The organism is Pseudomonas sp. G2-4, assembly GCF_030064125.1.
Taxonomy (GTDB): Bacteria; Pseudomonadota; Gammaproteobacteria; order Pseudomonadales; family Pseudomonadaceae; genus Aquipseudomonas.
Genome location: NZ_CP125957.1, coordinates 172129 through 228760 on the forward strand (window position 1 = coordinate 172129; position 56632 = coordinate 228760).

At 61.2% G+C, this 56632-nt stretch carries 50 protein-coding genes (1 of these 50 cut by a window edge); 16 read left to right on the plus strand and 34 right to left on the minus strand.

From position 1 onward, the window contains the following. Positions 1-39: 39 nt before the first annotated feature. Entirely contained in the window at positions 40-1200 is a 1161-nt protein-coding gene (locus QNH97_RS00765; RefSeq protein ID WP_283555159.1) for an AAA family ATPase, read from the minus strand. A 145-nt stretch (positions 1201-1345) separates the two neighbouring features. Between QNH97_RS00765 and QNH97_RS00770 the strand changes: the two genes are divergently transcribed. The 3 genes from QNH97_RS00770 to QNH97_RS00780 are packed head-to-tail and all read left to right on the plus strand — an operon-like array spanning position 1346 to position 6554. Then, entirely contained in the window at positions 1346-2449 is a 1104-nt protein-coding gene (locus QNH97_RS00770) for an efflux RND transporter periplasmic adaptor subunit (protein ID WP_283555160.1), read from the plus strand. Further along, positions 2446-3510: an efflux RND transporter periplasmic adaptor subunit gene (locus QNH97_RS00775; RefSeq protein ID WP_283555161.1), complete on the plus strand. Its 1065-nt coding sequence runs from the start codon at positions 2446-2448 to the stop codon at positions 3508-3510. The genes QNH97_RS00770 and QNH97_RS00775 overlap by 4 nt, the downstream gene beginning before the upstream one ends. Beyond that, positions 3507-6554: an efflux RND transporter permease subunit gene (locus QNH97_RS00780; RefSeq protein ID WP_283555162.1), complete on the plus strand. Its 3048-nt coding sequence runs from the start codon at positions 3507-3509 to the stop codon at positions 6552-6554. Before QNH97_RS00775 ends, QNH97_RS00780 begins: the two co-directional genes overlap by 4 nt. Positions 6555-6758: 204 nt before the next feature. On the opposite strand, the gene QNH97_RS00785 is transcribed toward QNH97_RS00780, so the two are convergent. Continuing rightward, positions 6759-8978 carry a heavy metal translocating P-type ATPase gene (locus tag QNH97_RS00785; protein ID WP_283555163.1) on the minus strand — a complete coding sequence of 740 codons (2220 nt, stop codon included), beginning with the start codon at positions 8976-8978 and terminating at the stop codon, positions 6759-6761. 86 nt (positions 8979-9064) lie between these two features. Between QNH97_RS00785 and cadR the strand changes: the two genes are divergently transcribed. Continuing rightward, a complete protein-coding gene (cadR, locus tag QNH97_RS00790) occupies positions 9065-9511 on the plus strand; it encodes a Cd(II)/Pb(II)-responsive transcriptional regulator (RefSeq protein WP_283555164.1) in 447 nt (148 codons plus the stop codon). Positions 9512-9658: 147 nt separating this feature from the next. Here cadR and QNH97_RS00795 read toward each other — a convergent pair whose 3' ends face one another. The 3 genes from QNH97_RS00795 to QNH97_RS00805 form a co-directional block, all read right to left on the minus strand. After that, the gene (locus tag QNH97_RS00795; protein ID WP_283555165.1) at positions 9659-10630 is read right to left on the minus strand and encodes a thymidylate synthase; all 972 of its coding nucleotides are present in this window, start codon (positions 10628-10630) and stop codon (positions 9659-9661) included. Positions 10631-10680: 50 nt separating this feature from the next. Further along, positions 10681-11490, minus strand: coding sequence for a prolipoprotein diacylglyceryl transferase (gene lgt / locus QNH97_RS00800; protein WP_283555166.1), 810 nt, complete (start codon positions 11488-11490; stop codon positions 10681-10683). Between the two features lie 68 nt (positions 11491-11558). Then, entirely contained in the window at positions 11559-12341 is a 783-nt protein-coding gene (locus QNH97_RS00805; protein ID WP_283555167.1) for a sulfite exporter TauE/SafE family protein, read from the minus strand. Between the two features lie 333 nt (positions 12342-12674). Between QNH97_RS00805 and QNH97_RS00810 the strand changes: the two genes are divergently transcribed. Further along, on the plus strand, positions 12675-13421 hold the full coding sequence (locus QNH97_RS00810; protein WP_283555168.1) for an NRDE family protein: 747 nt from the start codon (positions 12675-12677) through the stop codon (positions 13419-13421). Between the two features lie 152 nt (positions 13422-13573). Here the strand turns inward: QNH97_RS00810 and ptsP are convergent, their stop codons facing one another. Next, entirely contained in the window at positions 13574-15853 is a 2280-nt protein-coding gene (gene ptsP, locus QNH97_RS00815) for a phosphoenolpyruvate--protein phosphotransferase (RefSeq protein ID WP_283555169.1), read from the minus strand. Between the two features lie 22 nt (positions 15854-15875). Then, positions 15876-16355, minus strand: coding sequence for an RNA pyrophosphohydrolase (locus QNH97_RS00820; RefSeq protein ID WP_003186867.1), 480 nt, complete (start codon positions 16353-16355; stop codon positions 15876-15878). Positions 16356-16498: 143 nt separating this feature from the next. On the opposite strand from QNH97_RS00820, the gene QNH97_RS00825 reads away from it, so the two are divergent. Further along, the gene (locus tag QNH97_RS00825) at positions 16499-17155 is read left to right on the plus strand and encodes a histidinol-phosphatase (RefSeq protein WP_283555170.1); all 657 of its coding nucleotides are present in this window, start codon (positions 16499-16501) and stop codon (positions 17153-17155) included. 104 nt (positions 17156-17259) lie between these two features. On the opposite strand, the gene QNH97_RS00830 is transcribed toward QNH97_RS00825, so the two are convergent. Continuing rightward, positions 17260-17688, minus strand: coding sequence for a DUF2269 family protein (locus QNH97_RS00830; protein ID WP_283555171.1), 429 nt, complete (start codon positions 17686-17688; stop codon positions 17260-17262). A gap of 46 nt (positions 17689-17734) precedes the next feature. Further along, the gene (gene ilvA, locus QNH97_RS00835; protein ID WP_283555172.1) at positions 17735-19249 is read right to left on the minus strand and encodes a threonine ammonia-lyase, biosynthetic; all 1515 of its coding nucleotides are present in this window, start codon (positions 19247-19249) and stop codon (positions 17735-17737) included. 137 nt (positions 19250-19386) lie between these two features. On the opposite strand from ilvA, the gene rpiA reads away from it, so the two are divergent. Then, the gene (gene rpiA / locus QNH97_RS00840; RefSeq protein ID WP_283555173.1) at positions 19387-20061 is read left to right on the plus strand and encodes a ribose-5-phosphate isomerase RpiA; all 675 of its coding nucleotides are present in this window, start codon (positions 19387-19389) and stop codon (positions 20059-20061) included. Between the two features lie 140 nt (positions 20062-20201). Here rpiA and QNH97_RS00845 read toward each other — a convergent pair whose 3' ends face one another. From QNH97_RS00845 to QNH97_RS00860, 4 genes are all read right to left on the minus strand, one after another. Next, entirely contained in the window at positions 20202-21116 is a 915-nt protein-coding gene (locus QNH97_RS00845) for an SdiA-regulated domain-containing protein (RefSeq protein ID WP_283555174.1), read from the minus strand. Positions 21117-21234: 118 nt separating this feature from the next. Continuing rightward, a complete protein-coding gene (locus QNH97_RS00850) occupies positions 21235-22167 on the minus strand; it encodes an SdiA-regulated domain-containing protein (RefSeq protein WP_283555175.1) in 933 nt (310 codons plus the stop codon). Positions 22168-22407: 240 nt separating this feature from the next. After that, positions 22408-23073 carry a fumarylacetoacetate hydrolase family protein gene (locus tag QNH97_RS00855; protein WP_283555176.1) on the minus strand — a complete coding sequence of 222 codons (666 nt, stop codon included), beginning with the start codon at positions 23071-23073 and terminating at the stop codon, positions 22408-22410. 36 nt (positions 23074-23109) lie between these two features. Further along, complete coding sequence (locus QNH97_RS00860; protein ID WP_283555177.1) at positions 23110-24504, minus strand: D-2-hydroxyglutarate dehydrogenase; 1395 nt, start codon at positions 24502-24504, stop codon at positions 23110-23112. Positions 24505-24708: 204 nt separating this feature from the next. Here QNH97_RS00860 and serA point away from each other — a divergent pair, with 204 nt between their 5' ends. Continuing rightward, positions 24709-25938, plus strand: coding sequence for a phosphoglycerate dehydrogenase (serA, locus tag QNH97_RS00865; protein ID WP_283555178.1), 1230 nt, complete (start codon positions 24709-24711; stop codon positions 25936-25938). A 208-nt stretch (positions 25939-26146) separates the two neighbouring features. Here serA and QNH97_RS00870 read toward each other — a convergent pair whose 3' ends face one another. Beyond that, positions 26147-26572 carry a DUF4399 domain-containing protein gene (locus tag QNH97_RS00870; RefSeq protein WP_283557578.1) on the minus strand — a complete coding sequence of 142 codons (426 nt, stop codon included), beginning with the start codon at positions 26570-26572 and terminating at the stop codon, positions 26147-26149. A gap of 133 nt (positions 26573-26705) precedes the next feature. Here QNH97_RS00870 and QNH97_RS00875 point away from each other — a divergent pair, with 133 nt between their 5' ends. Then, the gene (locus QNH97_RS00875) at positions 26706-27284 is read left to right on the plus strand and encodes a transporter substrate-binding domain-containing protein (RefSeq protein ID WP_283555179.1); all 579 of its coding nucleotides are present in this window, start codon (positions 26706-26708) and stop codon (positions 27282-27284) included. Between the two features lie 218 nt (positions 27285-27502). On the opposite strand, the gene QNH97_RS00880 is transcribed toward QNH97_RS00875, so the two are convergent. From QNH97_RS00880 to QNH97_RS00935, 12 genes are all read right to left on the minus strand, one after another. Then, positions 27503-28129: a class I SAM-dependent methyltransferase gene (locus tag QNH97_RS00880; protein ID WP_283555180.1), complete on the minus strand. Its 627-nt coding sequence runs from the start codon at positions 28127-28129 to the stop codon at positions 27503-27505. 62 nt (positions 28130-28191) lie between these two features. Next, a complete protein-coding gene (locus QNH97_RS00885) occupies positions 28192-28836 on the minus strand; it encodes a methionine ABC transporter permease (RefSeq protein ID WP_283555181.1) in 645 nt (214 codons plus the stop codon). Continuing rightward, a complete protein-coding gene (locus tag QNH97_RS00890) occupies positions 28826-29950 on the minus strand; it encodes a methionine ABC transporter ATP-binding protein (protein ID WP_283555182.1) in 1125 nt (374 codons plus the stop codon). Before QNH97_RS00890 ends, QNH97_RS00885 begins: the two co-directional genes overlap by 11 nt. A gap of 2 nt (positions 29951-29952) precedes the next feature. Next, on the minus strand, positions 29953-30762 hold the full coding sequence (locus tag QNH97_RS00895; RefSeq protein WP_283555183.1) for a MetQ/NlpA family ABC transporter substrate-binding protein: 810 nt from the start codon (positions 30760-30762) through the stop codon (positions 29953-29955). A 173-nt stretch (positions 30763-30935) separates the two neighbouring features. Beyond that, the gene (locus tag QNH97_RS00900) at positions 30936-32294 is read right to left on the minus strand and encodes an LLM class flavin-dependent oxidoreductase (protein WP_283555184.1); all 1359 of its coding nucleotides are present in this window, start codon (positions 32292-32294) and stop codon (positions 30936-30938) included. Next, positions 32294-33487: an SfnB family sulfur acquisition oxidoreductase gene (locus QNH97_RS00905; RefSeq protein WP_283555185.1), complete on the minus strand. Its 1194-nt coding sequence runs from the start codon at positions 33485-33487 to the stop codon at positions 32294-32296. The genes QNH97_RS00900 and QNH97_RS00905 overlap by 1 nt, the downstream gene beginning before the upstream one ends. Before the next feature lie 23 nt (positions 33488-33510). Continuing rightward, on the minus strand, positions 33511-34752 hold the full coding sequence (locus tag QNH97_RS00910; protein WP_283555186.1) for an SfnB family sulfur acquisition oxidoreductase: 1242 nt from the start codon (positions 34750-34752) through the stop codon (positions 33511-33513). 333 nt (positions 34753-35085) lie between these two features. Further along, the gene (locus QNH97_RS00915) at positions 35086-35853 is read right to left on the minus strand and encodes a hypothetical protein (protein ID WP_283555187.1); all 768 of its coding nucleotides are present in this window, start codon (positions 35851-35853) and stop codon (positions 35086-35088) included. Between the two features lie 512 nt (positions 35854-36365). Continuing rightward, entirely contained in the window at positions 36366-37127 is a 762-nt protein-coding gene (gene tcyN, locus QNH97_RS00920; protein WP_283555188.1) for an L-cystine ABC transporter ATP-binding protein TcyN, read from the minus strand. Positions 37128-37130: 3 nt separating this feature from the next. Next, complete coding sequence (gene tcyL / locus QNH97_RS00925) at positions 37131-37796, minus strand: cystine ABC transporter permease (protein ID WP_283555189.1); 666 nt, start codon at positions 37794-37796, stop codon at positions 37131-37133. Further along, complete coding sequence (gene tcyJ / locus QNH97_RS00930) at positions 37796-38596, minus strand: cystine ABC transporter substrate-binding protein (protein ID WP_283555190.1); 801 nt, start codon at positions 38594-38596, stop codon at positions 37796-37798. Before tcyJ ends, tcyL begins: the two co-directional genes overlap by 1 nt. A 308-nt stretch (positions 38597-38904) precedes the next feature. Further along, positions 38905-39897, minus strand: a complete 993-nt coding sequence (locus tag QNH97_RS00935; protein ID WP_283555191.1) for a D-cysteine desulfhydrase — start codon at positions 39895-39897, stop codon at positions 38905-38907. Positions 39898-40346: 449 nt separating this feature from the next. On the opposite strand from QNH97_RS00935, the gene betT reads away from it, so the two are divergent. After that, positions 40347-42308 (plus strand): choline transporter BetT, encoded by a 1962-nt coding sequence (gene betT / locus QNH97_RS00940; protein ID WP_283557579.1) that lies wholly within the window; start codon positions 40347-40349, stop codon positions 42306-42308. A gap of 165 nt (positions 42309-42473) precedes the next feature. Here betT and QNH97_RS00945 read toward each other — a convergent pair whose 3' ends face one another. Further along, on the minus strand, positions 42474-43214 hold the full coding sequence (locus QNH97_RS00945; RefSeq protein WP_283555192.1) for an SDR family oxidoreductase: 741 nt from the start codon (positions 43212-43214) through the stop codon (positions 42474-42476). 117 nt (positions 43215-43331) lie between these two features. On the opposite strand from QNH97_RS00945, the gene QNH97_RS00950 reads away from it, so the two are divergent. The 4 genes from QNH97_RS00950 (at position 43332) to mgrA (ending at position 46122) form a co-directional block, all read left to right on the plus strand. Next, positions 43332-44222, plus strand: a complete 891-nt coding sequence (locus QNH97_RS00950) for a LysR family transcriptional regulator (RefSeq protein WP_283555193.1) — start codon at positions 43332-43334, stop codon at positions 44220-44222. Positions 44223-44348: 126 nt separating this feature from the next. Beyond that, complete coding sequence (locus QNH97_RS00955) at positions 44349-44531, plus strand: type II toxin-antitoxin system HicA family toxin (RefSeq protein WP_283555194.1); 183 nt, start codon at positions 44349-44351, stop codon at positions 44529-44531. Between the two features lie 92 nt (positions 44532-44623). Next, the gene (locus tag QNH97_RS00960; protein WP_283557580.1) at positions 44624-45025 is read left to right on the plus strand and encodes a type II toxin-antitoxin system HicB family antitoxin; all 402 of its coding nucleotides are present in this window, start codon (positions 44624-44626) and stop codon (positions 45023-45025) included. Positions 45026-45084: 59 nt separating this feature from the next. Then, a complete protein-coding gene (gene mgrA / locus QNH97_RS00965; RefSeq protein WP_283555195.1) occupies positions 45085-46122 on the plus strand; it encodes an L-glyceraldehyde 3-phosphate reductase in 1038 nt (345 codons plus the stop codon). 157 nt (positions 46123-46279) lie between these two features. Here mgrA and tauD read toward each other — a convergent pair whose 3' ends face one another. From tauD to QNH97_RS01000, 7 genes are all read right to left on the minus strand, one after another. Further along, positions 46280-47122, minus strand: coding sequence for a taurine dioxygenase (gene tauD, locus QNH97_RS00970; protein WP_283555196.1), 843 nt, complete (start codon positions 47120-47122; stop codon positions 46280-46282). Between the two features lie 50 nt (positions 47123-47172). Then, on the minus strand, positions 47173-48012 hold the full coding sequence (gene tauC, locus QNH97_RS00975) for a taurine ABC transporter permease TauC (protein ID WP_283555197.1): 840 nt from the start codon (positions 48010-48012) through the stop codon (positions 47173-47175). Further along, positions 48009-48803, minus strand: coding sequence for a taurine ABC transporter ATP-binding subunit (gene tauB, locus QNH97_RS00980; RefSeq protein ID WP_283555198.1), 795 nt, complete (start codon positions 48801-48803; stop codon positions 48009-48011). The genes tauC and tauB overlap by 4 nt, the downstream gene beginning before the upstream one ends. 25 nt (positions 48804-48828) lie before the next feature. Continuing rightward, entirely contained in the window at positions 48829-49806 is a 978-nt protein-coding gene (tauA, locus tag QNH97_RS00985) for a taurine ABC transporter substrate-binding protein (RefSeq protein WP_283555199.1), read from the minus strand. A gap of 248 nt (positions 49807-50054) precedes the next feature. Further along, positions 50055-51638, minus strand: coding sequence for a glutamate--cysteine ligase (gene gshA / locus QNH97_RS00990; protein WP_283555200.1), 1584 nt, complete (start codon positions 51636-51638; stop codon positions 50055-50057). Between the two features lie 271 nt (positions 51639-51909). Then, a complete protein-coding gene (locus QNH97_RS00995; protein ID WP_192262043.1) occupies positions 51910-52293 on the minus strand; it encodes a PaaI family thioesterase in 384 nt (127 codons plus the stop codon). Next, on the minus strand, positions 52293-54617 hold the full coding sequence (locus QNH97_RS01000; RefSeq protein WP_283555201.1) for a Tex family protein: 2325 nt from the start codon (positions 54615-54617) through the stop codon (positions 52293-52295). Before QNH97_RS01000 ends, QNH97_RS00995 begins: the two co-directional genes overlap by 1 nt. 358 nt (positions 54618-54975) lie before the next feature. On the opposite strand from QNH97_RS01000, the gene ompR reads away from it, so the two are divergent. Further along, positions 54976-55716, plus strand: a complete 741-nt coding sequence (gene ompR, locus QNH97_RS01005; protein ID WP_025211284.1) for an osmolarity response regulator transcription factor OmpR — start codon at positions 54976-54978, stop codon at positions 55714-55716. 113 nt (positions 55717-55829) lie between these two features. Continuing rightward, on the plus strand, positions 55830-56632 hold the 5' portion of the coding sequence (locus QNH97_RS01010; RefSeq protein WP_283555202.1) for an ATP-binding protein. 511 nt of this gene lie beyond the right edge of the window; 803 of the gene's 1314 nt are visible here — the first part of the coding sequence; the start codon lies at positions 55830-55832; its stop codon lies off the right edge, out of view.

Genomic DNA, 56632 nt, shown 5'->3' on the forward strand with positions numbered 1-56632 from the left:
AAAATAGCCTTCTTACAAAGCCTCTGCAAATACCGTCGATCAATCCGGCCAGTTCCAGGCCGGCGTATCCAGCATTCCCTGGCCCACGATCCCGGTCTGGCCCAGATCTTTTTCCAGGACGATGCAATTGCAGTCGTCGTCCTGTTGCAAGGCGGCGATCAGCCGCGAGGCATGGGACACCACCCAGACCTGGCAATTGACCGACGCCCGGATGATCAACCGCGCCAAGGCCGGCAACAGATCCGGGTGCAGGCTGGTTTCCGGTTCGTTGAGCACCATCAACGAAGGGGGACGAGGGGTGAGCAGGGCCGCCACCAGCAACAGATAGCGCAGGGTTCCGTCCGACAGTTCGGCGGCGGACAGTGGGCGCAGCAAGCCTTGCTGATAAAACTCGATGGCGAAGCGTCCGCCTTGCAGTGCCTCGATGCGCAACCGAGCGCCGGGAAAGGCGTCGCCAATGGCCGCGTGCAAGGCTTCAGCGTCGCCGATTTCAAGGATGGTTTGCAGGGCGGCGGCCAGGTCGCGCCCGTCGTGGTGCAGCACTGGCGTGCGAGTGCCCAGTTGCGGTTGGCGCACTGGGGCGTCGGCGTCGCTGCGAAAATGGTCGTAGAAGCGCCAGCGGCGAATGAACTCGCGCATTTGCAGCACCTCTGGCGAAGTGCGCAGGCTGCCGACCTGGTCGAACAGGCTGTCGAAGCTGGGCGTGTGCTGGGCCAATACATCCCATGAACGACCTTCACGGGCCCGGATCATCGGCCCATTGCGGTCCACCAGCAGGCTGGCAGGACGAAAGACCGGACCGGCCCAGATGCATTCGCGCTTGATTTCCGGGTCCAGTGAAAACGCTGAAAGACTGGGTTCTGGTAGGCCCAAGGCAATCGAATAGCTGAAATCTTCCCCGGCGAACCCCAGGCGCAAGCGTTTGCTGCCCTGGCGCACGATACCCTGGACAGGCACCTCGCCGTTGCGCATACGCCGGCTGATTTCTTCCGGCCCGGCCCAGAAGGTCGAGTCCAGTCCGCCTTCACGGGCCAGGGCGTTGACCACCCCGCCCTGTGCCGTCTCCGCCAACAATCGCAGGGCACGGTACAGATTGGACTTGCCGCTGCCATTGGGGCCGGTGATCAGGTTCAGCCGACCCAGGGGAATCACCAGTTTGTTGATGGAGCGGTAATTGGCTACCGCGAGGGTCTTGAGCATGTGCGATTTCCTGCTGCCTGGGCCGGTAGTTTGCCTGATTCGCCGGCACACGTGATTCTTGGCGATCCTATGCTTGGCGTTGAACCCTGTTCTAAGCTCACAGTCGTATCGTCACTGGCACGTCCGTACAACACAAGGAGTCTGCATGGCGGGTCCCCGAATCAAACTGGTCGTTGGCCTGAGCACGGTGCTGTTGCTGGCGGGATGCGGTGATAAAAAACCCGAGGAAAAAGCCTTTCCGCGAGTGTTCGTGCAGCAAGCCATGCCTTCCGAATACGCGGCTTCGGTGACCCTGACCGGCGATGTCCAGGCTCGAGTGCAGAGCGATCTGTCGTTTCGCGTGGCTGGCAAGATCATCGAGCGTAAGGTGGATGTCGGTGACCGGGTTTCGGCCAGGCAAGTGCTGGCCCGGCTCGACCCTCGAGACTTGCAGACCAACGTCGACTCCGCCGAAGCCCAGGTGGCCGCCGAACAGGCGCGGGTCAAGCAAAGTGCGGCGGCCTTCGTGCGCCAGCAAAAACTCTTGCCCAAGGGCTACACCAGCCAAAGCGAATACGATGCGGCCCAGGCGCAACTGCGCAGCAGTCAGAGCGCACTGACCGCTGCCCAGGCCCAGTTGGCCAACGCCCGCGAACAACTGAGCTACACCGCACTGATCGCCGAGGCGCCGGGCATTGTCACCGCGCGCCAGGCCGAGGTTGGCCAGGTGGTGCAGGCCACGGAGCCGATCTTCAGCCTGGCCCGCGATGGCGAGCGCGACGCGGTGTTCAACATCTACGAATCCTTGTTGCAAGAACCGCCATCGGACCCCTCCATCATCATCAGCTTGCTGGACAACCCTGCCATCAAGACCACCGGTACGGTCCGTGAGATCACCCCGGCGGTGTCCGCCGAAACGGGCACCGTGCAAGTCAAGGTCACCCTCAACGATTTGCCCGAAGGGATGCGCCTGGGCTCGGTGGTCAGTGCCACGGCCAAGTCCGCAGGCAAGACGGCTGTGGAGCTGCCCTGGTCGGCGCTGACGAAAAACCTCAGCGACCCGGCCGTGTGGCTGGTGGACGGAGAGGGCAAGGCGCAGTTGCATAACGTGACCGTTGGCCGATACCTGACGGGCAAGGTCATCATCAGCGACGGGCTCAAGGGTGGCGAGAAAGTCGTCACTGCTGGTGGGCAATTGCTTCATCCTGGCGTGCGCGTCGAGATCGCCGAAAACACCTCGACGAACCCTCCTGCGGGAGCTCAGCCATGAAGCGTCTGTGGATGGTTTTGGCCGGCCTGCTGCTGGCGGCTTGCTCGAAGGAAGAGGCGCCACCTGAGCCGGTGCGTCCAGTGCTGTCGATCGAGGTCCGGGCGCTCGACCAACAGGCCCTCGGGCGGTTCGCCGGGAGCATCCAGGCGCGTTACGAAAGTAACGTGGGTTTCCGCGTGCCAGGGCGGATCGCCCGTCGCAACGTCGATGTCGGTGCCGAAGTGAAAAAGGGCGACTTGCTCGCCACCCTCGACCCTACCGATCAACAGAACCAGTTGCGGGCTGCCCAGGGCGATCTGGCGCGGATCGAGGCGCAGTACATCAACGCCCAGGCCAATGCTCGTCGTCAGCAGCAATTGTTTGACCGTGGTGTCGGCGCCCAGGCCCAACTGGACATTGCCCAGACCGACCTGAAAACCACCGGTGCGTCCCTCGAACAGGCCCAGGCCTCGGTGCAACAGGCGCGCGACCAGCTCAACTACAGCGAACTGCGCACGGACCATGATGCCGTCGTCACGGCCTGGAATGCTGAAGCCGGGCAGGTGGTCACTGCGGGCCAGCAAGTGGTGACCCTGGCCCGTCCCGACATCAAGGAAGCGGTGATCGACCTGCCGGCCGGCTTGGCCGAGCGTCTGCCCGAGGACGTGGTGTTCGAGGTCGCCGCGCAATTGGACCCAACCCTGCGCACCACCGTCACCGTGCGCGAGATCGAACCCCAGGCACAGAGCGCTACCCGTACGCGTCGGGCGCGTTTGACGCTGGCCGATACTCCGCCAGGTTTTCGCCTGGGCACGGCGATCAGCGTGACCCTGAGTTCGACCATCGAGCCACGCATTGAACTGCCCCTCAGTGCGCTGCAAGAGATCGATGGCAAGGCGCGGATCTGGCTCATCGACCCGCAAACCCAGACCGTCTCCCCCCGTGAGGTGCGGATTCTCGAACGTTCGGCTGACTCGGTGCTGGTGGCCAACGGCATCAAGGCTGGCGACCGTGTGGTCACGGCCGGCGTGAACAGCCTCAAGCCGGGGCAGAAAGTGAAACTCGACGAGGACGTACGATGAAAGGGCCTTTCAACTTATCCGAATGGGCCCTGCGGCATCAGTCGTTCGTGTGGTACCTGATGTTTGTCGCCCTGTTGATGGGCGTGTTTTCGTACATGAACCTGGGCCGGGAAGAAGACCCTTCGTTCACCATCAAGACCATGATCATCCAGACCCGCTGGCCGGGCGCGACCCAGGAAGAAACCCTCAAGCAGGTGACCGATCGCATCGAGAAAAAACTCGAAGAGCTCGACTCCCTCGACTACGTCAAAAGCTACACCCGACCGGGGGAATCGACGGTGTTCGTGTACCTGCGCGATACCACTGGGGCCGAGGAAATCCCCGAGATCTGGTACCAGGTACGCAAGAAGATCGATGACATTCGCGGCGACTTCCCCCAAGGCCTGCAAGGGCCGGGGTTCAACGATGAGTTCGGCGATGTGTACGGTTCGGTGTATGCCTTCACGGGTGACGGCCTGTCGATGCGGCAATTGCGCGACTATGTCGAGCAGGTGCGCGCCGAAATCCGTGAGGTGCCGGGCCTGGGCAAGGTCGAGATGCTGGGCGAGCAGGATGAAGTGCTGTACCTGAACTTCTCCACCCGCAAGCTCGCCGCATTGGGCATCGACCAGCGCCAGGTGGTGCAGAGCCTGCAATCGCAGAATGCCGTGACCCCTGCGGGGGTTATCGACGCCGGGCCCGAGCGGATTTCCGTACGCACGTCGGGGCAATTCCAATCGGAAAAGGACCTGGCCAACGTCAATCTTCGACTCAACGATCGGTTCTACCGACTGGCCGACATCGCGGATATCCGCCGCGGTTACGTCGACCCCGCCACACCAATGTTTCGTTTTAACGGTACGCCTGCCATTGGCCTGGCCATCGCAATGAAGAAGGGTGGCAACATCCAGGAATTCGGCAAGGCCCTGCATGCGCGTATGAACGAGCTGACCGCCGACCTGCCGATGGGTGTTGATGTGCACACCGTGTCGGACCAGGCTGAGGTGGTGGAGGAGGCGGTCGGCGGCTTCACCAGCGCCTTGTTCGAGGCGGTGATCATCGTGCTGGTCGTCAGCTTCATCAGCCTTGGCGTACGGGCTGGGTTGGTGGTGGCCTGCTCGATTCCGCTGGTGCTGGCGATGGTCTTTGTGTTCATGGAGTACAGCGGCATCACCATGCAGCGGATCTCCCTCGGCGCGCTGATCATCGCCCTCGGCCTGCTGGTGGACGACGCGATGATCACCGTGGAGATGATGGTCACGCGCCTGGAAAAAGGCGAAACCAAGGAGCAGGCCGCGACCTTCGCCTACACCTCGACGGCGTTCCCGATGCTCACCGGGACTCTGGTGACCGTGGCTGGTTTTGTGCCGATCGGCCTGAACGCCAGCTCTGCCGGCGAGTACACCTTTACCCTGTTTGCAGTGATCGCGGTGGCGATGTTGGTGTCGTGGATCGTCGCGGTGCTGTTCGCCCCGGTGATTGGCGTGCACATCCTCAGTACCAACGTGAAGCCTCACAGCGCCGAACCGGGGCGTGTCGGGCGAGTCTTCAACGGTGGCCTGTTGTGGGCGATGCGCAATCGTTGGTGGGCCATCGGCATTACGATAGTGCTGTTTGTGCTGGCGGTGTTTTGCATGCGCTTTGTGCAGAACCAGTTTTTTCCATCTTCGGACCGGCCGGAAATCCTGGTGGACCTCAACCTGCCGCAAAACGCCTCGATGGATGAGACGCGCAAGGCTGTCGACCGCCTGGAGGCAACCCTCAAGGGCGATCCGGACATCGCGCGCTGGAGCACCTACATCGGCGAAGGTGCGATTCGGTTTTATCTGCCCTTGGACCAGCAACTGCAGAACCCGTATTACGCGCAACTGGTGATCGTCAGCAAGGGCCTGGAGTCGCGCACGGCCCTCACGGAGCGCCTGCAAAAGCGTCTGCGCGAGGACTTCGTCGGCATTGGCAGCTACGTGCAGGCCCTGGAAATGGGACCACCAGTGGGACGGCCGATCCAGTACCGCGTCAGCGGCAAGGACATCGACCTGGTGCGCAAGCACGCCATCGAGCTGGCCACGGAGCTGGACAAGAACTCGCACATCGGCGAAATCATTTACGACTGGAATGAGCCGGGCAAGGTCCTGCGCATCGACATCGCCCAGGACAAAGCGCGGCAATTGGGGTTGTCTTCGGATGACGTGGCCAAGCTGATGAACAGCATCGTCAGCGGCTCGCCAGTGACCCAGGTCAACGACGATATTTACCTGATCGACGTGGTCGGCCGTGCTGAAGACGCCGAGCGCGGTTCGCCGGAAACCCTGCAGAACCTGCAGATCGTCACGCCGAGCGGTACCTCGATTCCGCTGCTGGCGTTCGCCACGGTGCGCTACGAATTGGAACAGCCGCTGGTATGGCGTCGCGACCGCAAGCCGACCATCACCATCAAGGCCGCCGTGCGCGATGAAATCCAACCCACGGACCTGGTGAAGCAACTGCAGCCGGAGATCGACAGGTTCGCCGCCGGCCTGCCGGTGGGCTACAAGGTCGCTACCGGCGGTACGGTGGAGGAGAGCAGCAAGGCCCAGGGACCTATCGCCAGTGTGGTGCCGCTGATGCTGTTCCTGATGGCGACGTTCCTGATGATCCAGCTGCACAGCGTGCAGAAACTGTTCCTGGTGGCCAGCGTCGCGCCCCTCGGGCTCATTGGGGTGGTACTGGCGCTGGTGCCGACGGGAACGCCCATGGGCTTCGTGGCGATCCTTGGGATTCTCGCGTTGATCGGCATCATTATCCGCAACTCGGTGATCCTGGTGACCCAGATCGATGAATATGAACGTGACGGCTACGAGCCTTGGGATGCCGTGGTGGAAGCCACTCAGCACCGGCGCCGCCCGATCCTGCTCACCGCCGCTGCGGCGAGCCTGGGGATGATCCCGATTGCGCGGGAAGTGTTCTGGGGGCCGATGGCCTACGCGATGATTGGCGGGATCATCATCGCCACGCTGCTGACGCTGCTGTTCCTGCCGGCGTTGTATGTGGCCTGGTACAAGATTCGTGAGCCCAAGCGCGATTGAGACATGGGAGCTTGCCATGCACTGCTTCTGTGGCGAGGGAGCTTGCTCCCGCTGGGCTGCGAAGCAGCCCAATAAGCGATGAGCGCTTCGCACTCAAGCGGGAGCAAGCTCCCTCGCCACGGGTTTCTGCGGAGCTTGATCTTCGGTGAAATCCTGTGGGAGCGAGCTTGCTCGCGATGAGGCCAGCCCAGTCAGCCTGGCCTTTTACTTGCGCAACAACCGCAACCCATTGAACACCACCAGCAAACTCACCCCCATATCGGCAAACACCGCCATCCACATGGTCGCGAACCCGGCAAAGGTCACCCCAAGGAAGATCACCTTGATCACCAGCGCCAAGGCGATGTTCTGCTTGAGGATGCTTGAGGTCTGCCGCGACAGGCGGATAAATGCCGGAATCTTGCGCAGATCATCGTCCATCAAGGCGACATCGGCCGTCTCGATGGCTGTATCGGTCCCGGCCGCCGCCATGGCGAAGCCGATTTCCGAGCGAGCCAAGGCTGGGGCGTCGTTGATGCCGTCGCCCACCATGCCGACACGGTGCCCCTGGGCGTACAGCGCCTCGATGGCTTGCAGCTTGTCTTCCGGCAGCAGGTCGCCCCGGGCCTGATCGATGCCCACTTGCGCGGCAATCGCTTCAGCGGTGTGGGCATTGTCGCCGGTCAGCATCAGGGTCTTGATCCCCAGGTCATGCAGTTGCCGGATGGCTTCGCGGCTGGAGTCCTTCACGGTGTCGGCCACGGCAAATAGCGCCAAGGGGCCGCTGCCGTCGAGCAGCAACACCACGGACTTGCCCTGTTTTTCCAGGGCGAAGAGTTTTTCTTCCAGCTCGGGGGAGCACAGGCCCAGGTCCTCCACCAGGCGATGATTGCCCAGGTGATAGGTCTGGCCGTTGATGTCTCCGCGCACCCCGCGTCCCGGGAGCGCTGCAAAGTTATCCACAACCTGTGCCGCCCGTTGCTTATCCACAGCGGCATTGGCGATCGCGCGGGAGACCGGGTGATCAGAACGGGCGGCGAGGGCGGCGGCCAGGTCCGGAGCGGTCGATTCTACGGTCGGATCCAGCACCAGATAGTCGGTTTGCACAGGCTTGCCGTGGGTGATCGTGCCGGTCTTGTCCAGGGCCAGGTAGTCGAGCTTGTAGCCGCCCTCCAGGTAGACACCGCCCTTCACCAGGATGCCTTTGCGAGCCGCTGCGGCGAGGCCGCTGACGATGGTCACCGGGGTGGAAATCACCAGTGCGCAGGGGCAGGCCACCACCAGCAGCACCAGCGCCCGGTAGATCCAGTCGAACCACGCCGCGCCCATGAACAGCGGCGGGAGGACAGCCACGGCCAGGGCCAGGACGAACACCGCCGGGGTGTAGATTTTCGAGAACTGATCGACGAAGCGCTGGGTCGGCGCACGGGCGCCCTGGGCTTGCTCCACGGCGTGGATGATCCGCGCCAGGGTGGAATGGTCGGCGGCTGCGGTCACGGTGTACTCCAATTCGCCGGCCTGGTTGATGGTGCCGGCAAACACCTTGTCGCCCACGGTTTTTTCCACCGGCAGGCTCTCGCCGGTGATGGGGGCTTGGTCGATGGTCGAACGGCCGGCGACCACGTCACCGTCCAGGCCAACGCGCTCACCAGGACGCACCCGCACCCGCGCACCGAGGACAATGGCCTTGACCTCCTGTTCCAGCCAGGTGCCATCGGCCTGTTGTACGGTGGCTCGTTCCGGGGCCATTTGCATTAAGCCGCTGATAGCGTTACGCGCCCGGTCCAGGGATTTGGCTTCGATCAACTCGGCCACGGTGAACAGGAACATCACCATTGCCGCTTCCGGCCATTGCCCGATCAGCACGGCGCCGGTCACGGCGATGCTCATCAGCGCGTTGATGTTCAGGTTGCGGTTTTTCAGGGCGATCCAGCCCTTCTTGTACGTAGCGAGGCCGCCGCTGAGGATCGACACCAGCGCCACCAAGGCGACCACCCAGTCTGGCGCGGCGTTGGTGAAGTGGATCACTTCGGCGCCCAGGGCGGTGACGCCGGACAGCGCCAACGGCCACCAGGGCTTGGCCGCGGCCGGCGCGGTGTGGGTGGTTTTGTCCTGGCCCGGCGTCAACGGCTCGGCCTGCATGCCCAGGGATTGAATGGCGTCGATGATCGGCGCATCGCTGGGCAGCTCATGGGTCACGCCCAGCACGCGGTTGATCAGGTTGAACTCCAGCTGCTGCACGCCCTTGAGCTTGCCAAGTTTGTTCTGGATCAGCGTCTGCTCGGTGGGGCAGTCCATGGCCTCGATGCGAAAACTGCTCAGCCGCCCGCCGTCCGTCGGGGCTTTGCCGAGGTTGACCACCGTCGGTGCGGCTTTCGAGGCGCAGCAGGAATGGCCGTGGTCATGGCCATGGTCGGGTTTGTGGGTGTGAATGGAATCGCTCATCGGGTGACGTCCGTGAAAAGTGCCTGTTGCACAGTAAAGACCCTGTAGCCACTATAGGGTCAAGCACCTATTTGGGAGGCAACGCGATGAAGATCGGAGAACTGGCAAAGATCACCGACTGCCAGGTCGAAACCATCCGCTATTACGAGCGTGAAGGCCTGCTGCCGGAACCGGCCCGCAGCGATGGCAATTACCGCGTCTACACCCAGGCCCATGCCGAACGGCTGACGTTTATCCGCAACTGTCGCACCCTGGACATGACCCTGGAGGAAATCCGCAGCCTCCTGGTCCTGCGCGATAGCCCCCAGGACCAATGTGAAAACGTCAACGCGCTGATCGACGAACACATCCACCACGTCAGGGCTCGCATCGACGGCCTGTTGGCCTTGCAGACACAACTGATCGACCTGCGCCATCGCTGCAGCGAAGGGCCGGACCTGGATCAATGCGGGATCTTGCAGCGCCTGGAGGTGAGCGGGGCGGTGGCGCCGGAGGTGGAGCATTCACATGTGGGGAGGAGTCATGGGCATTGAGTGCCCCAAGCCACCGATCTTGACCCCATGGAGATCCAATGTGGGAGCGAGCTTGCTCGCGATAGCGGCTTAGCAGTCAACATCTATGTTGAATGTAATGGCCTGATCGCGAGCAAGCTCGCTCCCACAGGGGGATGGCGGTGTTGGTTAGACCGCCATCGGCGCGGTCATCGGCGCGTGGTGTTGGTAGCCTTCGAGGGAGAAGTCGCTCGGTTCGACCAACTCCAGCCACTCTGGCTGGTACACGCCGGTCTTGGCAAACTCCGGCACACGTTCGGAAATTACCAGTTTCGGCATCGGGAACGGCTCGCGCGTGAGCTGTTCGTTGAGCATGTCCAGGTGATTTTCGTAAACGTGGGCATCACCGATGAAATAGGTGAACCAGCGCGGCGTGTAGCCGGTCAGGCGGCCGATCAGGCTCAGCAGCGCGGCACCTTCGGTGAGGTTGAACGGCGTGCCCAGGCCCAGGTCGTTGGAGCGGATGTAGAGGGTCAGGGAAATTTCCCTGGTCTCGACATTCGGGTGGAACTGATAGAGCAAATGGCACGGTGGCAGGGCCATTTCATCGAGCTGGGCGCAGTTCCAGCCGTGGAACAGGATACGGCGGCTGCCCGGGTCCTTGATGATGGTGTCGACGCACTGGCGCACCTGGTCGATGGCCTTGTACAGCACCACGTAGGTCTGGCCGTTTTCCTCGCCTTCGGCGATTTGCCGGTAACCCTGGGCCAGCGTCTGCTCGATAGCCGCGGGGTTGCTCAGGGGAATCTGTTTGTAGGCCGGCCACTTGCGCCATTGCACGCCGTAGATCTCGCCCAGGTCGTCCTCGCCCTGGCGGAACGGGTTGGCCAGCCATTGGGCATTTTCGTTGGCGTTCTGGTCCCAGACCTTACAACCCAGGGCGCGGAATTCGGCAGCGTTGTTGACCCCACGCAGAAATCCGCACATCTCGCCGATGGCCGATTTAAACGCCATTTTACGGGTGGTGATGGCCGGGAAGCCGTCTTTCAAGTCATAGCGCAGCATGGCACCGGGGAAACTGATGGTGTTCACGCCGGTGCGGTTGGCTTGCTTGGTGCCGTTCTTGATGACGTGGGCCACCAGATCGAGATATTGCTTCATGAGTTACCTGTGTCCTTGAACCCGAGGCCAGCGCCTCGGGGTCCGAATTTTTAAACCTTGGCCGCCGCAGCCGGCGCGCGATGATAAGCCAGCCAGATCAGCGCCAGGCCACCAATGATCATTGGCAGGCACAACACCTGGCCCATGGTCAGCCAGTTCCACGCCAGATAACCGAGCTGGGCGTCCGGTACGCGGACGAATTCAACGATGAAACGGAAAATTCCGTAGAACAGCGCGAACATGCCCGACACCGCCATGGTCGGCCGCGGCTTGCGCGAGAACAGCCAGAGGATCAGGAACAATGCCACGCCTTCAAGGGCGAACTGGTACAGCTGCGACGGGTGGCGCGGCAATTGCGTCGGGTCGCTGAACGGCGGGAAGATCATCGCCCACGGCACATCGGTCGGCTTGCCCCACAGTTCGGCGTTGATGAAGTTGCCGATACGCCCGGCGCCCAGTCCGATCGGCACCATCGGGGCGACGAAGTCCATCAGCTCGAAAAACGACTTGTTGTTGCGCTTGCCGAACCACAGTGCTGCCAGCATCACGCCAATGAATCCGCCGTGGAACGACATGCCGCCCTTCCAGACCTCGAAGATCAACGTCGGATTGGCCAGGTACGCGCTCAGGTCGTAGAACAATACATAACCCAGGCGGCCACCGACGATCACGCCCATGGACAGCCAGAACACCAGGTCCGAGAGCTTTTCCTTGTTCCAGGTCGGGTCGAAACGGTTGAGCCGGCGCGACGCCAGCAGCCAGGCGCCGCCGATGCCGATCAGGTACATCAGGCCGTACCAGTGGATTTTCAGCGGGCCGATGGCCAGGGCCACCGGATCGATCTGCGGGTAAGGCAGCATTGATATTCCTCGTAAACGTCAAAAATACCCGGGCGACGCTGCCACCTCGGGATTAAGCCAGGATTGCGTCAGAACAGGAAACTCAGGCCGACGCAGAACAGCAAAGCGGCGAACAGCCGTTTGAGCAAGCGCGGCGACAAGCGATGGGCCAGCCGCGCACCAAAACGGGCGAAGACCATGCTGGTCAGTGCAATGCCCAGTAACGCCGGCAAATACACAAAGCCGAGACTATGGGGCGGTAGCAGTGGATCGTGCCAGCCCAAAATCATGAAACTTAAGGCGCTGGCCAGGGCAATGGGCAAACCGCAGGCCGACGAGGTTGCCACTGCTTGCTGCATCGGCACGCTGCGCCAGGTCAGGAACGGCACGGTCAGTGAGCCACCGCCGATACCGAAAATCGCCGAGGCCCAGCCGATCACGGTGCCGGCCAGGGACAACCCGAGCTTGCCCGGTACCGTGCGGCTGGCCTTGGGCTTGAAGTCCAGGGCCAGTTGCACGGAAACGATCATGGCGAACACGCCGATGATTTTTTGCAGGAGCGGACCGGAGATCGCTTCGGCGGTGATCGCGCCAAAACCGGCACCGATCAGGATCCCGACGGTCATCCAGGCGAAGATCGGCCAGCGCACCGCGCCTCTGCGCTGATGCTCGCGCACGGCATTGACCGAGGTGAAGATGATCGACGCCAGGGACGTGCCGACGGCCAGGTGCGTCAACACCTGTGGGTCGAAACCCTGCAAGGTGAAACTGAACACCAGCACCGGGACGATGATCATCCCGCCACCCACGCCGAACAGCCCGGCCAGCACGCCGGCACAGGCGCCGAGTAGCAGATAGAGCACAAATTCCACCAGCGTCTCCCCAGCCATCCCCGAAACAAGAGCGGCATGGTACCGGATCCTGGGTCTCGGGCTCCACTGAAGGTGATGGATGTGGGGGCGATGTCGGGTAGAGTGGGCTTAGAACCCCGGACATAGTGGCTGGTGATGCGCTGTTGTGGCGAGGGTGCTTGCTCCCGCTGGAGGGCGAAGCCCTCCCAACAAAAACCCGCTGACTTGTCTGAAAAAACTGGCCTCTGGATTTCGGGGCTACTTCGTAGCCCAGCGGGAGCAAGCTCCCTCGCCACAAAGGCTGTGTGCGGCTGTACTCTTTCAACGGATTGGCATTGTTAACAGGACTACCTGATGTGCCTGATCATATTTGCCTGGCGACCCGGCCACGCCCAGCCACTGATCGTGGCGGCCAACCGCGACGAGTTCTACGCGCGGCCGACCTTGCCCCTGGCCCAATGGCCTGACGCGCCGCATGTCCATGCCGGTCGCGATCTTGAGGCCGGCGGCACCTGGCTCGGCGTTGGTGCCGACGGTCGCTTCGCGGCCCTGACGAACATCCGCGACCCGGGCCAGCTCCCGGCGTTCAAGTCGCGAGGCGAGCTGGTGGCGCGCTTTCTGAGCGGGAATCTGCCCATTGCCGAGTACCTGAGCGAAGTGGTTCCTCGGGCTGGCGAGTTTGGGGGGTTCAATCTGCTGCTCGGCGATGGTGCAGAGCTGTGGCATTTCAATGCCCGCGATAGCCAGCCGCAGCGGCTGGCCGAAGGTGTCTATGGTTTGTCTAACGCCGGGCTCAACACCCCATGGCCCAAGGTGCTCAAGGCTCGCGCGGCGCTGGACGAAGTGCTGGGCGATCCGCAGCCCCAGGCATTGCTGGCCCTGCTGAACGACCCGCAACCCGCCGCGGTGGCAGAACTGCCGGATACGGGCGTGGGGCTGGCGACCGAGATGTTGTTGTCGAGTGTGTTCATTGCCAGCCCTGCCTATGGGACGCGGGCAAGTACGGCGCTGATTGTCCATGCCGATGGAGCGCGGCATATGGTCGAGCGCAGCTACGGGCCGCATGGGGGGCATTTGGGGGAGGTGGAACTACAAATCTGAAGGAATAGTGATGACCCGTGGCGAGGGAGCTTGCTCCCGCTGGAGTGCGGAGCACTCCCAATTGCGGCGATATCGATAAGGACAGTGTCAGCAAAGCTTGCGGCTGCTTCGCAGCCGAGCGGGAGCAAGCTCCCTCGCCACATAGAAGCTCGTTAGAGCGTCTTGTTCGAAGCCGGATTGATCATCCGCGCCAACCCAAGGTTCTTCAGCGCCAGTTGCAAGGTGCTGTGGATAACTTGCGGGTTATCGATGGTCATGACTTCCGCCAGCAACTCCTGGGCCTTGCTGAGGTTGATCTGGCGCAGCATCCACTTCACTTTCGGCAGGTTGGTGGCGTTCATCGACAGGCTGTCAAAGCCCATCGCCATCAACAACACCGCAGCCGCCGGGTCGCCGGCCATTTCGCCGCAGATGCTCACCGGCTTGCCTTCGGCATGGGCGTCGCGCACCACGTTCTGCAAGGCTTGCAGCACGGCCGGATGCAGGTAGTCGTACAGGTCGGCCACTCGTGGGTTGTTGCGGTCCACGGCCAACAGGTACTGGGTCAAGTCGTTGGAGCCGACCGACAGGAAGTCCACCTGCCGCGCCAGTTCCTTGGTCTGGTACACCGCTGCCGGAATCTCGATCATCACGCCGATCGGCGGCATAGGCACGTCGGTGCCTTCATCGCGGACTTCGCCCCAGGCTCGGTGGATCAGGTGCAAGGCTTCTTCCAGCTCATGAGTGCCGGAGATCATCGGCAACAGGATGCGCAGGTTATTCAGGCCCTCACTGGCCTTGAGCATGGCGCGGGCCTGGACCAGGAAGATTTCCGGATGGTCGAGGGTCACACGAATCCCGCGCCAGCCGAGGAACGGGTTGTCTTCCTTGATCGGAAAGTAGGACAGGGATTTGTCGCCGCCGATATCCAGGCTGCGCATGGTCACCGGTTGCGGGTGGAACGCGGCCAATTGTTCGCGGTAGATCGCCAGCTGTTCCTTTTCGCTGGGAAAGCGCTGGTTGATCATGAACGGCACTTCGGTGCGGTACAGGCCCACACCCTCGGCGCCACGCTTCTGCGCCCGGGCCACATCGGCCAGCAGGCCGGTGTTGACCCACAATGGCATGCGGTGGCCGTCGAGGGTCACACAGGGCAGGTCCCGCAGCGCATCCAGTCCCAGGGACAGTTGCTTTTCTTCCTCCACCACATCGGCAAACTGCTTGCGCAGCACGTCGCTGGGGTTGGTGTAGACCTCGCCGTGGTAGCCATCGACGATCATCTGGATGCCGTCGACCTTGGAGTACGGCAGGTCCACCAGGCCCATCACAGTCGGGATGCCCATGGCCCGGGCCAGGATCGCCACGTGGGAGTTGCCCGAACCCAATACCGAGACCAGCCCCGCCAGTTTGCCTTCGGGCACTTCGCCGAGCATGGCCGGCGTCAGTTCTTCACTGACCAGGATGGTGTTGTCCGGGTAGACCAGGGTCTGCTGGCGCTCCTGCTGCAAGTAGGCCAGCAAGCGCCGGCCCAGGTCCTTGACGTCGGAGGCGCGCTCGCGCAGGTAGGCGTCGTCCATCAGTTCGAAGCGGTTGACGTGGTCGGTCACCACCTGGCGCAGCGCGCCCTGGGCCCATTGGCCGGTCTTGATGACCGTGGTCACTTCGCTGCCCAGGGAGGCGTCGTCGAGCATCATCAGGTAGACGTCGAACAGCGCGCGCTCTTCGGGGCGCAGCTGCGTCGCCAGTTTGGCCGACAGGGCCCGCATGTCGGCCCGCACGCCTTCGATGGCGGTCTTGAACAGCCCCAGCTCGGCGTTGATGTCGGCAATGGTCTTGTCCGGCACCACGTCGAGGTCGGCGGGCGGCAACATGACCACCGCCGTACCCACCGCCGCGCCCGGTGAACCTGGCACGCCGACGAACTTGGCTTCCTGGATGCCCTTGCCCTGGCGGCCCAGGCCACTGATCGAGCCGGTGGCCTCGGCGTGGGCGATAACGCCGGCCAGTTGCGCGCTCATCGTCACGAGGAAGGCTTCTTCACCTTCGTCGAACTGACGGCGCTCTTTTTGCTGGATGACCAACACGCCGACGACACGGCGGTGGTGGATGATCGGCGCCCCGAGGAACGAGGCGTAGCGTTCCTCGCCCGTTTCGGCGAAGTAGCGGTAGCGCGGGTGATCCGCGGCGTTTTCGAGGTTCAAGGGTTCTTCGCGCGTGCCGACCAGGCCGACCAGACCTTCATTGGGGGCCATGCTGACCTTGCCGATCGAGCGCTTGTTCAAGCCCTCGGTGGCCATCAGCACGAAACGGTTGGTCTCGGGGTCCAGCAGGTAGACCGAGCAGACCTGGCTGCCCATGGCCTCTTTGACGCGCAATACAATAATCCCCAACGCCGCCTTGAGATCCTTGGCGGAGTTAACTTCCTGGACGATCTTGCGCAGCGTATTGAGCATGGCTCGGGGTCGAACTCCGTCGTCAGTCGCGCGTCAGCAGGCGCGGGGCAAGCTCTTTGAGAGCGCGTCGATACACTTCGCGCTTGAATGTCACCACCTGGCCCAACGGATACCAATAACTGACCCAGCGCCAGCCATCGAACTCCGGTTTACCGGTCAAATCCATCCGCACCCGCTGCTCGTTGGAGATCAGGCGCAGGAGAAACCATTTCTGCTTCTGGCCGATGCACAGCGGTTGGCTGTGCGTGCGGACCAGGCGTTGCGGCAAACGATAGCGCAACCAGCCTCGGGTGCAGGCGAGTATTTCGACATCTTCTCGCTCAAGCCCCACTTCTTCGTTCAACTCGCGGTACAAGGCCTCTTCCGGCGTCTCCTGGGGATTGATCCCGCCCTGGGGAAACTGCCAGGCGTCTTGATTGATACGGCGAGCCCATAGCACCTGCCCTGCATCATTCGTAAGAATGATCCCCACATTGGGGCGGAAACCATCGGGATCGATCACGGCAAGAACCTCGCAAACGCATGTCGCCGCATTGTTCCACAAAGGTTGTGAAAGCAGCAACGAGCCTGCCCACCTTATGTGCACTCTTGTGAAAAGTCCGTATTCTGGACGCCTTTCTTCAGAATTTTCAGCGAGTAACTGCAATGCGGCTGGCTTTATTCGACTTGGACAACACGTTGCTGGGCGGCGACAGCGATCACGCGTGGGGCGATTACCTGTGTGAGCGGGGTTTCCTCGACGCCGTCACGTACAAAGCGCGCAACGACGAGTTTTACCAGGATTACCTGGCCGGCAAGCTCGACAACGCCGAGTACCTGAATTTTTGCCTGGAAATCCTCGGTCGTACCGAAATGGACGTGCTGGCACAGTGGCATCTTGACTATATGCGTGACTGCATCGAGCCGATTGTGTTGCCCCAGGCCATCGAGCTGTTGAAAAAACATCGTGACGCTGGCGATAAGCTGGTGATCATCACCGCCACCAACCGTTTCGTCACCGGGCCGATTGCCGAGCGCCTGGGGGTCGAGACCCTGATCGCCACCGAGTGCGAAATGATCGACGGTCGCTACAGCGGGCGTAGCACGGATGTCCCGTGCTTTCGCGAGGGCAAGGTGACCCGGTTGAACCGCTGGTTGGAAGAGACGGGGCATTCGCTCGACGGCAGCTATTTTTATAGCGATTCGATGAATGATCTGGCGCTGCTGGAGGTGGTGACGCATCCGGTGGCGGTGGATCCGGATCCGAACCTCAGGGCCGAGGCTGAGAAGCGGGGTTGGCCGGTGATCAGTCTGCGCGGCTGAAACAGCTTTCGCGAGCAGGCTCGCTCCCACAAGGATTTTGGGAACGACGCAAATCCCCTGTGGGAGCGAGCCTGCTCGCGAAAGGGGCGACACGGCCTAAAGCCTCAAACCGGCTTGGCCCCCATCAGCCCCGCAATGGCGATAAAGCAGACAACGCTGAACAGCGCCAGAGCCAAGGTGAATTTGCCACTGCCCGCCGCCGGCAGCTTGCGCAATTTGTTCAACCGCACCAACAGCCAGAACCCAGCCAGCGCCGCCACGGTGTAGAGCACACTGGATGCCAGCAACCAAGTCTGCCCCAATGGCCAGCCGATCTGATGCACCATCCACCAGCCGGTGAACGGCAGGCTCGCCAGCGCAAGGCCCATCACCAGCCAGACAAACAGCCGAGGGCGTTGCAACGTGCGAGCGGCCGCCGTGGCATCGCCGCTGCGGCGCGTGCGCCAGACCCAGATGGCCAGCCCGAGGGCACCCGCCAGCAGCAACACCGTGGCCACAACGTGAGCAATTTTCAGCGCGGTTAACGTTTCCATCGTTCGATTTCCTTAAGTCTTGCCCAACAGTCTAGCCTCGACTTTCTTAGCCCAGGAACAGCTGATACGCCGGGTTATCGCTTTCATCCCAGTAGGGATAGCCGATTTCCTCCAAGGCCGCCGGCACCAGGTGGCGTTCCTCGTGAGGCACTTGCAGCCCCGCGACCACACGGCCATCTGCCGCGCCGTGGTTGCGGTAGTGGAACATCGAGATATTCCAGCGTCCGCCCAGCTTGTTGAGGAAATTGAACAGCGCCCCCGGGCGTTCCGGGAATTCGAAGCGCAGCACCACCTCGTCGATGACGTGGGCCGCGTGCCCGCCGACCATGTGGCGGATGTGCAACTTGGCCAGCTCGTTGTCGGTCAGGTCCAGTACCGGGAAGCCTTGCTCGGTCAGGCTGGCGATCAGTGCGCTGCGTGGATCGTTTTCCGGGTGCGTCTGCACGCCGACGAAGATGTGGGCTTCGCTGCCGGTGTTGTAGCGATAGTTGAATTCGGTGATCTGGCGCTTGCCGACGGCTTCACAGAACGCCTTGAAGCTGCCCGGTTTCTCGGGAATGGTCACCGCGATGATCGCTTCGCGGCCCTCGCCCAGCTCGGCGCGCTCGGCGACATGTCGCAAACGGTCGAAGTTGACGTTGGCACCGGAGTCGATGGCCACCAGGGTCTGGCCGCTGATGCCGCGCGATTCGACGTACTTCTTGATCCCGGCCACGCCCAGGGCGCCGGCAGGTTCGGTGATCGAGCGGGTATCGTCGTAGATATCCTTGATAGCGGCGCAGATTTCGTCAGTGCTGACGGTAATCACTTCATCCACATGGTGCTTGCAAATATCAAACGTGTGCTGGCCGATCTGCGCCACGGCCACGCCGTCGGCAAACAGCCCAACAGTTGGCAGCACCACTCGCTCGCCGGCGGCCATGGCGGCTTGCAGGCAGTTGGAGTCGTCCGGCTCGACGCCGATGATCTTGATGTCCGGTCGCAGGTATTTCACGTAGGCCGCGATCCCGGCGATCAGCCCGCCGCCGCCCACCGGGACGAAAATCGCATCCAGGGGGGCCGGGTGCTGGCGCAGGATCTCCATTGCCACCGTGCCCTGCCCGGCAATGGTGTGGGGATCGTCATACGGGTGGATGTAGACGTAGCCCTTCTCGTCGACCAGTTTCAGCGAGTAGGCCAGGGCTTCGGGGAACGAGTCGCCATGCAGCACCACCTTGCCGCCACGGGAGCGAACGCCTTCGACCTTGATTTCCGGCGTGGTCTTGGGCATCACGATGGTGGCTTTGACGCCCAGCACCTTGGCCGCCAGCGCCAGGCCTTGGGCGTGGTTACCCGCCGATGCCGTGACCACGCCCCGGGCGCGCTCTTCGTCGCTGAGCTGGGTCAGCTTGTTGTAGGCCCCGCGAATCTTGAACGAGAACACCGGCTGCAAGTCTTCGCGCTTGAGCAGGATAGTGTTGCCCAGCCGCTCGGAAAGCTGGCGAGCGGTCTGCAGCGGGGTTTCTACGGCAACGTCATAAACGCGCGAGGTGAGGATCTTTTTGACGTACTGTTCAAGCATCGGAAAGCATCACTGAGCGGGTTGGGCAGGGCCAAGGAGTCTAACCCGGCTTTTGGCTGGGCGACCACACGAATCCCAAGGTTTTGTTGGGTTATACTCGCGCCCCTCTTTACTCCCTGCCCGCTTTCGGAGCCCGCATGACCCAGGATCAACTCAAACAGGCCGTGGCCCAGGCCGCCGTCGACCTCATCCTCCCGAAACTGGATGACAAGAGCATCGTCGGGGTCGGCACCGGCTCTACGGCCAACTGCTTCATCGACGCGCTGGCGCAACACAAAGGCGCGTTCGACGGCGCGGTTGCCAGCTCCGAAGCCACCGCTGCGCGGCTCAAGGGTCATGGGATACCGGTGTACGAGCTCAACACCGTGAGCGACCTGGAGTTCTACATCGATGGCGCCGACGAAAGCGACGCGCACCTGAACCTGATCAAGGGCGGCGGCGCGGCCCTGACCCGTGAGAAAATCGTCGCGGCCGTGGCCAAGACTTTCATCTGCATCGCCGATGCCAGCAAGCTGGTGCCGGTGCTCGGCGCGTTTCCGCTGCCGGTGGAAGTGATCCCGATGGCCCGCAGCCACGTCGCTCGTCAACTGGTGAAGCTGGGCGGCGACCCGGTGTACCGCGAAGGCGTGTTGACCGATAACGGCAATATCATCCTGGATGTGTACAACCTGCAGATCACCAACCCGGTAGAACTGGAAAGCCAGATCAACGCTATTGTTGGCGTGGTCACCAATGGTCTGTTCGCGGCGCGTCCGGCGGATGTGCTGTTGCTGGGGACCCTTGAAGGGGTGAAGACCCTGCGGGCTGAATAATCAGGTGACTGTGGCTGATACCTGACCCTGTGGGAGCGAGCTTGCTCGCGATGGCAGTGGGTCAGCTTGCGCAGATGTCGGATGTACCTCCGTCATCGCGAGCAAGCTCGCTCCCACCTGGGGTCTGCGCCAGGTCAGGATCAAGGCTGCGGCTTCTTGAACACATAAAACAGATTCGGCTCGCTCACCACATACAAGTTGCCGTCGTCATCCATGGCGACGCCTTCGGCCTGAGGCACGGTTTTCTGCAAGCCTTGGCGACCCTTGCTCAGCGAAAGCGTGCTTAACGGCCGACCGTCGATATCCAGCTCGATAATCAACCGCGACTCATCGGACAGCGCCAGCAAATGGCCGCTGCGTTCGTCGTATTGCAGGCTCGAGAGGTCACGCACGAACAGACCGGCATCGCGCTTGGGGTTGTTGATCACATGAACCGCGTAGGATTTTTCCGGATTGTGATGGGGAAAACCGTGCACTTCATAAATCAGCATCGGGTCGCGCTCCTTGGCCACGAACAGGCGTTTGCCCACCGAGTCGTAGGCCAGCCCTTCGAATCCCTTGTTACCTTTCATGTGCACGCCAAGGGTCATTTGCTCGGCTTCGGCTGCGTCGAGGAATTGGGTGTCGTCGTCGAGGTGAATCTTGATCAGCCGTTGCTGGCGCTCGTCCGTGATCACGTACGTGTCTTCGCTGATGAACTCCACCGCCTCAGGATCACCGAAGCCGATCAGCGCCACGCGCCGCAGGATCTTGCCGTCCAGTGACAACTCGATCAGTTCGGCATTCTTGTTGGTGACGGTGAAAAGACTCTCGCGTACCGGGTCGAATGTCAGTGCCGACACGTCGTCGTCCAGACCTTCGATCTCCCGCGCCTCCACCGTAACCCGGTATTGATCCAGGCCGATGGACTGTTCGCTGAGGGGGCGCCAGAGGGTATTGAGATTGAACCAGGCGCGCTCGAACAGGCGCAGGTACTGCCCCACAGCGATCGAGGCGATCAGTGCGCTGATCAAGAGTATTAAAATCAAGGGTTTGGGGCGGGCGAGTCGACGCATCTGGGTGGCTCGGATAGAAACAGGTGGTTGGAAATACCACGGCTGCCTGAACTGAAGCTTAATGGCGGTATGCCACGCCCTACAAGGAAAGGGGAATTATCTTACAGAGTTAGCGCGATCAAGGTTGTTTTTCAAAACGATAGAACAGGTTCGGTTCACTGACCATGTAGAGGTTGCCAGCCTCATCGATGGTGACGCCTTCGGCGCGGGGGATCGTGTCCTTCAGGCCGTTGAAGCCGCCCAGCAGCGTCATGAAACTGACCTGCTCGCCTTTTTCGTCCAGCTCCAGCAGCAGATGGGAGTCGGCCGAGAGCACCAGCAAATGGCCGGTGCGCGGGTCCATCGCCAGGGCCGAGAGGTTGCGCAGGTCCAATTCATTGCTGGTATGGATCTGCTTGTCACCGTTGAGCAGTTGGCTGCCGTCGCTTTTCCAGGTGAACAGCGCAGGCGGACGTTCCTCTCCGAGTATCAGTTGCTGGTTGCGCGGGTCCCAGACGATCGCTTCGAAGCCCTTGTTCTGGTTTTTTGATGGGCCGAGATCGTAGCGGGGGAAGTCGGCTTTGTTCAGTTCGCGGGTACTGGCATCAACGTGGACGATCGTCAGGGAGTGTTTTCGCTCATCGGTAATGGCCAGCAGGCCGTTCTCCATATAGGCCACGCCTTCGGGATTGCCCCAGCCTACCAGCGGCATCTTGCGCAGCACGTCGCCTTGCAGGCTCAGCTCCGCCAGGAACGGATTTTTGCCCATGACGGCGAACAGGGTTTTGGTTTGCGGGTTGTAGGTCAAATCGGACGCTTCGTCCTTCTCCATGCCTGGTAGCGGCTTGGCGTCGATCACGGCGTGGTAGTCCGGCAGCCAGGTACTTTCCTGGCGCTGGGCCGGGCTCTGAAGGTGTTCCGATAGCCAAAGCAGGCCCCGGTCATCCCAATGCATCGCAAACGCCAGGCCGTAGGCGGCAGCCAGCGCCAGTAGCGACCAGGCGTACCAAGGCAGGGCGAAGCGAGAGCGGCGGACAGGTTTCGTGGAAGACAGTGCTTGGGGTTTGGCCATCGGGGAATGCGTTCCAGAGAGTTCGGGCAAAGGGAATGACTGGCTCAGATGCCGCATTCCCCGGAATTATCCGGATGGCATGTGAAAAAAACGGTAAATGATTGGATGTGCGCCATGTATACCCTGTGGGAGCGAGCTTGCTCTCGATGAGGCCATCACCTTCAACATGGATGTTGGCTGACACACCGCTATCGCGAGCAAGCTCGCTCCCACATGATCTCTTGCGGTCACAAAGCCGAGTTAACGAACGCTGCTTTCGAAGCGGCTCGCCCCCGGCAATTCCAGCACCAGTTCATCACCCACATTCAGCGGCCCGACGCCCGCCGGGGTGCCGGTGAGGATCACGTCGCCCGCTTGCAGCGAGAAGCAGCCGGCCATGTACTGGATCATCGGCACGATGGGGTTGAGCATCAGGCTGCTGTTGCCGTCCTGGCGCACTTCACCGTTGATGGTCAGGCGAACGGGGATGTCCGTCAGGTCGGCAAAGGTGGCGTTGGACACGAACGGTGCGATTACCGCCGCGCCATCGAAGGACTTGGCGACTTCCCAGGGCAGGCCCTTGGCCTTGAGTTCGGCCTGCTTGTCCCGCAGGGTCAGGTCCAGGGCCGGGGCGAAGCCGGAGATGGCGTCCAGCACTTCTTCCACACTGGGGCGGGTCGACAGCGGCTTGCCGATCAGCACGGCGATTTCTGCTTCGTAGTGCACCGAACCGCGGTCGGCAGGAATGCTGAAACCGCCTTCCAATGGCACCACACAACTGCCCGGCTTGATGAACAGCAAGGGTTCGGTGGGGACCGGGTTATCCAGTTCCTTGGCATGCTCGGCGTAGTTACGGCCAATACACACCACTTTCCCCAGCGGGAAATGAATACGGGTACCGTCGACATACTGGTGCTGATAGCTCATTACCGACTCCTGCTTCTGGGATTCATCAGGTGTTTTTTAAACCGCGAAAATCTTGCCGGGGTTCATGATGCCGTTCGGGTCGAATACGGCCTTCACGGCTTTCATGTAGTCGATTTCCACCGGCGAACGACTGTAGGTCAGGTAGTCGCGCTTGGTCATGCCGACGCCGTGTTCCGCGGAGATCGAGCCGTTGTACTTCTCGACGGTTTCAAAGACCCATTTGTTTACGGTTGCGCACTTGGCGAAGAATTCATCCTTGCTCAGGTTTTCCGGCTTGAGGATGTTCAAGTGCAGGTTGCCGTCGCCGATGTGGCCGAACCAGACGATTTCGAAGTCCGGGTAGTGTTCGCCGACGATCGCATCGATTTCCTGCAAAAATGCCGGGACTTTCGAAACGGTCACCGAGATGTCGTTCTTGTACGGCGTCCAGTGAGAAATGGTTTCCGAGATGTACTCGCGCAGCTTCCACAGGTTCTGCAGTTGGGTTTCGCTCTGGCTCATCACGCCGTCGAGCACCCAGCCTTGTTCCACGCAATGTTCAAAGGTTTCCAGGGCGTGGTTGGCGACTTCTTCGGTGGTGGCTTCGAATTCCAGCAGGGCGTAGAACGGGCACTCGGTTTCGAACGGTGCTGGCACGTCGCCGCGACCCAGGACTTTGGCCAGGGCCTTGTCGGAGAAAAACTCGAAGGCGGTCAGGTCGAGCTTGCCCTGGAAGGCGTGCAGCACCGGCATGATCGAATCGAAGTCCGCCGTACCGAGGACCATTGCCGTGAGGTTTTTCGGGGCGCGATCCAGGCGCATGGTGGCCTCGACCACGAAACCGAGGGTGCCCTCGGCGCCGATGAACAGCTGCCGCAGGTCGTAGCCGGTGGCGTTCTTGATCAGGTCTTTGTTCAGTTCCAGCAGGTCACCCTTGCCGGTGACGACCTTCATGCCGGCGACCCAGTTGCGGGTCATGCCGTAGCGAATGACCTTGATTCCGCCGGCATTGGTGCCGATATTGCCACCAATCTGGCTGGAGCCGGCCGAGGCGAAGTCGACCGGGTAATACAGGCCGTGCTCTTCTGCCTTGTTCTGCAATTGCTCGGTGACCACGCCCGGCTGGCAGACGGCGGTGCGGTCGGTGAGGTTCACGTCGAGGATCTGGTTCATGTAGTCGAACGACACGACCACTTCGCCGTTGGCCGCTACGGCTGCCGCGGAAAGCCCGGTGCGTCCGCCCGATGGCACCAGCGCAACCTTGTGCCCATTGGCCCAGCGCACGATGGCCTGGACCTGCTCGGTAGTCTTGGGGAAGACGATGGCCGTGGGTGCTGGGGCGAAATGCTTGGTCCAATCCTTGCCGTAAGCGTTCAGGGAGTCGGCATCGGTCAGGACCTTGCCAGGCTCAACCAGGGTCTTCAGCTCATCTATCAGGGCAGGATTGGTCATCGACAGAACTCTCGAACAATTCATGGTCATCCTGAGAACGCTTCACGTCGCAGGAATGAGTGTTTAGCGGGGTGCATATGCTAGCATACCGACCCCGCAGCGTAGTGCCCAACGGCTGTTCTGCGGCGACGGCTTTCACGCCGGTCGGGCCAGCATGCGCTGTCCGATTCCCTGCCATTTTCTCCGGGACACAGGTTTACGCAGATGAGCAAGACTTCTCTCGATAAGAGCAAGATCAAGTTCCTTCTTCTCGAAGGCGTCCACCAATCGGCTGTCGACGTCCTCAAGTCGGCGGGCTACACCAGCATCGAGTACATCACCAGTTCTCTGCCGGAAGCCCAGCTCAAGGAAAAGATCGCCGATGCTCACTTCATCGGCATTCGCTCCCGTACGCAATTGACCGAAGAGATCTTCGACCACGCCAAGAAACTGGTTGCGGTCGGTTGCTTCTGCATCGGCACCAACCAGGTTGACCTCAACGCGGCCCGCGAGCGCGGTATCGCGGTGTTCAACGCGCCGTACTCCAACACCCGTTCCGTTGCCGAGCTGGTGCTGGCAGAAGCGATCCTGCTGCTGCGCGGCATCCCTGAGAAAAACGCGTCCTGCCACCGTGGCGGCTGGATCAAGAGCGCGGCCAACTCCTTCGAAATCCGCGGCAAGAAGCTGGGTATCGTCGGCTACGGCTCGATCGGCACGCAATTGTCGGTCCTGGCCGAAGGCCTGGGCATGCAGGTGTACTTCTACGACACCGTGACCAAGCTGCCGTTGGGTAACGCCACCCAGGTCAACAACTTGCATGAACTGTTGGGCATGTCCGACATCGTGACCCTGCACGTACCGGAAACCGCCGCCACCCAGTGGATGATCGGCGAGAAGGAAATCCGTGCGATCAAGAAAGGCGGGATTCTGATCAACGCCGCTCGCGGCACCGTGGTCAAGCTCGACGCCCTGGCCGAAGCGATCAAGGACAAGCACCTGATCGGCGCGGCCATCGACGTGTTCCCGGTGGAGCCTCGCTCCAACGACGATATCTTCGAAAGCCCGTTGCGTGGCCTGGACAACGTGATCCTGACCCCGCACATCGGCGGTTCCACTGCTGAAGCCCAGGCCAACATCGGCCTGGAAGTGGCGGAAAAGCTGGTCAAGTACAGCGACAACGGTACGTCGGTGTCGTCTGTGAACTTCCCGGAAGTGGCCTTGCCGGCGCACCCTGGCAAGCACCGCCTGTTGCACATCCACGAGAACATCCCGGGTGTGATGAGCGAGATCAACAAGGTCTTCGCCGAAAACGGCATCAACATTTCCGGTCAGTTCCTGCAGACCAACGAGAAAGTCGGCTACGTCGTGATCGATGTCGACGCCGAATACTCGGACCTGGCGCAAGAGAAACTGCAGCACATCAACGGCACTATTCGTTGCCGAGTGTTGTTCTAAGGCGCAGTATCCAGCCGCTTGCCGAGTTCGGCGTGCAATAAAAACGGGAGCCTCGCAAGGGCTCCCGTTTTTTTTGTCGAACACATAACCTGTGGGAGCGAGTTTGCTCGCGATAGCGTCGATCCAGTTGGCCGATCTATCCACTGACACACCGCTATCGCGAGCAAGCTCGCTCCCACAGGGTTGTGTTGTGTCAGCCAGTAATGCGTTACTTCACGGTGACGGTGATCTTCTTGGACACGATCGTCGGATCGAACGGCATATGGCCACTGTCACCCAATATCAGCTGCAAGGTGTGCTTGCCCGGCGCCAGTTTGATGGTGGCCTCGGTTTGCGCCTTGCCGAAATGCATGTGGTTGGCGTCGGTCGGAATCGGCGCGCCTGCGACAGGCAGCTTGTCGACATCGATCAGCAAATGATGATGCCCGGTGTTTTTGGTTACATCACCCGCTGGAGCCAGGGCGATGTTCTTGACGCCGAACTTGACCTTGAATTCCTGCGCAACGGTGGCGCCGTCTTCCGGGGAAACGATGAATACCTCTGCGCCTTTGGGAGCGGGGGTTGCGGCTGTCGCCAGCATTGAAGTACTCAGCAACAGACCAGCCAAGGCGGCACGAGACATAAAGCTTTTCATTTTTCTCTCCAGTTTTTCCATGAAATTCGCCTGGCCATGACAACTTCATGACCAATCGTTGTCGAAGCCTGCAACAACCATAGCAAAGCGAACCTGAAACGAGCGTCGCTTGTATAAATACATAGGAGTGACCATGCGTTTTCTGCCTGGCCTGATCTGCCTGCTACCCCTTTTGAGCCCTCTGGCCCATGCCGAACTGATCGACGACATCAATGACCGTGGCGAACTGCGCATTGCCCTTGAGGCCAATACCGCTCCTTTCAATTTCAAGGAAGACGGCAAGCTCGCCGGCTTCGAAGTGGAACTGGGCCAAATGCTGGCTGGTGAGCTCGATGTACAGGCCGATTTCGTGGTCACCGATGCCGGGGATCTACTGAGCGGTGTCGAAAGCGGCAAGTACGACGTCGCCATCAACCACATAGCAATGACCCCGGAACTGGCTGAACGTTTCGACACCAGCGCCGTTTACAGCCAGCCGGATGCACAACTGTTGGCGAGCAAGGATGAGGCGCCACGTCCGCTGGTCATGGCGCAGTCTTTCCAACCGGAAGAAAAGAGCGAGCCGGCGCCGAACCTGGTGATTCCGTTCCAGAAGGGCAACCCGGCGTTCAAGGCCAGCCTGGACAATGCCCTGGCGCGGATCAAGGATGATGGGCGGTTGGAGCAGTTGTCGCAGAAGTGGTTGGGGAAGCAGCCAGCGACAGCCAACTAAATCCCCCGAGCTAAAGCGTAATGCTGTTCACTTGAGGCAATCGATGAACCCGTGGCGAGGGAGCTTGCTCCCGCTGGGCTGCGAAGCGGCCCCAAAACCTGCCAAATGCGGAGCATCAGACACACCGCACCCGCCAGTTACGACGGCTGCGCCGCCGAGCGGGAGCAAGCTCCCTCGCCACAGGGTTCACCTTTCCCCCAATCCAGGCAGGCCTGTCCTCAAGGCTTGCGCCAGACACTCGCCAACCAAGGCTGTTGCTCCCGCGGCAACCCCGCCGGCCGGTAGTAATGCTCCAGTTCCACAAACCCTGCGTCGCTGAGCAGCGTACGCCAGGCTGTGAGGTCGTGATAGGCGCCAAAGCGCTGGCCGTTCCAACCTTCCTGGTTCTCGCCGCGAGGATTGGAGCTGAACAGCACACCTGCGGGCTTGAGCGTGGCGTGCAGTTGTTTCAGCACCCGTGGCAGCTCCTGGAGCGGAATATGAAACAGCACGGCGTTGGCAAAGACCCCGTCGAAACGTTCGGCCGGCAGGTCGAGTTTCAAAAAGTCCTGTTGCCATACCTCGCACCCGCTGTCCTGGCGGGCCATCCGGGCAAACTCCGCTGAGCCGTCGAGGCCGACCGCGACATGGCCCATGCGGGTGAACGTTTGCAGGTCTCGTCCGGGGCCGCAGCCGAAGTCCAGGATCTGCAAGGGGGCCTGGGCCTTAATATGCCGCAACAACGCGTCGATGTTCTGGCTGACGTCGTGATCACGGGTGCCTTCGCGAAAGCTATCGGCAACCGCGTTGTAATGGCCCAGGGTCGTGGCGGTGATGGTCTGCAGGTCGTCGGGGGTGTGTTTCATGGTCACTGGCTTGGGGTGGGGAGCATGAGCCGACTATACCGCAAGATCATTGCTCCCTCAGGTCAGCGCTTGTCCATCCCCCGCGCCAACCGATCCCCACCCAGTTGGATCACCGCCACCAACGCCACCAGCAAGACGATCACCGTGAGCATGATCTGGCTGTCGAAACGCTGGTAGCCATAGCGGTAGGCGATGTCCCCCAGACCGCCGGCGCCGATTGCGCCGGCCATGGCCGAGGAGTTGATCATGGTCACCAGTGTGATGGTAAAACCGCCGACGATGCCCGGCAGTGCTTCGGGCAGCAGCACATGCCAGACAATGTGCCAGCGTCGGCACCCCATGGCCTGGGCCGCTTCGATCAGGCCATGGTCGACCTCCCGCAAACTGACTTCGGCGATGCGGGCGAAGAACGGGGTGGCGGCGATGGTCAGGGGAACCACCGCGGCCCAGACGCCGTAGGTGGTGCCGACAATCAGCCGCGTGAACGGAATCAACGCCACCATCAGGATCAGGAAGGGGATCGAACGAAACAGGTTCACGAATGCGCCCAGGGCGCGGTTCAGGGCGGGCGCCTCATAGATCCCGCCCTTGCCGCTGGTGACCAGAATCACCGCCAGCGGAATGCCCGCCAGCAACGCGATCAACGACGACACGCCGACCATCAGGAAGGTGTCGATGAAGCCCTGCAATAACCGATCAAACCACATAACCCAGCACCTCCACCCGTTGTGCCCAATGACCTGCACGTTGGCGCAGTTCCTCGGCGCCCCATGACGAGCCACTCACCGCCAGCAGCAATTGCCCCAGCCCGTGGCCCTGAATCCGTTCGATGCCGCCGTGCAGCAGCCGCACCCGACCACCGAGGGCGTTGAACAAGGCCGCGAGGTCCGGTTCGTCCCGCCCGATACCGGTGAATTGCAGGCGCAGCACAGTGGCGGCATCCGACGATGCGGGTTGCACCTGCAGGCGGCCTTGCAGTTCTTCCGGTACGGCGTGTTGCAAGGGTGCCAGCAGCGTTCGACTGACCTCGTGCTGCGGGTTGCCGAACACCTCCCAGACTGGCCCCTGCTCGACGATCCGTCCTTGCTCGAGCACCACCACCCGGTCGCAGACTTCGCGGATCACCGCCATCTCATGGGTGATCAGTACGATGGTCAGGTCCAGTCGCTGATTGATCTCACGCAGCAGAGCGAGGATCGACTGGGTGGTCTCCGGGTCCAGGGCCGAGGTGGCCTCGTCGCAGAGCAGGATCTGCGGATCATGGACCAGCGCCCGGGCGATCCCGACGCGCTGCTTCTGCCCGCCCGAGAGCTGCGCCGGGTAGGCTTTGTGCTTGCCTTGCAAGCCCACCAGTTCCAACAGCTCGCGAACTTTCTGCTGGCGTTGTTCCTTGGGCACGCCGGCGACTTTCAGCGGCAGCTCGACGTTCTGCCACACGGTCTTGGCCGACATCAGGTTGAAGTGCTGGAAGATCATGCCGACGCGCCGACGCAGTTCCACCAGGCGGTCTTCATCGAACTCGCCGATGTCCACCTGATCGATCAGCACTCGTCCGCTGCTGGGTTGTTCCAGACGATTGATGGTGCGGATCAGCGATGACTTGCCGGCGCCGCTGCGGCCGATGATGCCGAACACTTCGCCGCGCTGGATCGCCAGGTCGATGCCCTGCAGCGCAGCCACCGGGCCTTGGCTGCCGCTGTAAGTCTTGCCCAAGCCAATGAAGCGAACATGGGCACGGTTCAGTTCCGGATGCAGTTCGCTGTGTTCCGCGCTCCGGGGCTTGGGGGCTTCATGTCTGAGTCGAGCGTTGACGGCGTTCATGATCAACCTTCCCAGCCGGCCTGGTAGAGCTTGCCGTGGGCTTTGTCCAGGGCGGCGCGCACGGCAGGAGAATGCTGATAGATGTCGACAAACTTGATCAATCGTGGATCGTCCTTGCTCTTGGGCTGGATCACGAATTGGATCACGTATTCCTTGTGATCGAGGCCATCGAACAGCAGCGCAGACGTGGCATCGAAGGTCTTGGCCAGGCGGATGTAGGCGGGGTAGCCCTGTACCAGGTCGGCGTCTTCATAGGCGCGCACCAGTTGCACGGCTTCGACCTGCAGGATCTTGAGTTTTTTCGGGTTGGCGACGATGTCGTCTTCGGTGGCCTTGTAGCCCACGCCTGGCTTGAGGGTGATCAGCCCAGCCTTGGCCAGTAGTTGCAGGCCACGACCGCTGTTGATCGGGTCGTTGGCGATGGCGACACTCGCACCTTCGGGCAACGCGTCGAAGCTTTTGTATGTTTTCGAATAGAGGCCGACGTTGTTGATGATTCCCGGGGCAAAGGGCACCAGATCGAATCCGGCGGCGGCCTTGGCGTTTTCCAGGAAGGGGATGTGCTGGAAGTAATTCACGTCGATATCGCCAGAGGCGAGGCTGACGTTCGGCGCGATCCAGTCGCTGAACTCCACCAGCTCGACCTTCAGGCCCTGCTTGCCGGCCTCTTCCACGGCCGCTTCCAGGGGAATGGCGAACGCGGCGGTGGTACCGATTTTCAACGGTGCATCGGCGGCAAACAGCGCCGAGCTGAACAGGCCGAAGGCCAGGGCCAGTGCTTTGACTGGCAGGGTCAGAAGTTGCTTGGTCATATCAGATATCCCAGTCATTGATTAATGGAGCCATGCGCTTTTGTGGCGAGGGAGCTTGCTCCCGCTGGGTCGCGAAGCGGCCCCAAACCAGTCCGCTCGGTCTGTCGGTTGAAGCCTCGCCGATCGGGCGCCTGCTTCGCAGTCGAGCGGGAGCAAGCTCCCTCGCCACGGGGTCAGTGTCGGTAGCCAGCGCCAGTGTGTTGTTCGGGCAAATGGGCCTTTGCGTGAAACAGCTTTTCCCGCAGGGTCCCGTTGTCGTATTCGGTCTTGTACGAACCACGTCGCTGCAGTTCGGGGATCACCAGGTCGATGAAGTCCACATAGCTTTGCGGCGTCACGATGCGGGTCAGGTTGAAGCCATCGAGGCCGGTTTCGGCGATCCACGACTCCAACTCATGGGCCACCTGTTCGGGCGAGCCGACCACCGTGATGTAGCGTCCGCCCAAGGCGTGTTGCTCCAGCAACTTGCGCCGGGTCCAATCGTTGTTTTGCAGGGTCTTGGTGGCCGACTGGATGGCGTTGCTTTTCACGTACTGGATCGGTTCGTCCAGTTCGTACGCGGAGAAGTCGATGCCCGTCGACGCGGAAAAATGCGCCACCCCGGCCTCGGCGCTGGCGTAACCCCGGTACTCGGCATGCTTGGCCCAGGCGGCCGCTTCGGTCTCGCCGACGATCACGTTCAGGCCCATGAACACCTTGATGTCCTCCGGGTTGCGCCCGGCCTCGACGGCACTGGCGCGAACCTTGTCCACCTGGACCTTGGTCGCCGGTTTGTTCTGGCCGCTGATGAACACGCACTCGGCATGCCGCCCGGCAAACAGCAAACCGCGCTCCGAACTGCCGGCCTGGAATAATACGGGCGTGCGCTGGGGCGACGGCTCGCACAGGTGATAACCCTCGACCTGATAGAACTCGCCCTGGTGCCGGACCTTGTGCACTTTCTCCGGCTGCGCATAGATCCGTTGCTGGCGATCGTTGAGCACCGCGTCGTGTTCCCAGCTGCCTTCCCAGAGTTTGTAGAGCACTTGCAGGTATTCGTCGGCCTGGTCGTAGCGGCGGTCATGCTCCACTTGTGCGGTCAGGCCCATGGCTTTAGCGGCGCTGTCCAGATAACCGGTGACGATGTTCCAGCCGACCCGGCCGCGACTCAGGTGATCGAGGGTGCTCATGCGCCGGGCAAACAGGTACGGCGGTTCGTAGCTGAGGTTGGCGGTGAGGCCGAAGCCCAGGTTTTTCGTGACGGCGGCCATCGCCGAGACCAGCAGCAACGGGTCGTTGACCGGCAGCTGGATCGACTCTTTCAGGGTGACGTCCACCGACTGTTGGTACACGTCGTAGACGCCGACGATGTCGGCGATGAACAACCCGTCGAACAGTCCGCGCTCGAGCAACTGCGCCAGGCCGGTCCAGTACTCGATCGTGTTGTACTGGGTCGACGTGTCCTGGGGGTGGGTCCACAAGCCGTGATTGATGTGCCCGATGCAGTTCATGTTGAACGCATTGAGCAGGATCTTTTTCTTGCCGGGTTCCATCAGAGGGTCCCCCGCAGTGGCGGCTTTTCATCGTTGAGGTAGAAGTTGCCCACCGCGTGATATTTCCAGCGCACCGGGTCATGCAGGGTGTGCACCCGGGCGTTGCGCCAGTGGCGATCCAGGCCATGTTCGGCCAACGTTGCCTGACTGCCGGCCAATTCGAACAGCGTGCTACCGGCGGCCAGGGAAATCTCGGTGCTGATGGCGCGGGCTTCGGCCACGGCAATCGAGGCGGCCGCGACCGTGTCTGCCTGTGGGTCGGCCTGGGCTCGATCGAGAAACTCGCCGGCGCGTTCCAGCAGGGCTTCGGCGGCGTGCAGGCGGATGCTCAGTTGGCCGAAGCTTTTGAGGGTATGCGGGTCTTCGGTGGCAACGTCGCTGGTGGCGTCGATCCAGGGCCGGGTTTTGCTGCGGACAAAGTGCAAGGCGTCTTCATAGGCGGCGCGGGCGATGCCGGTGTCGATGGCCGCGTGAAGAATCTGCGCCAGCGGCCCCACCGGTGTCGGACGTTCGAAGGCGCTCTGGAACGGCACGATGTCTTCGGCACAGACATAGACGTCCTCGAACACCACCGAACCGCTGCCCGTGGTGCGCTGGCCAAAACCGCTCCAGTCGTCGATGACTGTCAGGCCTTTGCTGTCGCGAGGGACGAAGGCCAGTTGCTGTACGCCGTTTTCATCCACCACTGACGTGGGAATGCGCTGGGCGTAGATCGCCCCCGTGGCGTAAAACTTGCGGCCGTTGATGCGATATCCCTCGCCGTCGCGGCGCAGTTGGGTCGTGCGCTCGTGAGCGGTCTTGGTGCCCAGTTCTGCTAGCGCATTGCCGAAGCGCTGACCGGCCAGCACTTCGGCGTACAGGCGTTGCTTTTGCGCTTCGCTGCCGTTCACCCGCAGCACTTCCAGGGCGTAGTAATGGTTTTGCGGAATCTGTCCGAGGGAACCGTCGGCCTGGGCAATCAGCGCAATGACTTTAGTCAGCGTGACGTTGGAAACGCCCGCGCCGCCATAGGCCTTGGGCACGCTGATGCCCCACAGGCCGGAGCGGGAAAAAACCTCCAGTTCCGGTTGTGGCAGGCGACGCTCACGGTCGCGCAGGGCACTGTCGCGCTTAAAGTCATCGGCCAGGTCACTGGCCACGATCAGGGCTTGTTCATCGCTGGTGATCACCGCAACGTGTTGAGAAAACGTCATGTACTGCTCCAGAGGTCGGGTCGTCAGATCCAGGAATGCCGGGCCGGCAAAGTGCCGTTCAGGTGGTAGGCGCCTACCGCGTGATACTTCCAGCGCACCGGGTCGTGGAGGGTGTGGACCCGCGCGTTGCGCCAATGGCGATCGAGATTGAATTCGGCGAGGGTGGCGCGGCTGCCGGCCAGCTCGAACAGCTTTTCGCTGGCTTGCAGGGCGATCTCGGTGGTGAGCACCTTGGCCTCGGCCACCGCAATCGAGGCGCGGGCGGCGGATTGCGCAGTGATCGGGGCGGCGCTGACCTGATCCAGCACTTGGCCGGCTTTGCGCAACAGCGCTTCGGCGGCGTGCAGTTCGATTTTCAGCTTGCCGATGTCGGCAATCACGTAGAGGTCATCACTGGCTCGGTCGACCTTGGCGTCGATCCAGGGGCGGGCGCGTTCGCGAACGAAGGTGATCGCATCGTCAATGGCGCCACGGGCAATGCCCGCGTCAATGGCGGCCTGGATCAGTTGCGAGATCGCACCCTGCACATTTGGCGTTTCATTGATGCGCCAGTTATCCAGCATCCGTTCAGCGTCGACGCGCACGTTGTTCAGCAGCACGGTGCCGCTGGCCGTGGTGCGCTGGCCGAAGCCCGACCAATCGTCCACGATGCGCAGCCCCGGAGTGCCTCGGCGAACGAACGCCAATACTTGCCGGCCGTCGTCATTCAATGCCTTGACCGCCACCCAGTGGGCGAACAGCGCGCCGGTGGAATAGAACTTCTGTCCGCTGATGACAAAGCCGTCACCGTCGGCGCTGATCCGTGCCTTGAGTTCAAGGGTATTGCGGGTGCCTCGTTCCGGCCCGGCGTTGCCGATGCGCCAGCCTTCGAGCACGCTCTGCAGAAGGATTTTTTTCTGCCGTTCGGTGCCCGTGCCGAGAATCAGCTGGATTACGCCGAATTGGTTCTGCGGAATCTGCCCAAGGGCTGGGTCGGCAGCGGAGATGATCGCGAACACGTCGGCAAGGGTGACGAACGATACCTGCGGGCCGCCGTATTCCCGGGGGAGGGTGATACTGCCTAGCCCTGCACGGGTGAACTGCTCGATCTCAGACCAGGGCAACTTGCGCTGCTGATCGCGCCGGGCGGCCTGCTGACGGGCGACCTGCGCCAGTTCATGGGCGGCTTTGATTGCCTCGGCATCGTTGCGTAGCACTTGTGCAGATAACAGCAGCGGTGCGATGTCCAGGTCGCTCTGGACCTTTGCTTGCGCCAGATCCGACATTACAGCCACTCCGTGGCGGCAGGCAGTGCCTGGGCGTACTGCACTGCGGTGATTGTGTTGCGTTCCATACCCACCTCACATCTCAAGAAAACACCGCGATGAATGCGGCGAGTCAAAATCAAGAATGTCCGGTGGTCCGGTGTATATACCCTAAGCGTGTATAAATTATTTTTGAACTAACTTTTAGGAATATCAATAGAGGGCTTTTGCCGAGTGATGGTGTGGCGAGAGAGCTTGCTCCCGCTGGGTTGCGCAGCAACCCTTTTTTGCCGGTGGGTGCTACGCACCCAAGCGGGAGCAAGCTCTCTCGCCACAAAAGCTAATCAACAGTGCTTATTTTTGTCGGAGGGACTCGGCCGCGAAGAGCAGCTCTTTCGAGGGCTTTTTCAGATACGGATTGGCGCACCCAATTTTCAGCGTTCGTGGCGGTGCCCAGAGGGAGTTGTTACCCACGCGATCAAGGATGCAGTAGGTCACTTCCAGGCGCAGGTCTTCGCCTGCTTCCAGAATGATCTGCGGCGGCACCCAGATATGGATTGGCTGGCCGATCTCGGCCGGTCTGACCGGCGGCAGGTCCATGCGCACATCACCCCAGCGCAGGGTGACGGCATCGCCGGCGGCCATGTTCAGGTAGGGTTCGATTGTCACGGGTACGCCGCGCTTGACCTGGTTCGGGTTCACCCCTTGGCGACGGATGGTGCCCGGAATGCGCACTGGCGCCAGGCCCTGGTTTTCATCGCCGCTCAGGGCTGACGGTTGGCCGCCGGGGCAGTCGAGTTTCACCTGCACTCGTTGTGTGGCTGACAGCGCCGGCCCGCGTCCGACCTGCATCACACGATAGTGGATGCGCGAGGTGCCGTTGACGATGAAGCTCTCCGGTACCCGCAACGTGACGCGGCCTTGCACATCCGACTCCGAGAGCAGGCGGGAGCCCACGTAGCAGTTGTCCCAGAACAATTCGATGAGATCGCCCACCTCCATCCCGGGGTAGGGGGCAATGGCGACCTCCAGATGAGCGGCGCTGTTGATGTTGATACCGGTAGGGTGGGCATTGGCCAGGGTGGGCGCGGACAGTTCAGCAATATTCGACGTACATGTCATGGTGTTCTCCTTGATGCTTGAAGACAAAGTCCGTTTCGGGAAGAGCAAAGGCGCTTGATAATTGCCACCTATTTATAATTTGCACCGTCCTAGAGGTAGAGGGTGGTTGATCACTGCGCAAAATTAAATAAGGTGCGTTGCCTGTTGGTCACTAGATAAGGGTTCAATAGTTTCAGTGTCAATAGAGGCACTTGCTTAATAATTAATTGTGAAAGGCTTCAGAAACCTCCTACACGATCATGTTAAGAATACCCAGAGCCGGGTGATCTTTTCCTCGGCTTTCCGTTGCAAAGCTGCGTGGAGAGTGCCGTACGGATAACGTGGGTTGGAGCTTAGTCGGAGGGGGGGGGAGGTTGCGAGAGGTATGTATATACCGCGCATAAAAGAGTTGGGTATGTTAAATCATTTGGAAGTTGCAAGTTGTTTCGTTGGAACTTGCTAAGCGTGGCGGCGGCCACCCTGTTGTAAGCTGTCTCACTTCCATCCTTGGAAGTGGCGACGTTACAAATAACTTACTGGGCGCCGTGTCCGGCCGAGAGAAACTTGCTGAGAAACTGTCGAGTGCGTTCCTCCTTGGGGGCTGCAAACAAAGCTTTGGCTTCGCCTTGTTCGACGATCACGCCTTTGTCGAAAAACACCACGCGGTTGGCCACGTCCCGGGCAAAGCCCATTTCGTGGGTCACGATGACCATGGTGCGTTTCTCTTCCGCCAGGCTGCGAATGGTCGCCAGGACTTCGCCCACCAACTCCGGATCGAGAGCCGAGGTCGGCTCGTCGAACAGGATGACCGCCGGTTCCATCGCCAACGCTCGGGCAATCGCCACGCGCTGTTGCTGGCCGCCGGAGAGGCGCCGAGGATAGGCGTCTTCCTTGCCAGACAGTCCGACCTTTGCCAACAGTTTGCGGCCCAGGGCTTCGGCTTCTGCACGCGGGGTCTTTTTCACCACCAGCGGACCTTCGATCACGTTCTCCAGCGCGGTGCGATGGGGAAACAGATTGAAGTTCTGGAACACGAAGCCCACCTGCTGGCGCAAACGGCGCACCAGACCCTGTTGCTGGTTCAACGGGCGGCTGCCATCGATTTCGATGTCGCCGACCTTGATCCGGCCACTGCTGGGTTCTTCGAGGAAGTTCAGGCAGCGCAGGAAGGTGGTTTTGCCCGAGCCACTGGGGCCGATGATCGCAACCACCTCACCTTCTTCGATCTTAAGGTCGATGCCATTGAGCACTACCTGGCCCTTGAACTGCTTTGTCAGTTTTTCCACGACAATCATGGGTCAGGACTCCTGGTCATGCCGATTGACCCGGGCTTCCAGGACGTTCTGCAAGTGCGAAAGCACGCTCGCCAGAATCCAATAGATCAGGGCGGCGGCAAGGTACATGGTGAAGATTTCGAAGGTTCGTGCGGTGATCAGTTGCGCCTGGCGGAACAGCTCCGGAACCTGGATGGTCGCCGCCAGCGCGGTGTCCTTGACCAGGGAAATGAAGCTGTTGCCCAGCGGAGGCAGGGCTGTGCGTGCGGCTTGCGGCAGGATGGCCCGGCGCAGGGTCTGGGCGCGAGTCATGCCGATACTCGCCGCCGCTTCCCACTGGCCGCGCTCGATGGAGCTGATGGCGGCCCGCAGGATTTCACAGGCGTAGGCGGCCATGTTCAGTGAGAAACCGATCAGCGCCGCTGGCAGCGGATCCAGTTCGATGCCCAGTTGCGGCAACCCGTAATAGATCACGAACAACTGCACCAGCAACGGCGTGCCGCGAAAGAACGACACGTAGATGCGGGCAATCCAGCTCACCAGCTTGAAGCGCGACAGGCGCATCAGCGCCAGGCCGAACCCCAGCAGCAAGCCGAAAAACATGCCGCCCAGGCTGAGGATGACCGTGTAGTACGCGCCCTTGAGCAGGAAGGGCGCGGAGTCCAGCGCGAGTTGAAAAGCTGCTTCCATTATTTTGTAACGTCAGCGCTGAAGTATTTTTCCGATAGCTTCTTCAGCGTGCCGTCGGCGCGAAGTTTGTCGATGGCCTTGTTCACCGCGTCCAGCAGTTCAGGTTCGCCTTTGCGCAGGGCAACACCGGCTTCCTGGCGGGAAAACGCTTCGCTGGTGACGGTGGTGTCCTTGGCTTTCTTGGCGTACTCCAGCGCAGCCAGACGGTCGATCAGGATGGTATCGATACGGCCGACACGCAGGTCCTGGAACTTGGTTGGATCGTCATCGTAGGTTTTGACTTGGGCGCCCGGTACTTCTGCCTTGACCCACTGTTCGTAGTTGGTGCCCAAGCCCACGCCGACTTTTTTACCGTCCAGGTCAGCGGCCTTTTTGATGTTCAGCTCGTCGGCTTTCTTGGTCAGTACCAGCGCTTGGATCCCGGAAACGGTGTACGGCTCGGAGAAGTCGTATTTTTTCTTGCGCTCCTCGGAGATAGTCACTTGGTTGACCACTGCGTCCAGACGCTTGGATTCCAACGCCGCGAGGATGCCGGCCCATGGGGTCGTCTGCAGTTTGACCTTCACACCCAGTTCCTTGGCCAGGGCTTCGGAGAACTCCACTTCGAAGCCGGTCAGTTTGCCGCTCTCGTCAACAAAGCTGAACGGTGGATAAGTACCTTCCAAGCCGATCTTGATTTCACCGGCATCCTTGATTTTTTGCAGCTGCTCACCAGCAACCGCTTGCCCCAACAGACCGGCGCTCAATGCCAGGCCCAGCGAACCCACCAACAGGTTGCGACGTAATGCGGAAAAATTCATGACAAGCCCCTGTGTTTTCTTATGAAGACGTTATTTTCGATGTGCAAGGCGTAGCCGAGATCTGAAAAGATTGCCACATCCTGCCTTAAAGCAGCTTGGGCGTCTCGCGGCAAATGCGCCTGCGGCGAGACTATAAGAGGGTCTTTATAGATTGGAAAATAATATTAAATCAATCATATATGCCCATTTGGAATGAACTCCGGTGGGAGCGAGCTTGCTCGCGATAGCAGTGGATCAGCCGAACGCCATTCAGCTGATACACCCTCATCGCGAGCAAGCTCGCTCCCACATTAAGGGTTTCCACATCTTCAGAAGACTGCGTTATAGGCAAACAACGCAGGCGCGCCGCCGGTGTGCAGGAAGATGATCGGACCTTCGTCGAAACGGTCGCGACCGATACCATCGAGTAGGCCGGCCATGGCCTTGCCAGTGTAGACCGGGTCCAGCAACAGGCCTTCCTGGCTGGCCAGCAGCTTGACCGCTGCCAGCGTCCCGGCGTTTGGTTCGCCATAACGGGGCGCGAAATATTCGTCCCACAGATTCACTTTGAACGCGTCTGGAAGGGCAACACCGAGCAGTTGAGCAGCGCGTTCGGCCAGGCCCTGGACCTTCGGAAACTGATCTTCCTCGCTGCGCGAAACCGTTACGCCAATGACAGGGAGCGCCGGCAGCGCTGCACTCAGAGCCAGCGCCAGGCCGCTGTGAGTCCCGGCACTGCCCGAGGCCAGCACCACGGCGGCGAACTCAAGCCCGGTGTCCTTGATCTGCTCGGCGAGTTCCAGGCCTGCACGCACATAACCCAGCGCGCCCAAGGCGTTCGAACCGCCAATCGGCACCAGGTAAGGGTTTTTCCCGTTGTTGCGCAGGCGATCGGCGAGGGCCTGCAATTGGTCGTCGGCGTTATCCAGGTTTTCGACCAATTCGACCTTGGCGTCGAACAGCTCCAGCAGCAGCCGGTTACCGTTGCCCAGGTAATTGCTGTCCTCGGTGCCGATGGGGTTTTCCAGCAAGGCTACGCAACCCAGGCCCAACTTCGCCGCCAGGGCGGCGGTCTGGCGCACATGGTTGGACTGGATCGCGCCGGCGGTGATGAGCGTGTCGGCGCCTTGAGCCAAGGCATCGGCCGCGAGGTATTCGAGCTTGCGCAGTTTATTGCCGCCCAGGGCCAGGGGCGTCAGGTCGTCGCGCTTGATATAGATGTCGCGATCGAGCCAGGTGGAGAGACGGTCGAGTTTTTCCAAGGGTGTCGGATGGCCAAGCAGGTCGAGACGATTAAAACGGGCCAGCTGTTGTTTGATCATGGGGTCGTACTGATTGCAGGAGATGTCTGGACTATAGGCACGCGGATATTCGCGGGCAACCGGCATGTGGGAGCGAGCTTGCTCGCGATAGCGGTATACCAGTCAATAAAGAGGTTGAATGTCAGCCCGTCATCGCGAGCAAGCTCGTTCCCACAGGGTGTGTGTTTGGCAGGGTACATGTCTTTGGGCACTGAACGAATGCTCATCAGGCAGCGTCATACCCTCCCGTAGGCTAGCGTAGGAAATGTGCCGTCGAGCCCTGCGATTAGTCCTTAGCTGCCTATTCATGTTTAACTTGAACGTTCATTCAAGTTAAACCGTCGGTTTGCTGCCCGCTCACAATAAGGAGGCTTGCTTTTGCCGAGTCCGTTTTCGACCCTCGCTGTTTCGCTGCCCGGAGGCCCTCGCCCATGAGTGCCTCGTCCCTGCCACCCAGCGGCCTGGTCCGCATGAATCCGCCGGTGTTCTACTTCGCGGCGACCTTCATCCTGCTGTTCGGCCTGGTGGTCATTGCCGTGCCGGAACAGGCCGGCGCCTGGCTGCTGGCGGCGCAGAACTGGGCGGCCAATACGGTCGGCTGGTATTACATGCTGGCGATGACCCTGTATCTGGTCTTCGTGGTGGTCACCGCCTTGTCCGGCTACGGCAAGATCAAGCTCGGTGCCGACCACGACGAGCCCGAATTCAGTTACCTGTCCTGGGCGGGCATGTTGTTCGCCGCCGGCATCAGCATCACGCTGTTTTTCTTCTGCGTCTCCGAACCGCTGACCCATTTGGTGCAGCCGCCTCAGGGCGAGGCCGGTACCGCTGATGCGGCGCGCCAGGCCATGCAGATTCTGTTTTTGCACTGGGGGCTGCACGGCTGGGGGGTGTTCGCTTTCGTCGGCATGGCCCTGGCGTACTTCGCCTATCGGCACAATTTGCCGCTGGCCCTGCGTTCGGCGTTGTACCCGCTGATCGGCAAGCGCATCAACGGTCCCATCGGCTATGCGGTGGACGGCTTCGGCATCATCGCCACCGTGTTCGGCCTCGGCGCGGACATGGGCTTTGGGGTGTTGCACCTCAATTCCGGGCTCGATTACCTGTTTGGCATCGCCCACACCCAATGGATTCAAGTCGGCCTCATCGTGTTGATGATGGGCGCGGCGATTCTCGTGGCGGTGGCCGGTGTCGACAAGGGCGTGCGGGTCATGTCCGACATCAACATGTTGCTGGCCTGTGCGCTACTGCTGTTTGTGCTATTCGCCGGGCCCACCCAGCATTTGCTCAACACCTTGATCCAGAACATCGGCGATTACCTTGGCGCCTTGCCGATGAAGAGTTTCGATCTGTACGCCTACGACAAACCCAGTGACTGGCTCGGCGGTTGGACGGTGTTCTACTGGGCTTGGTGGATCGCGTGGTCGCCATTCGTGGGGCTGTTCATCGCACGGATTTCCCGTGGTCGCACCATCCGCGAATTCGTGTTTGGCGTGCTGCTGATTCCCCTGGGTTTCACCCTGGCGTGGATGTCGATCTTCGGCAACAGCGCCATCGACCAGGTGCTGAACCACGGCATGAGCGCCCTGGGCATGTCGGCCCTGGAAAATCCATCGATGAGCCTGTACCTGCTGCTGGAAACCTATCCGTGGAGCAAGACTGTCATCGCGATCACGGTGTTCATCAGCTTCGTGTTCTTCGTCACCTCCGCCGACTCGGGCACGGTGGTGCTTTCGACGCTGTCGGCCAAGGGCGGCAACCCTGATGAAGACGGGCCGAAATGGCTGCGGGTGTTCTGGGGCGCGATGACCGCCCTGGTGACCAGCGCATTGCTGTTCTCCGGCAGCATCGATGCGTTGAAGTCGGCGGTGGTGCTGACCTCCTTGCCGTTTTCGCTGATTCTGCTGTTGATGATGTGGGGGCTGCACAAGGCGTTTTACCTGGAATCCCAGAAGCAGATCGCGCAATTGCATTCCCTGGCGCCGGTGTCCGGTTCGCGCCGAGGCACAGGCGGCTGGCGCCAGCGCTTGAGCCAGGCGGTGCATTTCCCGTCCCGTGATGAGGTGTACCGTTTCCTCGACACGACGGTGCGCCCGGCCATTGAGGAAGTGAAGGCGGTGTTCGCCGAGAAGGGCCTGACGGTCGTGACCCAGCCAGATCCGGCCAACGATAATGTCAGCCTGGAGATCGGCCACGGTGAGCAGCATCCGTTCATCTACCAGGTGCAGATGCGCGGCTATTTCACGCCGTCCTTCGCCCGGGGGGGCATGGGCTCGAAGGAACTCAACAACCGCCGTTACTACCGTGCCGAAGTGCACTTGAGTGAAGGCAGCCAGGATTACGACCTGGTGGGCTATACCAAGGAGCAGGTGATCAACGACATCCTCGACCAGTACGAACGACACATGCAGTTCCTGCACTTGGTGCGCTGACCGAGGCTTTGACATAGTCGAGCGTTTTCATCTGCCGCGCCGGCCCCATCGCGAGCAAGCTCGCTCCCACGGGGGCAAGTGATTCCTTCTTGGAGGGCTGCTGATCCCCTTGTGGGAGCGAGCTTGCTCGCGATAGCGGTTTGGCGGACGCCGCTGGGCGAAGCTTCAGACCAGCCCGCCATTGGCTCGCAGGATCTGCCCGTTCACCCAGCCGGCGTCCGGGCCGACCAGGAAAGCGACGATGCGGGCGATGTCCTGGGGCTGGCCGAGGCGCTCCAGAGGCGGCATCTTGGCGTAGTGCTGTACCTGTTCCTCGCTCTTGCCGTGCATGAACAGTTCGGTGGCGACCGGGCCGGGGGCCACGGCATTGACCGTGATCTGGCGGCCGCGCAGTTCTTTGGCGAATACCTGGGTCAAGGACTCCACCGCGGCCTTGCTGGCGATGTACACCGAGTAGCCGGGCAGGTTCAGGCCCACGGTGCTGCTGGAAAAATTCACGATCCGGCCGCCTTCGTTCAGGCGGGTCGCGGCTTCGCGCAGGGTATTGAAAGTGCCGCGGGTGTTGATGGCGAATGTCTGGTCGAACAGTTCGTCGCTGTGCTGCGCCAGGGGCATGACCTGGAAGATGCCGGCGTTGTTGATCAACACATCGACCTTGCCCAGATGCGTTTCGGTTTCGTCGAACATCCGCCGGACATCGGCGGCAGAGGACACATCCGCCTTGATCGCTATGGCTTGGTGACCGGCCTGGCGCAGTTGCACCACCAGCTTCGAGGCTTCGGTGGCGCTGTTGGCATAGTTGATGGCGACGGCAAAACCTTCGCTGGCCAGTTGCTTGGCGATCTCGGCGCCTATGCCGCGGGAGGCGCCGGTGATGATGGCAACTTTGGAGGTTTGATTCGTCATGGGTGTGCTCCTCTTGAAGTGGGTGAAGCCAGATTCACATGTTTACTCCCGGCGATAAATGCACGAGAGTTGCCTTGACTGTTCAATAATCACCAATAATCAGGGCGTCGGATTCCGATGGATCAAGTCAAAGCGATGAAGGTGTTCGTGCGAATCTACGAGCGCAGCAGTTTCACCCTGGCCGCCGAAGACCTGAACCTGCCCCGGGCGACGCTGACCCACACGCTCAATCAATTCGAGGCCTGGCTGGGCGTACGCTTGCTGGAGCGCAGCACCCGCAAAGTGCGACCGACCCTCGATGGTGAAGCCTACTACCCACGCTGCGTGCAATTGCTGGCGGAACTTGAAGAGGCCGAACTGGCGTTTCGCGGTGTGGCGCCCAAAGGCAAACTGAGGGTGGACCTGCACGGAACCCAGGCCCGGTACTTCGTGATTCCGGCGTTGCCACAATTCATGGCCCGCTACCCCGAAATAGAACTGTTCATCAGCGAGGCGGATCGCTTCGTCGACCTGATTGCCGAGGGCGTCGATTGCGTACTGCGCTCCGGTACGCTGGCGAACTCGTCATTGATCGGCCGGCGTGTCGCCAATCTTCGACAGATCACCTGCGCCAGTCCCGGTTACCTGCGCCAGTACGGCGAGCCGAAGAGCCTCGATGACTTGAAACATCATCGGGCGGTGAATTACGTCTCGCGGACGACCGCCAAACTCTATCCGTTTCAGTTCATGGTCGATGGCGAACTCAAGGAGGTACCGATCGGGGGCTCATTGTCCGTGTCCGGTGCCGAAATCTACGCCGCCTCGGCCATCGCCGGCATGGGCTTGATCCAATGTCCGCATTACCGAATGGAAGAACCGATCCGGCAAGGGCTGATCCAGGAAGTCCTCACCGCCAACCCGCCGCCTTCCATGCCGGTGTCGGTGCTTTATCCACACAACCGACACATGTCGCCACGGGTTCGCGTATTTGTGGATTGGGTGGCGGAGGTGTTTGCCAAGACGCGATGATCGTCGGCTGCGGTGGTGTTGACGACAAGTTGAGCTATTATTTTTTGCAGGGTGTGTATTGTGTGTACTGAGATCGTCTATCGCAGCTAGAGTTTTTCGGCAGGGCTGTCGAATAAGGCAAAGGTGATGCGAAGTCGGGAAATGATCAGGAAGATCGAGGAAGACGGTTGGTACCTTGTGGCAGTAAGGGGAAGCCATCATCAATACAAACACGCCTTCAAGGCGGGAAGGGTGACGATCAAGCACCCTGACTCGGACCTGCCAAAAGGCACCATTAACAGCATATTGAAACAGGCGGGCCTGAAATGAGGCCCATGAACGATTACGAAGTCCCCAATGGGGATGCATTGTCATCAGGCCGGTGGCTACGGTTGTCGGACCTGGAGGAAGGATTCATCCAAATGAAATTTCCGGTCGTTCTGCATAAGGATGCCGATTCCGAATACGGAGTGACGGTCCCGGATGTACCGGGTTGTTTCTCCGCAGGCAGTACCGTGGCCTTGGCATTCGAAAATGTGAAAGAAGCACTCTCGCTGCACTATGAGGGGTTGGTGGCAGACGGTGAGGCGCTGCCGCAGATCCACGAAATCGATGATCATCTCGCCAATCCGGATTACGCCGGCGGGATCTGGGGAGTAGTTGAATTCGATGTCACACCCTATTTCGGAAAATCAGTGCGATTCAATGCAACACTTCCCGAGCAATTGCTTGAGCGCATCGATCAAACCGTAAAGAGAGATCAGCGTTATAGCTCGCGCTCAGGTTTCCTGGCTGCGGCGGCCTTGCGCGAACTTTCAGCCTGACCGATGCGTCTGTGAAATGTTAGCGTCTGCCACCCGCCGCCCGAACAGAGAGCCTTTCGATGACTTACACCGCTGCCGAAAATCGCTACGAGTCCATTCCTTACCGCCGCGTCGGTCGCAGCGGGCTGGTGCTGCCGGCGCTGTCGCTGGGGTTGTGGCACAACTTTGGCGACAGTACGCCCATCGATACCCAGCGCGCCTTGCTGCGTACGGCGTTCGACCTGGGCATCAACCACTTCGACCTGGCGAACAACTACGGCCCGCCCTATGGCAGTGCGGAGATCAATTTTGGCCGGTTGCTGCGCGAAGATTTCAAGCAGTACCGCGATGAGTTGATCATCTCCAGCAAGGCCGGTTGGGACATGTGGCCGGGCCCTTACGGCCAGGGCGGTGGTTCGCGCAAGTACGTGCTCGCCAGCCTCGACCAGAGCCTGCAACGCCTCGGCCTGGACTATGTGGATATCTTCTATTCCCACCGCTTCGACCCCGACACGCCACTGGAAGAAACCGCCAGTGCGCTGGCCACGGCCGTGCAGCAGGGCAAGGCACTCTACATCGGTATTTCTTCCTATTCCGGCGTGAAGACCCGGGAAATGGCGGCGCTGCTCAACGAGTGGAAAGTCCCGCTGCTGATCCACCAGCCGGCCTACAACCTGCTCAACCGCTGGGTGGAAAAAGACCTGCTGGACGCCACCGACGAACTGGGCGCTGGCGTGATTGCCTTCACCCCGCTGGCCCAAGGGCTGCTGACTGATAAATACCTGAAGGGTATTCCGGCGGATGCGCGGGTCAACCGTCCGGGTGGTGGCTCGTTGCAGGCTGCGCATTTGTCGGAGGAGAACATCGCCCATGTGCGCGCCCTCAATGAGATCGCCCAGCGACGCGGCCAAAGCCTGGCACAGATGGCCCTGGCTTGGACCTTGCGCGATCCCCGGGTCACCTCGGCCCTGATCGGCGCCAGCCGGCCGGAGCAGATCATCGAGAATGTCGGAGCCCTGAAGAACCTCAGCTTTAGCGCCGAAGAGCTGGCGCAAATCGACCGGTTTGCCCAAGAGGGTGGCATCAATCTTTGGGAGAAACCCTCGTCGGCTGAATAACACAAACCCCTGTGGCGAGGGAGCTTGCTCCCGCTCGACTGCGCAGCAGTCGTAAAAACCTGTCCACTGTTTTTTCCTGATGCGCCGTGTTGAATGGATTGGGGCTGCTACGCAGCCCAGCGGGAGCAAGCTCCCTCGCCACAGGTAAGTGGTGTGTTCAGCGGAAAAACGGCACATCCCCCAGCACCGTCGCTCGATGCATCACCCGCCGGGCCGGGCGGTAGTCGTCTACGGCGAAATGCTGCGTCACACGGTTGTCCCAGAACGCCACGTCGTTGACCTGCCAGCGCCAGCGCAGGGTGAACTCCGGGCGGGTGGCGTGGGCGAACAGCAGTTTCAGGATCGCCTCGCTTTCAGTCTCCGACAGCTCGTTGATCTGCGTGGTGAAGCCTTCATTGACGAACAGCGACCGACGCCCGCTCACCGGATGGGTGCGGATCACCGGATGGGACAGCGGTGGATTTTTCCGTCGCGCTTCTTCCCAGCGCACCAAGTCTTCGGCGGTGTTGCCAAAACGCTCCAAGGGAAAAGAGCGGGTGAAGTCGTGGGTCGCCGTCAGGCCTTCCAACAAGCGTTTCAGCGGCGCCGACAAGGCTTCGTAAGCCGCGATGCCGCTGGCCCACAACGTATCGCCACCGAATGCCGGCAGCAGCTTGGCGCTGAGCACCGCGCCCATGGCGGGTGTCGACAGGAAGGTCACGTCGGTGTGCCACACGGCGTTGTCGCGCACATCGGTGACAGCGGTGTCGAGCACCAGGACTTCGGGCTGCTCCGGCACGTTGGGGTAAATGGGGTGAATGTGCAGGTCGCCAAAATACGCGGCGAACCGCGCTTGTTGCACCGGCTCGATTGGCTGGTCGCGGAAGAACAACACCTGATGTTCAAGCAAAGCCTGCTCGATGATATCGCGATGTTCCAAACTCAGCGGTTGGCGGATATCGATCCCGCTGATCTGCGCACCGAGGGCGGTGCTCAAAGGGGTAACGGTCGGGCGGTTCATCGTCGCGTTCTCGCAGTGGGGCGCCGAATGGTCGGCGTGGTCATTTGCTATCAATGAGCCTGGCCATGCCATGGCACCAGTTGGCGTTGCAGGGCGCGCAAGCCCATTTCCATGGCAAAGGCGATCAATGCGATCACCAGGATTCCCAATACCACCACATCGGTCACCAGGAACTGCGCCGCTGACTGCACCATGAACCCCAAGCCACTGGTGGCGGCAATCAGCTCGGCGGCCACCAGTGTCGACCAACCGACGCCCAGGCCAATGCGAATACCGGTGAGGATGTCCGGCAAGGCACTGGGCACGATCACATGGCGAATCAACTGGGCCGGTGTGGCGCCCAAGGATTGCGCCGCGCGTAATTTGGCCGGATCGACGGTGCGCACGCCGGTGGCGGTGGCGATGGCAATCGGCGCGAAGATCGCCAGGTAAATCAGCAGCACCTTCGACAACTCACCGATGCCGCACCAGATGACGATCAACGGCAGGTACGCCAACGGGGGAATCGGCCGGTAGAACTCGATCAGCGGATCGAAGACGCCTCGAGCGATTCGGTTGGCGCCGATGGCGATGCCCACCGGCACGGCCGTCAGCACCGCAAACAACAGGCCCAGGCCGATCCGTTCAAGGCTTGCGCCCAGATGTTGCCAGAGGGTGGAGTCCATGTAGCCACTGGTCGCCAGCAGCCAGCCTTTTTGCAGCACGGCGGACGGCGAGGGCAGGAACAAGGGTTCGATCAAGCCGCTGGCGGTGACGGCCCACCAAACGGCCAGCAGCGCGATCAGGGTCAAGCCGCTGATCCACCGCGTGCTCAGGGTGAGCCTCGCACTGTTGGTCGGGCGCTTGGCCGCGGTTGCAGTGACCTCGGCGGGAATTTCATAGCTGCTCATGCGCGCTCCTGTGGCCGAGTGGCGCTGCGTTGGGAGAACACTTTGGCGAGTACATGCTCGCGGGTTTCGATAAAGCGCGGGTCGGACTTGATTGACCGCGCCGATTCCCCTGCGCCGTAGCGCTGGCCGAAATCCAGGCTCAGGCGCTCGACGATCTGCCCCGGGTTCGGTGCCAGCAGAATCAAGTCGGTGGCGAGGAAGACCGCTTCTTCAATGTCATGGGTAATCAGCAATACCGGTTTGGCGGTGCGCTGCCAGACTTGCAGCAACAGTTCCTGCATCTGCTCGCGGGTAAAGGCGTCCAGCGCACCGAAGGGCTCGTCCATGAGCAGTACACGCGGATCAGCCGCCAACGCCCGGGCCAGGCCGACGCGCTGCTTCTGGCCGCCGGAGAGCTGCCAGACGCGGCGTCGCTCGAAACCGGCGAGGTCCACCAGGGCGAGCATTTCCCGGGCGCGGGCTTCGCGTTTTTCCCGGGAGATCCCGGCGAGTTCCAGGCCGAAACCCACGTTCGCCAGCACGTCTTGCCAGGGCAGCAGCGCATCGTCCTGGAACACCACGCCGCGCTCGGCACTCGGCCCCTTGACGGGCACGCCGTCGAGGGTGATTTGCCCGGCGCTGGGCTCGACGAACCCGGCGATCAGGTTCAACAGCGAAGTCTTGCCACTGCCGGACGGGCCGAGGGCGACCAGTAATTGCTGGGGCCCCAGGGTCAGTGAAATGTCCGCCAGCACGGGGTCCGTCGCGCCGGGGTACTGTGCGCTGATGCGCTCCAGCTGTAGCAAGGCCATCGCCGTGACTCCTTCTAGTGTTCGATCACTGGGTGATGTATTTGGCGCTGACAAAAGGCGCGTAGTCCGGCAGCACGGCTTCGACCTTGCCTTGCTCCTTGAGGAAGGCGGCGGTGTCGGTGATGGCTTTGGTGGTCGGAGCGCCGAGGCTTACGACCTGATCGGCCGCGAGGGGAAAGACGTTGCCTTGCAACAGCAGCGGGATATCACTGGCCTTGGCACCGGAGAGCTTCACCAATTTGTCGATGTTGGACGCATCGGCCAGCCAGGCTTGCGGGTCCTTTCGGTACTGGGCGTAGGCATCCAGGGTGACTTTGGCGAAGGCGGTGACAATTTCAGGATGCTTCTGGGCGAAGTCCTTGCGCACGATCCAGGCGTCGAAGGTCGGTGCGCCGAACTGGGCCAATTCCGCAGACGTGATCAGTACTTTGCCGTTTTCCTTGGCCACGCCCAGCGCCGGGTCCCAGACATAGGTGGCATCGATGTCGCCGCGTTTCCAGGCGGCGATGATTGCCGGTGGCGCCAGGTTGAGGATGGTGACTTTCGATGGGTCGATGTTCCAGTGCTTCAACGCGGCGAGCAGGCTGTAGTGGCCGGTGGAAACGAACGGCACGGCGATCTTCTTGCCGATCAGGTCCTGCGGGGTATTGATCCCGGAACCGTTCCGGGTCACCAGGGCCTCGGCGGCGCCGATCTGGGTGGCAATGAGGAAGGTTTCCACCGGGACCTTGCGGGTGATGGCGGCGGTCAGCGGGCTGGAACCGAGGTAGCCGATCTGCACATCGCCCGAGGCGATGGCGGTGATGACGTCGGCACCGTTGTCGAACTTGCGCCAGTCGATCTTGGCTTGGGTGGCTTTTTCATAGGCGCCGTCGGCCTGGGCGACTTTGGCCGGGTCGACGGTGGTCTGGTAGGCGACGGTCAGGTCGGCTGCCTGGGCAAAAAAACTCGTCACGGCCAGGGAAGCGGCCGCGAGAAGGCGAAGGGGGAAACTCAATGTCATGGGAAGCTCCTCAACAAACCGCCGGGTGTTTGGCGTTGAAGGAGACTAAATGACCTAAGAATTCAAAAATAAATAACTTTTTCGCATTAGCTTATTTGCGAAAAAATCTATTGCAGATGGCTAAGACCCCTGTGGCGAGGGAGCTTGCTCCCGCTCGGCTGCGCAGCAGCCGTAAAAATGGGCCTGCTGCGCAGTCCAGCGGGAGCAAGCTCCCTCGCCACAAGAGCATCCCCACCAAAGAGGGATATTCAGTTACTGATCGCCAAAATGCTCGCCTGATACGAACCTACAAACACATCGAAATCCCCCACCTCGTTCTGCTCCAGCTCAGCTTGCTGAACGAGGGATTCACGGGCGGCTGCTTCAAATGCCGCCTGTTCCTGGGCAGGCAACGGCTCGGCGCGGAAGAATTCGGCGTGGGCCTTGCTTTGGCGCAAGGAGAACTGGGCGAAGCTTTCCTGATGCTCGGCCATGGCAGCCAGTACCTGGGCAGAGGGCGTCAGGGACGGATCGCGGACTTTCGCCAGTTGCGCGTCCAGTGCCTGGCGGTGAGCATCGCCACCCTGGCTCTGGTCAAGCAGCGAGGCCAACGGTGCGATTTTTTCCAGCAGTTCGACGGCCCAGGCCTGCATGTCCACTGATTGGTCTTGTCGCTGCAACTGCAGGCCGGGCTTGCGGCCTTCCTTGACCACGGTGAGGAAGTTGCTCGTGGCGTTGCTGCATTCGTTGTTTTCCAGCTGCGGGCTGTCATTGAGGCCGCAATACAGCAGGAATGCATCGATAAATCGCGACTCGGTGAGGTCGATGCCCATCGGCAGGAACGGGTTGATGTCCAGGCAACGGACTTCGACGTACTGGATACCCCGGGCCATCAAGGCCTGGATCGGACGCTCGCCGGTGTAGGTCACGCGTTTGGGGCGGATGTTGGAGTAGTACTCGTTTTCGATCTGCAGAATATTGGTGTTGAGCTGCACCCATTCACCGTTCTGGTGAGTGCCGACTTCGACGTAGGGCGCGTAGGGCGTTGCCACCGCTTTGCGCAGGCTGTCGGTGTAGCTCACCAGATCGTTGTAGCACGGTGTCAGGCCGGCCTGGGCGTTGCTCTGGTAGCCCAGGTCACTCATGCGCAGGCTGGTGGCATACGGCAGGTACAAGGTGTCCGGGTCCAGCTGTTCCAACTGGTGCGGGCGGCCACGCAGGAAACCAGCGTCCAGGGCTGGCGAGGCACCGAACAGGTACATCAGCAACCAGCTGTAGCGACGGAAATTACGAATCAGCGCGATGTAGGCCGACGACTGGAAGTCGCGGTCGCTGGCTTCGACGCCTTCAGCCTGCCGGAGCAAGGGCCAGAGCTTTTCCGGCAAGGAAAAGTTGTAGTGGATCCCGGCGATGCACTGCATGGTCTTGCCGTAGCGCAAGGCCAGTCCTTTGCGATAGACGTATTTGAGCCGACCGATGTTCGAGGTGCCGTAATACGCAATCGGGATGTCTTCTTCCTCCGGCAGCGGGCACGGCATCGAAGGACTCCACAGGTACTCGTCGCCGAGTTTGCTATAGGCAAACCGGTGGATCTTGTCGAGGCTGCGCAGGGTATCGGCCGGGTCGGCCAAGGCCGGGGTAATGAACTCCAGCAGCGACTCGGAATAGTCCGTAGTGATCTGTTCGTTGGTCAACGCCGAACCCAGGGCCTTGGGGTGCGGTGTCTGCGCCAGGCGCCCATTGTCCGTGACACGCAGGCATTCACGTTCGATGCCGTGCAGGCACTGCTCGAGCAGGGAGAGGTTGGCGCGCTCGCCGAGCAGGGCCAGGCGGCGGTTTAAAAGGTCGCTCAAGTTGAATTCCTTCACGCGTCAGTCGCCCCAATATGGGGGTGGGCAAGACGGTCTACAAGGGTGAAGTTAAAACTGGCGTTATCGCCTGGTTTTCGTGCTGCCAAAGACAAATCGTCGCAGCCCCCTGTGGGAGCGAGCCTGCTCGCGATAGCGGTATTTCAGTCAACTTTATATTGACTGGTCCACCGCTATCGCGAGCAAGCTCGCTCCCACAGAAAAGCCCGACACTGCATTCATGGCGTCGAAATTAACTCAAATCGATGACAGGGAGCTATAGGACAGCGAACGTCCCTTGCGCTTTTGCGACCAGCTTGTCGCCTTGCATCACCTCGGCCTCGACCACCAGCGTGCGCCGGCCCGGGTGGATGACCCGGGCGGTGCACAGCACTTCGCCGTCGGACACGGCGCGAATGTAGTTGATCTTGCACTCGATGGTCGCGCTCTGCTGGTCAAAGCCGTGGACACTGGAACAAGCCAGTCCCATGGCAATGTCCACCAGGCTGAACAGCGCGCCGCCGTGCAGCTTGCCGCCTCGATTGCGCAACGGTGGCTCAAGGCCCAGGGCGACTTGCGCCACCCCGTCTCCCAGGCTCTGCAGACGACAGCCGAGCAGCTTGAAAAACGCGCTCTCCACCAACCCGGCCGGCGTGTCCATCAGCGCTTCTTCAACTGCTTGGCGTTGGCGAACAACGAGGCCATGGCGTTGTTCGCCGGGGCTGTTGCAGTGGTTTCCTTGCGCGGCGCGGTGTTCTGCGATTGGCGAGGCGTCGAGCCCGGACGGGCACCACGGGCACCGTCGACTTTCTCTCCCGGTGTGTCGCTCATGCGCATCGACAAGCCGACGCGTTTGCGCGGGATGTCAACTTCCATGACCTTCACTTTCACCACGTCACCGGCTTTCACCGCTTCGCGCGGGTCCTTGATGAACTTCTCCGACAGTGCCGAGATGTGCACCAGGCCGTCCTGGTGCACGCCGATGTCGACGAAGGCACCGAAGTTGGTGACGTTGGTCACCACGCCTTCGAGGATCATGCCCGGTTGCAGGTCCTTGAGGTCCTCGACGCCGTCCTGGAACTCGGCGGTCTTGAACTCGGGACGCGGGTCGCGGCCTGGTTTCTCCAGTTCCTGGAGAATGTCGGTCACGGTCGGCAGGCCGAAGGTTTCGTCGGTGAATTTCTTCGGGTCCAGGCGCTTGAGGAATGCAGCGTCGCCGATCAGCGAACGGATGTCGCGGTCGGTCTGGGCGGCGATGCTCTGCACCAGCGGATAGGCTTCAGGGTGGACGGCCGACGAATCCAGCGGGTTGTCGCCGTTCATGACACGCAGGAAACCAGCGGCCTGTTCGAAGGTTTTTTCGCCCAGGCGCGGGACTTTCTTCAACGCGGCGCGGGTCTTGAATGCGCCGTGTTCGTCGCGGTGGGTCACGATGTTCTGCGCCAGCGTGGCGTTGAGGCCCGAGATGCGCGCCAACAGCGCCACCGAAGCAGTGTTCACGTCCACGCCCACGGCGTTCACGCAATCCTCCACCACGGCGTCCAGGCCACGGGCCAATTTCAACTGGGAAACGTCGTGCTGGTACTGGCCGACACCGATGGATTTCGGATCGATCTTCACCAGTTCCGCCAACGGGTCCTGCAAACGACGGGCAATGGACACCGCGCCACGGATCGACACGTCCAGGTCCGGGAATTCCTTGGAGGCCAGTTCCGACGCCGAATAAACGGAAGCGCCGGCTTCGGAAACCATGACCTTGGTCATTTTCATGGCCGGGTATTTCTTGATCAGCTCGGCGGCCAGCTTGTCGGTCTCCCGGCTGGCGGTGCCGTTGCCGATGGCGATCAAGTCCACCGAATGCTTGGCGCACAGGGCGGCGAGCACGGCGAGGGTCTGGTCCCACTTGTTGTGCGGTACGTGAGGGTAGACCGTGGCGTGGTCCAGCAGCTTGCCGGTGGCGTCCACCACCGCGACCTTGCAACCGGTGCGCAGGCCCGGGTCCAGGCCCAGGGTGGCACGCGGGCCGGCCGGTGCGGCCAGCAGCAGGTCGTGCAGGTTGTGGGCGAATACGTTGATCGCCTCGGTCTCGGCGTTATCGCGCAACTCGCCCAGCAGGTCGGTTTCCAGGTGGGTGTAGAGTTTGACCTTCCAGGTCCAGCGCACCACTTCGGCCAGCCATTTGTCGGCGGCACGGTTCTGGTTCTGGATGCCGAACTGCTGGCCGATCATACCTTCACACGGGTGCATGGCCCCCGGAAGCTCCTCACCGACCTTCAACGCGGAGCTGAGAATGCCTTCGTTGCGACCACGGAAAATCGCCAGTGCCCGGTGGGAAGGCATGCTCTTGAGTGGTTCGTCGTGTTCGAAGTAATCGCGGAACTTGGCGCCTTCCTCTTCCTTGCCGGCGATCACCCGGGCGCTGAGGGTGGCTTCCTGCTTGAGGTAGTTGCGCAGTTTTTCCAGCAGGTTGGCGTCTTCGGCGAAGCGCTCCATCAGGATGTACTTGGCGCCTTCCAGTGCCGCTTTTACGTCCGCCACACCTTTTTCGGCGTCGACGAAACGCGCGGCTTCGGTTTCCGGGGCCAGGGTCGGGTCGTTGAACAGGCCGTCGGCGAGTTCACCGAGGCCTGCTTCCAGGGCGATTTGGCCCTTGGTGCGGCGTTTTTGCTTGTAGGGCAGGTACAAGTCTTCGAGACGGGTCTTGGTGTCGGCCAGCTTGATGTCGCGCTCAAGTTGCGGGGTCAGCTTGCCCTGCTCCTGGATGCTGGCCAGGATGCTGATGCGCCGTTCGTCGAGTTCTCGCATGTAGCGCAGGCGCTCTTCCAGATGACGCAATTGAATGTCATCGAGGCTACCGGTGACTTCTTTCCGGTAACGGGCGATAAAAGGCACCGTGGAGCCTTCATCGAGTAGCGCGACGGCCGCTTCGACCTGCTGTGGGCGTACGCCGAGTTCCTCGGCGATGCGGCTGTTGATGCTGTCCATAAAACCACCTGACAAATTGTGAAATCAGACTCGCCACCGCGCAAACGGGGCTCGGCGAGACTGGTTGAGCGGCCTGGCATGCGCCGCTGCCTGGGTCAAAAGGCTGCCTGTTGACCCGCGAAATTCAAAAAGTGCTGCCGGGCCAGGAGGAAAAAACAATACGCCGGGATAACGATCCGACATTCCCTGGCACAAAAGGCCGCGCATTATAACCGGCGTTCCGTCCTTCGGGGGGCGTCGTGGTCTGTAGGCTCGATACCCGGATTTGTGGAGATAGAGGAAAAATCTGCTAACAATGCACACGGTGCGTATAACGGCAGCTGGGCCATAATGCGCGCCGAGATCAAAGGAGCTTCCTATGAGCAGCACTGCACAAACTGCTGAAGGCGAAAAAATTCTTATTGTTGACGACGATCCGGGGCTGAGCAGCCTGCTGGAGCGTTTTTTCGTCAGCAAGGGCTACCGCGCCCGCACCGTACCGAACACCGAACAAATGGATCGGCTGTTGGCCCGCGAAGTTTTCAACCTCGTGGTGCTCGACCTGATGTTGCCCGGCGAAGACGGCCTGACGGCTTGCCGTCGCCTGCGCGGCGCCAACAACCAGATCCCGATCATCATGCTCACCGCCAAGGGCGACGAGCTGAGCCGTATCAAGGGGCTTGAACTGGGTGCCGACGATTACCTGGCCAAGCCGTTCAACCCTGACGAGTTGATGGCCCGGGTCAAGGCGGTACTGCGTCGCCAGTCGGCGCCGGTGCCTGGCGCGCCGGGCAGCGAAGACGAAAGCGTGACCTTCGGCGACTATGAACTGTCCCTGGCCACACGCGAGCTCAAGCGCGGCGATGAGATCCATATGCTCACCACCGGTGAGTTTGCCGTGCTCAAGGCCTTGGTGATGAATGCCCGCCAGCCGTTGACCCGTGACAAGCTGATGAACCTGGCCCGTGGTCGTGAGTGGGATGCGCTTGAGCGCTCCATCGACGTGCAGATTTCCCGCCTGCGCCGGATGATCGAGCCCGATCCTTCCAAGCCGCGGTATATCCAGACGGTCTGGGGCGTGGGTTATGTATTCGTGCCGGATGGCGCCGCCAGCAAGTGATCGGCGATTTGTAGGAGCGGGTAGCCTGGCTGGTTGAATGTCTTTTTCCAGGCGACTCGCGGTCCGTCATTGTGCGAGCATCGCTCGCTCCTGCAAGTGTGTAACGGTTATTCATGAAAACCCCCGTTTGGTTCCCCCAGAGTTTCTTCTCCCGCACCCTCTGGCTGGTGCTGATCGTCGTGCTCTTTTCCAAGGCACTGACGCTGGTTTACTTGCTGATGAACGAAGACGTGCTGGTGGATCGGCAGTACAGCCACGGCGTGGCCTTGACCCTGCGGGCCTATTGGGCGGCCGACGAAACCAATCGAGCGAAAATCGCCGAAGCGGCGACTCTGATCCGGGTGGTCGGTGCCGGTGTGCCGGAAGGCGAGCAACATTGGCCTTACAGCGAGATTTATCAACGGCAGATGCAGGCCGAGTTGGGCGCTGATACCGAGGTGCGACTGCGCATGCACTCGCCTCCGGCGTTGTGGGTGCGTGCCCCGAGCCTGGGGGATGGCTGGCTGAAAGTGCCGTTGTACCCGCATCCGCTGCGCGGTCAGAAAATCTGGAACGTGCTTGGCTGGTTCCTGGCCATCGGCCTGCTGTCGACGGCTTCGGCGTGGATCTTCGTCAGCCAGCTCAACCAACCGTTGAAACGCCTGGTCTACGCGGCCCGCCAACTGGGCCAGGGGCGCAGCGTGCGCCTGCCCATCAGCGACACGCCCAGCGAGATGACCGAGGTCTACCGCGCCTTCAACCAGATGGCTGAAGACGTCGAGCAGGCCGGGCGCGAGCGTGAATTGATGCTCGCTGGCGTCTCCCACGACCTGCGCACACCGTTGACCCGGCTACGACTGTCGTTGGAGTTGATGGGCGAGCACACCGACCTGACCGACGAAATGGTCCGCGACATCGAAGACATGGACGCGATTCT

What these genes read in the sequence shown, in the direction of transcription:
- QNH97_RS00785 (WP_283555163.1), bottom strand. Translation starts at nt 8,978, where the DNA reads ATGAGCGATTCCATTCACACCCACAAACCCGACCATGGCCATGACCAC.
- QNH97_RS00875 (WP_283555179.1), top strand. Translation starts at nt 26,706, where the DNA reads ATGCGTTTTCTGCCTGGCCTGATCTGCCTGCTACCCCTTTTGAGCCCT.
- QNH97_RS00910 (WP_283555186.1), bottom strand. Translation starts at nt 34,752, where the DNA reads ATGTCGGATCTGGCGCAAGCAAAGGTCCAGAGCGACCTGGACATCGCA.
- QNH97_RS00795 (WP_283555165.1), bottom strand. Translation starts at nt 10,630, where the DNA reads ATGAAGCAATATCTCGATCTGGTGGCCCACGTCATCAAGAACGGCACC.
- QNH97_RS00780 (WP_283555162.1), top strand. Translation starts at nt 3,507, where the DNA reads ATGAAAGGGCCTTTCAACTTATCCGAATGGGCCCTGCGGCATCAGTCG.
- QNH97_RS00825 (WP_283555170.1), top strand. Translation starts at nt 16,499, where the DNA reads ATGCGGCTGGCTTTATTCGACTTGGACAACACGTTGCTGGGCGGCGAC.
- QNH97_RS00855 (WP_283555176.1), bottom strand. Translation starts at nt 23,073, where the DNA reads ATGAGCTATCAGCACCAGTATGTCGACGGTACCCGTATTCATTTCCCG.
- rpiA (WP_283555173.1), top strand. Translation starts at nt 19,387, where the DNA reads ATGACCCAGGATCAACTCAAACAGGCCGTGGCCCAGGCCGCCGTCGAC.
- lgt (WP_283555166.1), bottom strand. Translation starts at nt 11,490, where the DNA reads ATGCTGCCTTACCCGCAGATCGATCCGGTGGCCCTGGCCATCGGCCCG.
- cadR (WP_283555164.1), top strand. Translation starts at nt 9,065, where the DNA reads ATGAAGATCGGAGAACTGGCAAAGATCACCGACTGCCAGGTCGAAACC.
- QNH97_RS00955 (WP_283555194.1), top strand. Translation starts at nt 44,349, where the DNA reads ATGCGAAGTCGGGAAATGATCAGGAAGATCGAGGAAGACGGTTGGTAC.
- QNH97_RS00995 (WP_192262043.1), bottom strand. Translation starts at nt 52,293, where the DNA reads ATGGACACGCCGGCCGGGTTGGTGGAGAGCGCGTTTTTCAAGCTGCTC.
- QNH97_RS00950 (WP_283555193.1), top strand. Translation starts at nt 43,332, where the DNA reads ATGGATCAAGTCAAAGCGATGAAGGTGTTCGTGCGAATCTACGAGCGC.
- ilvA (WP_283555172.1), bottom strand. Translation starts at nt 19,249, where the DNA reads ATGCTTGAACAGTACGTCAAAAAGATCCTCACCTCGCGCGTTTATGAC.
- betT (WP_283557579.1), top strand. Translation starts at nt 40,347, where the DNA reads ATGAATCCGCCGGTGTTCTACTTCGCGGCGACCTTCATCCTGCTGTTC.
- QNH97_RS00850 (WP_283555175.1), bottom strand. Translation starts at nt 22,167, where the DNA reads ATGGCCAAACCCCAAGCACTGTCTTCCACGAAACCTGTCCGCCGCTCT.
- tauB (WP_283555198.1), bottom strand. Translation starts at nt 48,803, where the DNA reads ATGGCCTTGCTACAGCTGGAGCGCATCAGCGCACAGTACCCCGGCGCG.
- QNH97_RS00895 (WP_283555183.1), bottom strand. Translation starts at nt 30,762, where the DNA reads ATGACCAAGCAACTTCTGACCCTGCCAGTCAAAGCACTGGCCCTGGCC.
- QNH97_RS00765 (WP_283555159.1), bottom strand. Translation starts at nt 1,200, where the DNA reads ATGCTCAAGACCCTCGCGGTAGCCAATTACCGCTCCATCAACAAACTG.
- tcyJ (WP_283555190.1), bottom strand. Translation starts at nt 38,596, where the DNA reads ATGAATTTTTCCGCATTACGTCGCAACCTGTTGGTGGGTTCGCTGGGC.
- tcyL (WP_283555189.1), bottom strand. Translation starts at nt 37,796, where the DNA reads ATGGAAGCAGCTTTTCAACTCGCGCTGGACTCCGCGCCCTTCCTGCTC.
- tauA (WP_283555199.1), bottom strand. Translation starts at nt 49,806, where the DNA reads ATGACATTGAGTTTCCCCCTTCGCCTTCTCGCGGCCGCTTCCCTGGCC.
- QNH97_RS00945 (WP_283555192.1), bottom strand. Translation starts at nt 43,214, where the DNA reads ATGACGAATCAAACCTCCAAAGTTGCCATCATCACCGGCGCCTCCCGC.
- QNH97_RS00870 (WP_283557578.1), bottom strand. Translation starts at nt 26,572, where the DNA reads ATGAAAAGCTTTATGTCTCGTGCCGCCTTGGCTGGTCTGTTGCTGAGT.
- QNH97_RS00885 (WP_283555181.1), bottom strand. Translation starts at nt 28,836, where the DNA reads ATGTGGTTTGATCGGTTATTGCAGGGCTTCATCGACACCTTCCTGATG.
- mgrA (WP_283555195.1), top strand. Translation starts at nt 45,085, where the DNA reads ATGACTTACACCGCTGCCGAAAATCGCTACGAGTCCATTCCTTACCGC.
- QNH97_RS00770 (WP_283555160.1), top strand. Translation starts at nt 1,346, where the DNA reads ATGGCGGGTCCCCGAATCAAACTGGTCGTTGGCCTGAGCACGGTGCTG.
- tauC (WP_283555197.1), bottom strand. Translation starts at nt 48,012, where the DNA reads ATGAGCAGCTATGAAATTCCCGCCGAGGTCACTGCAACCGCGGCCAAG.
- tcyN (WP_283555188.1), bottom strand. Translation starts at nt 37,127, where the DNA reads ATGATTGTCGTGGAAAAACTGACAAAGCAGTTCAAGGGCCAGGTAGTG.
- QNH97_RS00935 (WP_283555191.1), bottom strand. Translation starts at nt 39,897, where the DNA reads ATGATCAAACAACAGCTGGCCCGTTTTAATCGTCTCGACCTGCTTGGC.
- QNH97_RS01000 (WP_283555201.1), bottom strand. Translation starts at nt 54,617, where the DNA reads ATGGACAGCATCAACAGCCGCATCGCCGAGGAACTCGGCGTACGCCCA.
- serA (WP_283555178.1), top strand. Translation starts at nt 24,709, where the DNA reads ATGAGCAAGACTTCTCTCGATAAGAGCAAGATCAAGTTCCTTCTTCTC.
- ptsP (WP_283555169.1), bottom strand. Translation starts at nt 15,853, where the DNA reads ATGCTCAATACGCTGCGCAAGATCGTCCAGGAAGTTAACTCCGCCAAG.
- QNH97_RS00960 (WP_283557580.1), top strand. Translation starts at nt 44,624, where the DNA reads ATGAAATTTCCGGTCGTTCTGCATAAGGATGCCGATTCCGAATACGGA.
- QNH97_RS00830 (WP_283555171.1), bottom strand. Translation starts at nt 17,688, where the DNA reads ATGGAAACGTTAACCGCGCTGAAAATTGCTCACGTTGTGGCCACGGTG.
- QNH97_RS00900 (WP_283555184.1), bottom strand. Translation starts at nt 32,294, where the DNA reads ATGGAACCCGGCAAGAAAAAGATCCTGCTCAATGCGTTCAACATGAAC.
- QNH97_RS00915 (WP_283555187.1), bottom strand. Translation starts at nt 35,853, where the DNA reads ATGACATGTACGTCGAATATTGCTGAACTGTCCGCGCCCACCCTGGCC.
- QNH97_RS00890 (WP_283555182.1), bottom strand. Translation starts at nt 29,950, where the DNA reads ATGAACGCCGTCAACGCTCGACTCAGACATGAAGCCCCCAAGCCCCGG.
- ompR (WP_025211284.1), top strand. Translation starts at nt 54,976, where the DNA reads ATGAGCAGCACTGCACAAACTGCTGAAGGCGAAAAAATTCTTATTGTT.
- QNH97_RS00905 (WP_283555185.1), bottom strand. Translation starts at nt 33,487, where the DNA reads ATGACGTTTTCTCAACACGTTGCGGTGATCACCAGCGATGAACAAGCC.
- QNH97_RS00810 (WP_283555168.1), top strand. Translation starts at nt 12,675, where the DNA reads ATGTGCCTGATCATATTTGCCTGGCGACCCGGCCACGCCCAGCCACTG.
- QNH97_RS00845 (WP_283555174.1), bottom strand. Translation starts at nt 21,116, where the DNA reads ATGCGTCGACTCGCCCGCCCCAAACCCTTGATTTTAATACTCTTGATC.
- QNH97_RS00860 (WP_283555177.1), bottom strand. Translation starts at nt 24,504, where the DNA reads ATGACCAATCCTGCCCTGATAGATGAGCTGAAGACCCTGGTTGAGCCT.
- QNH97_RS00775 (WP_283555161.1), top strand. Translation starts at nt 2,446, where the DNA reads ATGAAGCGTCTGTGGATGGTTTTGGCCGGCCTGCTGCTGGCGGCTTGC.
- QNH97_RS00880 (WP_283555180.1), bottom strand. Translation starts at nt 28,129, where the DNA reads ATGAAACACACCCCCGACGACCTGCAGACCATCACCGCCACGACCCTG.
- tauD (WP_283555196.1), bottom strand. Translation starts at nt 47,122, where the DNA reads ATGAACCGCCCGACCGTTACCCCTTTGAGCACCGCCCTCGGTGCGCAG.